Source organism: Streptomyces sp. CRCS-T-1, assembly GCF_024442335.1.
GTDB classification, from domain to species: domain Bacteria; phylum Actinomycetota; class Actinomycetes; order Streptomycetales; family Streptomycetaceae; genus Streptomyces; species Streptomyces koelreuteriae.
This window is the reverse complement of record NZ_CP101651.1, coordinates 8398845-8455619: the sequence shown is the minus strand read 5'-3', so window position 1 is coordinate 8455619 and position 56775 is coordinate 8398845. Positions and strand designations below refer to the sequence as shown.

Here is a 56775-nt window from a genome sequence, read left to right as displayed (position 1 = left end):
TCCTGAAGCGCACATTCTGACCGAAGTCGACTGCCGATGAACGGAAGTTGTTGATCTACCGACGGTAAGGGCTTGCTTTCACGTGTCCACTGCACGTAGACCTTGCCTCCACACCAGCCAAGACTCTGGGGGGAGTTGGCTCATGGACGGCACGGTCGACGGGTTCCGCTACGGTGCGGTGACCCCGGTTGCGGCCTATCTGATGGCTTGTCTGGGAGGGGCACTTGGGCTGCGGTGCATCGTGCGCTCGCTGCTCGACACGCGATCCTGGAAGCCCGGCTGGCTGGCGTTAGGCGCCGCCTCCATCGGGTGCGGCATCTGGACGATGCACTTCATCGCCATGATCGGCTTCCACGTGAAGGAGACCCGGATCCGCTACGACGCGGCCACGACGGTGCTCAGTCTCGTCGTGGCCGTCGTCGTGGTCGGCATCGGCGTGTTCATCGTCGGCTACCGCGGCACGGGCCGCACGGTCCTGGCGGTCGCGGGGACCGTCACGGGCCTGGGCGTCGCGACGATGCACTACCTGGGCATGGCGGCGATGCGGCTGAACGGCGACGTCGGTTACGACCCGCTCGGTGTCGCGCTGTCCGTGCTGATCGCCATCGCGGCCGCGACCGCCGCGCTGTGGTCGGCCGTCACGATCCGCAGCCTGCTGATGAGTCTCGGGGCGAGCCTGGTGATGGGGGTGGCGGTGTCCGGGATGCACTACACGGGCATGGCCGCCGTCAGCGTCCATGTGCACGACACGCCAGGCGGGACGTGGGCCGGTGACTCGCCCATGTCGTTGCTGCTGCCGATGCTGCTGGGGCCGGTCGTCTTCCTGCTGCTGGCCGGGGTGGTGGTGATGTTCGATCCGATGCTGGTGCAGGGCGAACGGCCTCCCGTAGCGCACCAGGACGCGTCCGCGAAGGGCTCGGCCGCCAACTCCGACGCGTCGCACCGCGGTTCGCGGCGCGGACCGGCGTGGCCCACCCGAAAGCGCTGACGAACCCGCCTCGGACGGCTTCTGGATCGATTGTTACGGTGCATCGGTGTCTGACTCCTCACGCGATACCGCCGAAGGCGCAGGCTGGAACAGCACCGAACGCGGCGCGTACCAGCAGTTGATGCCGCAGCGGGTCGAGAAGATCTCCTGGCTGAACCCGAAGACGCTGTGGGCCGCCCGCAACGGCGTGCTGGCCTCCTGGTTCGGCGACCCCACCGGGCGAATACGCGGCCGGTGGGTGGCGCAGCGCGAGGCCGGCGGCGCACCGGCCGACAAGGTGATCCGGCGTGAGGAGCCGGACCGTTTCTCCTTCCTGGTCATCGGCGACACCGGCGAGGGCGACGACCCCCAGTACGCCGTCGTGCCGGGCTTTCTGAAGACCGGTCAGGACACCAGCTTCGCGGTACTGGCCAGCGACGTGATCTACCCGGTGGGCAGCGCGGACGACTACGACACCAAGTTCTTCCGCCCGTACCAGGACTACCAGGCGCCGATCTACGCGATACCCGGCAACCACGACTGGTACGAGGACCTCGGCGGCTTCATGCGCGTCTTCTGCGACGACGCCCCGCCGCTGCCGCCCGAGCCCCGGCCGCGTCCCCTCAGCCGGGCCTGGCTGCGGTCCCTGCTGTGGCACAAGGCGCGTCCGGACGACGGGCAACACCTGGCCGAGGCCCGCAAGTTGCGCTCCTCCCCCGCCCAGCACGCCGTCCAGCCGGGCCCGTACTGGGCGATCGACGCCGGTCCGGTGCGGATCATCGGCATCGACACGGGTCTGCTGGGCACCCTCGACGCCGAGCAGGGCGCCTGGCTGCGCGAGGTCTCCCAGGGGCCACGCCCGAAGATCCTGGTCACCGGCTCGCCCCTGTACGTGGACGGCAGGCACGAGCCGTGCGCCATCGAAGGGGGCGGCACGGTCGACGACATCGTCCGCGACCCCGCGCACCACTATGTGGCGGCGATCGGCGGCGACATCCACAACTACCAGCGCTATCCCGTCCGGCTGGACGACGGACGCACCCTGCAGTACGTGGTCGCGGGCGGCGGCGGGGCGTTCATGCACGCCACCCACACCATCCCGCGCGTCTCCGTCGCGGACGTCACCGAGCAGGACTTCCGCTGCTATCCGCTGCGCGGCGACTCCCTCGCCTTCTACAGCCGGCTCTACGGCCACCGGCTGCGCATGCGCCGCTTCTTCACCCTCACCGAGGCCGAGGCGACGGCCGTGATCGCCGAGCGCCTCGGTATCCAGCCCGCCCGCTCGCCGGCCGCTTCGACCCGTGTCACCCGGCGCGTCCGTCTGGTCGCCGGGCTGCTCGGCACCGGGCGCCGGCCCGACAAGGCCAAGCGGTTCCGGCTGCCCGTGCGGAAGATCTACACGTCGCTGTTCTCGCCGAGTTCGGCGACCTACAGCCCGCCGTTCTTCAAGTGCTTCCTGCGTCTGGACGTCTCCCCGGACTCGGTCCGCCTGCGCTGCTACGCCGCCACCGGTGACCGCGCCCAGGAGATCTCCCCGCCGGTCGAGGACGAGGTGACGATCCCGCTGAGCTGACCCGGGGCGGCGGGAACAGGGCGGGCCATCGCGGGGTTGACACAGCCATACCCCTTGAACATTCAATGACGGAGGGTCCGTGCCACCGACCTCACGACCGCTGCGCAAGCTGGGTTTCCTGACCATCGGACTGTTCGACGAGGCGGATCCACGCCGTGGCCACGAGTCCACGCTGGAGATCATCGAGCTGGGCGAGCGGCTCGGCTTCGACAGTGCGTGGGTACGCCACCGCCACCTCCAGTACGGCATCTCCTCGCCCGTAGCGGTCCTGGCCGCGGCCTCGCAGCGGACCCGCCGCATCGAACTCGGCACGGCGGTCACCCCGCTGGGCTGGGAGAACCCGCTGCGGCTGGCCGAGGATCTGGCCACCGTCGACCTGCTGTCCGGCGGCCGGCTCAACCCGGGCGTCAGTGTGGGCCCGCCGATGCACTTCGACCAGGTCAAGGGCGCGCTCTACCCGGACACGGCCGAAGCGGAGGACTTTGGACACGGGCGGGTGGAGCGGCTGCTGGACTTCGTGCGGGGCAAGCCGGCGACGGACTTCGGCGGGCGGGAAGGCTTCGAGGTCTTCTCGCAGCAGGTGCAGCCGCACTCCCCCGGCCTGGGCCACCGCCTGTGGTACGGCGCCGGCAGCCTGCACTCGGCCCGCTGGGCGGGCGAGCACGGCATGAACCTCCTCACCAGCAGCGTCGTCAAGGCCGAAGCCCCCGAAGGGCCCCACGACTTCGCCCAGATCCAGCTCTCCCACATCCACGCCTTCCGCGCCGCCCACCCCGACGGCGACGCCGCCCGGGTCTCGCAGGGCCTGGTCGTCATCCCGACGGACTCCGCCTCCCCCGACCAGCGCGCCCGCTACGAGAAGTACGCCGCCGAGCGCACCCCTCGCACGACCGAACCCCAGGGCCCGGCCCGACTCCTGTTCGCACCGGACCTGGTGGGCACCTCGACCGAGATCGCCGAGCGACTCCACGCCCACGCCGCGTTCCGAGAGGTCGACGAGGTCGCGTTCGCCCTGCCGTTCACGTTCGAGCACGAGGACTATCTCCAGATCCTCACGGACATGGCGACGAGGCTCGGACCGGCGCTGGGATGGCGACCGGCCGCTTGACCACTCCGGCGGCGGCCGGGTCGACGTCGGGTCAGCCCGTGCGCAGGCGTGCCGTCTGTTCCGCTCCCACGTCAGTGGTGCGGCGCAAGTACCGCTCGATCACGATGAGTTCGTCGTCAGTGAAGTAGTCCAATGCCTCGTCGAAGGCTTCCCCGGGGGTGCTCCAGGCGGCTTCGATCTCGGGGGTGCGGCCGCTGGTGAGGGAGACCAGCATCTTGCGCCGGTCGTGGGGGTCGGCATGGCGTTCGGCGAGGCCGGCCTTCTGGAGGCGGTCGACGAGGCGGGTGGCCGATCCGGAGGTCAGCCCGGTCAGCTCCGCGATCTCCCCCGTAGTGCGAGGGCCGGGTTCCAGGGCGAGCAGGCTCACGCACTGCAGGTCGGTGGGGTGGAGGCCGAGGTGTTCGGCCATGGCCTGGTTGAACAGCGTGTAGGCGGCGTGGTGACGCCGCGCCGTCGCGGTGACCGCCGCGACCAGCTCCCCGCGGGTTCGGTTTGACACGAATCGTCCTCACGTCTACTTATATCTGCGTCACGCAGATAATGTGTGACGCAGACCCTTTGTAGCACGCCCCGCCCGACTCCGGGAGAACCCATGACCAGCCACACCCCCGCGCAACTGCGCGCCCTCTACGCTCGCTGGAGCGAGCTGTGGCGCGGCGACTTCAGCCACGCCGAGGAGATCCTCGACCCCGGGTTGGTCGTCCACCAGGCCCGCCCCGACGGCAGCGACTCCGAAGCCGTCACCGGCCCCGGGCGCCTGCTGCCCGAGATCGAGCAGACCATGGCCGCCTTCGACGACATCACCATCACCGTCGACATCGGCCCGATCGTCGACGGCGACCTGATCTCCGCCCGCTGGACCCTGCGCGCCACCTACGCCGGCGGCATCCCCCAGGCCACCGCCCCGACCGGCACGAGGATCTCCTTCAGCGGCAACGACATCCTGCGCGTCCGGAACGGCCGGTTCGTCGAGTACTGGACCTGCACCGACATCCTCGACGGTCTGTCCCAACTCGGCGCGATCTCCGGCCCCAACGGCCCCGCCCGGCACTGAACCGCCGCCCGCCCGCGACAGCTCACCGATCACCGGGTCACCACCGCCCGGGCGCCGTCCCGGTGATCGGCTCCGACAGCTTCCCGTCCACCCCGACGGGCACGTCGCCCGCGAGCATCACCCGGTGCATGATCCGCGGGTGGTCGAGGTGGGTGGTGTCGCCGGGGGCGAGATGCATCGTGGCGCGGTTGTCCCAGAACGCCACGCTGCCCGGCTCCCAGCGGAAGCGGACCGTGTACTCGGGCCGGACCGCCTGCTCCAGCAGCAGGTCCAGGATCGCGCTGCTCTCGGGGCGGGAGAGGCCGGCGATCTGCTCGATGTAGTAGCCGTTGACGTAGAGGATCCGCTCCCCCGTCTCCGGGTGGACGCGCACCAGGGGGTGCAGTGAGGCGACCTGACGGTCCAGCAGGTGGCGGACGTAGGCGTCGTCGCCGGGCCGGGGCTGGTAGCCGACGCCGAGGCGGTGCTCGGCCCGCAGCGTGTCGGCGAACTCCCGCAGCGGCGCGGAGAGTCCGGCGTACGCCGCCGCCAGGTTCGACCAGGTGGTGTCGCCGCCGTAGGGCGGTACGGTCTCCGCGCGCAGGATCGTCGCGGCCGGCGGGTCGATACGGGCGCCGTGGTCGCAGTGCCAGCCGCGCAGCAGGGTGTGGCGGCGGCGCCGCAGCCACTCGTCGTGCTCCATGCCGAACCTCCCGCCCAGTTCGAGCCGGTCGGCGGTCGTCTCGATCTCGGGGAAGTCCGGCGGCGAGGCCTTGCCGCGCCGGGGCAGCACCACGGTCTCGCCGAACCGGCGCGCGAAGGCCACATGCCCGGTGTGGTCCAGCTTCTGTCCCCGGAAGAACACCACCTTCCAGCGCAGCACCGCCGCCCTGATCGCGGCGATCACGGCGTCGTCGAGGTCCGCCGCCAGGTCGACCCCACCGATCTCGGCGCCGATGTGCCCGGCGACCGGCCTCACCTCCACCCCGGCCTCCCGCGCCGCCTCGTCCGTGATCGGGCTGTCCGTCGTCATGAGTGCTCCGCTGGTCGTGGGCGTGTGTCTGCCGTCCCGAAGATCGTGACAGTGATCTCCGTCCCGGGCGACACCGCACCGCACCGCTCACACCTCGAACTCCCGGATCGTGGTGTTCCGGAACACCGCCCTGCCGTCGATGGTGAACAGCGCGAGCCCGTTGTCGACCAGGTAGGGGAACGCCGCCGTCGAGTGCACGTACCGGCCGTCGTCCAGGAACAGTTCCACCGAGGTGCGGTCGACCAGGGCGCGGAGTGTCACCGTGCGCCGGGCCGGGTCGAAGGGGCTGTGGCTCTCCTGCCATCGGCCCGACATGTCCGGGGACACGGTGGGGCGGCGGTTGAGGTAGGCGTAGTCGCGGTGGACTCCGGCGTCGATGTGCCGGGCGCCGTCCGGGGAGCGCCGCAGTTGCATTCCCGCGCCCGTGACCTGGTCCCAGGTGATCTCGCAGGTCAGTTCGTAGGCGGTGCCCCGGTAGTCGAGGACTCGGGTGCCCTCGACCGCCAGGTCGCCGAGCCGTACCGTGCGCGAGACGTACCGGTCGAGCGCGGCGACCGGCCGGGACACCAGGTGGTAGGTGCCGTCGGCCGCGCGTTTCAGCGTGATCTCGCGGACGATCGAGTCGGTGCCGTTGAAGCCGTCGCTGTCGATGGTGGGCGTGATCTGGGCGTAGTCCCAGTTGTTCAGCCAGCCGATGGCGTAGCGGGTCTCCTCGTCGAGCGTGCCGTCGGTGCCGCGTTTGTCGAAGGTGACGGCCCCGTACCAGTCCCAGCCCCGGTCGAGCCACTGCGGTTCGGTGGCGTCGGCGGTGAAGGCGCTCCCGTCGAAGGAGCCCGTCCAGTACGCGTACGTGTTCGGCAGCCCGGCGGCCTTGCCGTTGGCGCTCACGCCGAGCACCCATTTCGCCGTGCCGTCCCCGGCGCGGATCCGGAACAGGTCCGGGCACTCCAGCACGCCGATGCCGCCTTTGACGAAACCGCTGACGTACGTCCAGGACTTGAGGTCGGCGGAGTGGTAGAAGCCCACCTTGTCGTTCTCGGCGAGGGTCATCACCCAGCGGTCCCGCTCCTCGTCGCGGATCACCTTGGGGTCGCGGAAGTCGCGCACTCCGGGGTTGGGCAGCACCGGGTCGGTGCCGTGGGGGGTGAAGGAGCGGCCGCCGTCAGTGGAGTAGTACAGGTACTGCGCCTGGTCGTTCGGGCCGTCGTGCGGCGACATCGTGGCCAGGACGACGACCGCGCCCGCCCCGAAGCCCGCCGTGTCGTCCGTGTCGATCACCGCCGAGCCCGACCAGACGTCGCCGCCCGGGGTGGTGTCCTTGGGTACGGCGATCCCCCGGTCCGTGAAGGAGACCAGGTCGGTGCTGGTGGCCAGGCGCCAGGCGGTGCCGACCTCGCCGGAGAGGTAGTCGGCGTTGTGGAGGTAGTAGTAGTGGTACGCGCCGTCGATCCAGATCGGGCGCTGCGGGTCGTTCTTCCACTGTTCGGGGACGGTGAAGTGGTAGGCGGCGCGGTAGCTCGCGGCTGCCCTCCCGGGTCCGGCCGCAGCCGGGCCCGCCGCTGCGGGCAGTAACGCGCCGGCCGTGCCCACGGCCGTACCGGCGAACAGCGCTCTCCTGCTGATCCCGCTCATGACACTCGTTCCTCTCGTCGGAAACGGCGGCTCATGGGACCAGGACTCTCGGACCTAACTCGTTAAAGGTCAAGCGGTCGCACGCCTTGACAGGTCCCTGCGGCACTCACATCATCTGGGCATCACTCCTCGTCTAACACGAGTTAGGCCCAACGATGACCGACTCACACCTCACCCGCCGCGCCCTCATGCGGTACGGCGCCTACGGCGCGGGGGCCGCCGCCCTGGCCGGCACCGCAGCGAGCTGGGACCGGCTCACCGGAGCCGACATCCCCGGCCGGGACGACGGCTCCCTGGTCGTCGCCACGCTGGGCCCCGCCTACGGGCCCGAGGCCATCCGCACGCTCCAGGACGGCTTCCGCGAGCTGCACCCCGACATCAAGCTCCGCGTCAACGCGGTGCAGGCCGTCGACTGGTCGGACTTCTTCGCGAAGATCCTCACCCAGGTCGCGGCGGGCACCGCCCCCGACCTCGTCTACGTCGCCACCGAGGGCGTGCAGCTCTTCGCACAGCGGCTCGGCGTGGCCCTGGACAAGTGGGTGCGGCGGGACGCGGCCGAGCTGAAGGAGTACTTCGCCGACGTCCACCCCTCGCTGGTGGAGTCGATGATGTACGAGGGCAGCCTCTACCAGCTCCCGGTGGAGTTCAACGCCGCCGACATGTACTTCAACCGGCAGGTGCTGCGCCGGGCGGGCGCGGACTTCCCGCCGGCCGACTGGACGCGCGACGACTTCACCACGCTGCTGCGGGACATGAAGAAGTCCAGCGGCTCCCGCTTCACGCCGTACTTCTGGACCAACCGGCTCTGGGGCGGCGTGGTGCCCTGGCTGTTCGCGAACGACACCAATCTGCTCGCCGAGTCCAAGGCGCCCGGCGGGCGGTGGCTGTGGGACGGCTTCTATCCGGCGGCTCAGCGCAAAGGGCGTGGGGGCGGCTTCCGATGGACCACGCCGCAGGCCACCCACGACCGGGTGGAGGAGGTCTACGACTATCTCGCCTCCCTCATCCAGGACGGCCTGTGCACCCGCCCCGAGGGCGGCAACGGCCAGAACCTCATCGGCGTGTTCTCCACCGGCCGGGTCGGTGTCACCCCGGCGGGCGGCTTCTGGGCGGGCGGGCTGTCCCTGGCCGGTATGGAGCCGGACGGCTTCGACGTGCAGTACTTCCCGCGCTGGCGCACCCAGCGCATGCAGTACGGCGCGGCGGGCTACGCGCTGCTGCGCACCTCGAAGATGCAGGACGAGGCATGGGAGTTCATCAAGTACGCGGCCCGCAAGGACACCCTGGAGCGGCTGTTCACGACGAACCAGACGACCCCGGCCCGCCGCTCCCTGCTGACCGCCGACCGCTACGAGAAGACGGGTCCGGCGCACTGGCCGGTCTTCTACGACACCCTCGACCGATTCCCCGACACCGGGCCCATTCCGGCGCCGCCGCAGGTCGCGGAGGTCGAGCAGGTGCTGCTGAAGCACACCGGTACGGCCCTGGCCTCCCCGCGCTCGGTGCGTCCCGCGCTGCGCCGGATGCAGGGCGATCTGGAGAAGGCCATGGAGCGTGACGCATGACGAACACCCAGACACCACCCGCCCGGGCCGCCCGCCCCGAGGCCGCGCCGGCCCCGACGCGCAAGCGTCCCCCGGCCCGCGACCGGGGCAGCCGGCTGCTGGCGACCCTGTTCCTGGCCCCGACGATCGTCGGCATCGTCGTGTTCACGGTCGTCCCCATCGTCGGCTCGGTGGTGCTGAGCCTCTTCCACTGGAACGTGATCGACTCGCCGGGTTACGCCGGACTCTCCAACTACGGGGAGGTGTTCGGCGACTCGACCGTCCTGGTGTCCTTCCGCAACACGCTGGTGTTCATGGTGTTCGCGGTGGCGCTGCAACTGCTGATCGCGCTGGCGCTGGCCCTGACCATCAACGGCCGGATGCCGGTGTGGCTGCGGTCGGTGTTCCGCTCGGCGTTCTTCTTCCCGCTCGTGCTGTCCGCCGCGTCGATCTCGGTGGTGATGAAGTACCTGTTCAACCAGGACTTCGGGGTGGTCAACTGGCTGCTCGGCTTCGTCGGGATCGCGCCGGTGCCGTGGCTGACGTCGGAGAACGCGGCGATGGCGACCGTGGTCCTGGTCTATGTCTGGCAGCAGTTCGGCTTCTCGTTCCTGCTGTTCATCGGCGGCCTGAACAACATCCCGAAGGAGATCCACGAGGCCGCCGCCCTGGACGGCGCGACCGGCCTGCGCAAGCACCTCACCGTCACCCTGCCGCTGCTGTCACCGACGCTGCTGGTCGCCTCGGTCGTCGGCATCATCAACGCGCTGCAGGTCTTCGAGCAGCCGTACGTCCTCACCAACGGCGGTCCCGGCGACTCCACCCGCACGGTCGTGATGGTGATCTACGAGACGGCGTTCGAGCAGTTGCGCTTCGGTGAGGCGTCCGCGGTGGGTGTGCTGCTGTTCGCGCTGATCATGGCCGTCACGGCACTCCAGTTCCGGCTCAGCCGGCGTTTCGTCCACTACCAGTGAGCCGGGTGAGTCCCATGAGTCAAGCAACCCTGTCCTCCGGTCGTGTGCGGTACCGGCTCGCGCCCTGGGCGCGGATCGCCGGGCTGGCCGTATGCGCCCTGCTCACCCTCGGCCCGGTGGTGTGGACGGTCTCCACCTCGCTGCGGACGCCCGCCGAGGCGTTCGATCTGCCGCCGCAGCTCGTCCCGTCGAACCCGTCCACCGAGGCGTATCGCGGGGTGTTCGACCAGATCGACGTCTGGCTGCTGGCGCTGAACTCCACGCTGGTCACCGGGCTGATCGCGGTCGGCCAGATGATCACGGCGGGCCTCGCCGGATACGCCTTCGCACGGCTGGAGTTCCGCTTCAAGAAGCCGCTGTTCGGCCTGGTCCTGGCGACGATGATGGTGCCGCTGCAGGTCACCATCGTGCCGGTGTTCCTGGTGCTGAAGTCGATGAGCCTGACCGACACCCTGCTGGGACTGATCATCCCGGCGTTTCCGACCGCGTTCGGCACGTTCCTGATGCGCCAGTACTTCCTGGGCATGCCCAAGGACCTGGGCGAGGCGGCGATGCTGGACGGCGCCGGGCCCTGGCGGACCTTCCGCTCCGTGTACGCCCCGCTGGCGGCGCCCGGCCTCGCGATCGTCGGCGTACTGGCCTTCAACTACCACTGGAACGAGTTCTTCCGGCCGCTGATCCTCGAGACGTCGGGCCAGAACTACACGCTGCCGCTGGGTCTGGTCTCCCTCCAGGGCAACCTCGGCACCGGCTCGATCTCCGTCGTGCTCGCCGGTGTCGTGCTCTCCATGCTTCCCGCCGTCGCCGTGTTCGTCGTCGGCCAGCGCCCTCTGCGCGAGGGCATCACGTCCGCAGGAGTCAACCGTTGAGCCTCACCGCTCCCCCGCAGGACCCGCACGCCCCGCGCTACCGGGTCCGCCCGCCCGCCAACTGGATGAACGACCCGAACGGGCCCTTCCGCTGGCGTGGCCGCCACCACCTCTTCTACCAGCACAACCCGGACGCCCCGGTGCACGCGAACGTCCACTGGGGGCACGCCTCCAGCCCTGATCTCGTCCGCTGGGAGCATCACCCGGTCGCGCTCGCCCCGACGCCGGGCGGGCCGGACGAGGCGGGCTGCTGGTCGGGGTGCCTGGTCGATGACGACGGTGTGCCGACTGCCGTCTACACCGGGGTCGACCGGGACCACACCGGCCTCGGCACGATCTGCCTGGCCCGGGCGGCGGACCCGGACGACGAGACGCTGGCCGAGTGGGTTCCCCTGCCCACGCCGGTGGTGAAGGGCCCGCCCTCGGGGCTGGACGTGGCGATGTTCCGCGACCCGTTCGTCTTCCGGCACGACGGGCGGCGTCTGGCGCTGGTCGGTGCGGGGCACGCCGACGGTACGCCGTCGGTCCTGCTGTACGACTGCGACGACCTGACCGACTGGCGGTTCGCCGGTGTGCTCCTCGACGGCCGGGACCCGGTCGCCCGGGCGGCGTTCGGCGACCGGGCGACCGGCTGGGAGTGCCCGCAGCTCTACGCGACGCGGAGCGGCGAGTGGGTACTGGTCGTGTCGCTGTGGGACGGCCACCCCTGGACCACCGGCTACCTGACGGGCCGTCTGGACGGGGACCTGCGCTTCACCGCGCGGACGGGCGGCCGGCTCGACCACGGCCGTGACTTCTACGCGCCCGCCGTGCTCCAGGAGCCGGACCGGGCCCTGATGTGGGGCTGGTCGTGGGAGGCCCGCGAGCAGGGCGAGCACGACTGGGCGGGAGTCCTGACCGCTCCCCGTGTCGTCGACGTCCACCCGGACGGGGCGCTGCGGGTGGCCCCGGCCCCGGAGCTGCACCGGCTGCACGCCGAGGAACCGTTCGTCACCACCCCGGGCCGGACCGCGCTGCCGGCGGCCTACGACCTGACCGTCAGCGCCCGCGACCGCACCACGGTGGGTCTGCTGAGGTCGGCCTCGGGCGCCGAGCTGACGGTCCGTCTGGACCCGGCCGAGGGCACGGTCACGCTCGACCGGAGCGACTGGCCCCGCAAGGAAACGGCGGAACCGGTCGTCGTCCGTGTACCGCCGACCGAGGAGCTCACGGTGCGCGTCCTCGTCGACGGCTCGCTGTACGAACTGTTCGTCGGCGACCGGGCCACGGTCACCGAGCGTGTCTACCAACGCCCCGGCGACACACGGGAGTTGAGTGTGACACCCGGCGCGGCCGTCACCGGATGGGCGCTGGTCCCACCGACGCGCGGCTGATCACCGGGCAGGCCAGGCGCCGCACGGTGGCGGGCGGTGTCCGTCCGGTGCCGATGGCCTCGAGGAGGAGGCCCGCCGCGGCCTCCCCCATCGCCCGGTGGGGCAGCGCGACGGTGGTGAGGGGCGGTGCGAGGTGGGCGGCCATGTGCTCCTGGTCGTCGTAGCCCACCACCGAAAGCTCGCCGGGTACGGAGAGCCCGAGCCGGGTCGCGGCGTGCAGGACGCCCGCCGCGACCCGGTCGTTGTAGCTGAAGACGCCGGTGGGCCGCTGGTCGGCCGGGGCACCGTCGAGGAGGCGGACGGTGCCCTCGTACCCGCTGGAGATCTCCCCTCCGGTCCGTACGACCCAGTCCTTGGGCACGGTGACGCCCTCGGCGCGCAGCGCGTCGCGGAAGCCGCGCAGCCGTTCCACCGAGGCAATGTCGTTCTGCCCGCCGACGAGCGCGACCCGCCGGTGTCCCTGTTCCAGCAGCAGCCGGGCCGCCGTCCGGCCTCCCGCACGCTCGGCGGGGATCACGGCGGGCAGCGAGCCGTCCTCGGGCAGGCAGTTGGCCAGCACGGAGTGGGTGCGGTGCAGTCCCTCGGGCACACGGACGCGGCGCAGGGACATCGCCGCGTAGATGATGCCGTCGACGCGCCGGTCGAGGAGTTCGGCGACCGCCGCGTCCTCCTTGGCCGGATCGCCGCCGGAGTCGACGGTGAGGACCAGGTGCTCCCCGGCCCAGGCGGTGTCCATGGCGCCGCGCAGCAGCCGCCCGGCGAACGGCGAGGAGGCGATCTCGTCGGTGACGAGGCCGATCACGGCCGTACGGCTGCGGCGCAGGCCGCGGGCGACGGGGTCGGGCCGGTAGCCGAGCCGGGTCGCGGCCTGCCGAATGCGTTCCTGGGTGGCGGGCGAGAGGTTGCCGTCGGCCCGGCCGTTGAACACGAAGGACACCGCGGTGTGCGACACACCGGCGAGCCGGGCCACGTCCCGCGAGGTGGGACGCCCCGATCCCGTCCCCGGCTTCTTCTCGGCGCTGCCCATGCCGTCCGCCGTCCTCATCCGCCGCCCGTCCGGTTGATCATCGCCCACCCTATCCGTGACGCTGGAAGGACGACACGGTCAACAGTCAACGGGAAGGTCCCACGGTGATCAGCATCCCGACGCACACACTCAACGACGGTACGGCGCTCCCCGCCCTGGGCCTCGGCACCTGGCCGCTGGGCGACGACGAGGCGCAGCAGGCGGTGCTCTCGGCCCTGGAGGCGGGCTACCGCCTGATCGACACGGCGACGAACTACCGCAACGAGACGGGGGTGGGCCGTGGTGTGGCCTCCGGCGTGGTGCCGCGCGAGGAGATCGTCGTGACGACGAAGCTCCCCGGACGGCACCACGGCTACGAGGAGACCCTCGCCTCGTTCGAGGAGTCCCGGGCCCGCCTGGGCCTGGAGTATGTCGACCTGTACCTGATCCACTGGCCGCTGCCGCGCGTGGACCGGTACGTCGACTCCTGGAAGGCCATGATCAAGCTGCGCGAGGAGGGGCTCGTCCGCTCGATCGGGGTCTCCAACTTCACGGCCGGGCACATCGAGCGGCTGGAGAAGGAGACCGGTGTCCTGCCCTCGGTGAACCAGATCGAGCTGCACCCCTTCCTGCCGCAGGAAGAGCTGCGCGCCTTCCACGCGGGCAAGAACATCGTCACCGAGAGCTGGAGTCCGCTGGGCCGGGGCACGCCCCTGCTGGACGACCCGGCCGTGGCACGGATCGCCGAGGCGCACGGGGTGTCGGCCGGGCAGGTGGTCCTGCGCTGGCACACGCAGCTGGGCGCAGTGCCGATCCCGAAGTCGGCGAACCCTGAGCGGCAGCGCGCGAACCTCGACGTCTTCGGCTTCGAGCTGAGCGAGGACGAGCTGGCTGCCGTCGCCGACCGGGCGCACCGGCGGGTGGGCGGGGACCCCGAGGTGCACGAGGAGTTCTGACGGGCACGCGGGCCGGACGGGCCGACGGCCGTGGTCAGAACAGTGGTGTGAGTGACTGCTCGCACCAGATGGTCTTGCCCCTGGTGGTCTGCCGGCTGCCCCAGCGCTGGGTGAGCTGGGCGACCAGCAGCAGTCCGCGCCCGCCCTCGTCGTCCTGGTGGGCGCGCCGCAGGTGCGGGGAGGTCGAACTGCCGTCGGACACCTCGCAGATGAGGGTCTGGTCGCGGATCAGTCGGAGCTGGATGGGCGGAGCGCCGTACCGGATGGCGTTGGTGACCAGTTCGCTGACGACCAGTTCGGTGACGAAGGCCGTCTCGTCCAGCCCCCACGCGGTGAGCTGGTCGGTGGCGGCCTGCCGGGTGATCGCCACCTGCGCGGGGTCCGGTGTGACGTCCCAGGTGGCGACCTGGTCCGCGCCCAGCGCCCGGGTGCGGGCCAGCAGCAGCGCCACGTCGTCGCTGGGCTCCTCGGGCAGTACGGCCTTCAGCACGGTGTCGCAGAGGGCGTCGAGCGAGTCGGCGGGCACGGTCAGGGCGCGGCACAGCTCGTCGGTGGCGTGGTCGACGTCGCGGTCGCGGTCCTCGATGAGTCCGTCGGTGTAGAGGGCGACGACGGATCCCTCGGGCAGTTGGAGCTCCGTCGCCTCGAACGGCAGCCCTCCGACGCCCAGCGGGGGCCCCGCGCTCATGGGGATCAGCCGGGCGGATCCGTCGGGCAGCACCAGGGCGGGGGCGGGGTGCCCGGCGGCGGCCAGGTTCAGCCGGCGTGTGACGGGGTCGTAGACGGCGTAGAGGCAGGTCGCGCCGAGTTCCGCGACCTCGTCGCCCTCGTCGTCCGAGGCGAGATGGGTGACGAGGTCGTCCAGGTGGGTGAGGAGTTCGTCGGGCGGCAGGTCGACGTCGGCGAGGGTGCGTACGGCCGTGACCAGCCGGCCCATGGTCGCCGAGGAGGGGATGCCGTGGCCCACGACGTCCCCGACGACCAGCGCGACCCGGCTGCCGGAGAGCGGGATGACGTCGAACCAGTCGCCGCCGATGCCGGCCGCGGAGCCGGAGGGCAGATAGCGGTGGGCGACCTGGACGGCGGCCTGGCCGGGCAGCCCTCTCGGCAGCAGGCTGTGCTGGAGGGCCAGCGCGGTGGTGCGTTCCCGGGCGAAGCGCCGGGCGTTGTCGACGCAGACCGCGGCCCGGCTGGCGAGTTCCTCGGCGAAGACGGCGTCGTCGGCGGCGTAGTCGTCGGGCTGCGTGATGCGCACGGCCACGGCGACGCCGAGGGTGGTGCCGCGGGCCCGCAGCGGCACGGCCATCATCGAATGGACGCCCTTGCGGTAGGGGCGTCCTTGCGGGGCGCGCGTGTTGCGCTCGGCGACCCACCGCATGAACGACGGCTCCCCCGCCTGGCTGAGGATGGCGCGGCCCTCCCGCATCGCGCGGGCGATGGGCGAGAAGCCGGGGTAGACGTCCACCTCGCCGAGGCGGACGGCGGCCTCCGGGGTGCCTTCGGTGTGGGAGCCGTGGGCGACGCGGCGCAGCACGATCTCCTCGGTGGGCACGGTCGGCGACTCCTCCGCGCCGAGGACCCAGTCGAACAGGTCCACGCTGGCGAAGTCGGCGAACCGGGGCACCACGACCTCGATCAGTTCCTCGGCGGTGCGCACCACGTCCAGGGTGGTGCCGATGGTGGCCGCGGCCTCGTTCAGCAGGGCCAGTCGCTGCCGTGCCCAGTACTGCTCGGTGCTGTCGAAGGCGGCGAGGGCGGTGCCCATGACCTCGCCGGAGTCGTCCCGGACGGGCCACATCTCGATGCTCCAGGCGTGCTCCCGGTTCAGGGACGGCGCGCCTGTGAAGCTCTCGTAGCGCACCGGCCTGCCCGTGTCGGAGACATGCCGCAGATGCCAGTTGAAGCCCTTGCTGTGCTCGGCCTCCTCGACGGTCTCCGGGAAGGGCCGGCCGAGCAGGGTCTCCTCGGGCACGCCCATCACATGGCAGGCCGCTTCGTTGAGCCGCAGATAGCGCTGGCTGGTGTCGAAGACGGACATCGACATGGAGGCCTGCTGGAAGGCCTGCCCGGCCAGGGACGTCTCGGCGCTGCCGGGGGGCTCGGCGGTGACGACGAATCCGCCCGCCTCGCCGTCCGGGCCCGTCACGGCGCATCCCCGGACGCGGAGCCCGACCAGATAGCCCTCGCGGTGGCGCACCATGACGGTGCCGGACAGTGCCGACACCGCCTCGGGCGGCACGTCCTCGGCGAGCAGCTCCCGTACGGCCCGGCCCACGGTCTCCTCGGCGGGATGGCCGGTCAGCCTCCGGGCACCCTCGCTCCACCCCGTCACAATGCCGCGGGCGTCGATGATCGCAGCAGCGGAGGCGTCCTCCATTCGTCCAGGATCATCCCTTTACCGCCCGCTATCAACCGCGGCGCATCATTCGTGACGGTGTCAGCTCCGGTGAGCGCGCAGGGCGGCGAGCGCCCGGTCGGCATGGGCGTTCATGCGCAGCTCGCTGCGGACGACGTCGAGGACGGTCTGGTCCTGTGCGATGACGAACGTGGTCCGCTTGGTGGGGGCCAGGGAGAAGCCGCGCTTCACGCCGAACCGCTCGCGGACCGTGCCGTCGGCGTCGGACAGCAGGGGCATGCCGAGGGAGTGCGCTCCGGCGAACTCCTGCTGCCGCTCGACGGTGTCCCCACTGATGCCGACGGGGCGTGCGCCGGCGGCGGCGAACTCGGCGGTGAGGTCGCGGAAGTGGCAGGCCTGGGCGGTGCAGCCGGGGGTCAGGGCGGCCGGGTAGAAGAAGAGCACGACCGGGCCCTCGGCGAGCAGCCCGGACAGGCTGCGGAGGGTTCCGGTCTCGTCGGGCAGCTCGAAGTCCTCGACCTTGTCCCCGGTCTCGACGCGCGCGCTCACGACCGGCCCTCCGCGTTCCGTGCGACGCCGCGGGCCCAGAGCACGAGCGGCACCTGCAGGGGCAGGCGTCCGAAGGCGGCGGCCTTCTGCGGCGTGGGGCGGTGGCGCCAGTCGGCGGCCATCTTCACATTGGCGGGGAACACCCCGACGAAGAAGGCCGTCGTGGCCAGCGCGGCCGCCTTGCGGGTACGGGGCGCGGCCAGGCCCGCGGCCAGCGCCAGCTCGGCGACGCCGCTGGCGTAGGTCCAGGTCCGGGGCGTGCCCGGCAGAGCGCGCGGAATGGTCGCGTCGAACGAGCGTGGGGCGGCGAAGTGGGCTACCCCCGCGGCGGCCAGCAGGCCGGCGAGCAGTAGGGGCGAGCGTTCGGACCGGGACACGGTTCCTCCTCTGATGGCCTGCCGCGCGATATTACCGGGCGGTAAAGGGGTGGCCGGACCGGGGTTCGCCAGGTCAGCCGCGGCGGTTGTGGGCGCCCGGGGTGTAGCCGAACGAGCGGCGGAAGACGTCGATGAACGCGCTGGCGGAGGACCAGCCGCAGCGGTGGGCGACGGTCGTGACGGGCAGGCCGTCGGCCAGCATCCGCAGGGCGTGGTAGAGCCGCGACTGCGTGCGCCACTGCGGGAAGGTCATGCCGAACTCGGCGCGGAAGAGCCGGCTCAGGGTGCGCTCCCCCACCCCGGTGGCGGCGCCGAGCGCGGCGAGGGTACGGGCGTCGGCGGGGTCGGCGTGCACGAGCGCGCAGACGGCGGCCAGCCGGGGATCGGCGGGCGTGGGCAGGCGCAGGGGCTGCTGCGGCGAGTGGCGTAGCTGATCGCGCAGGACGGCGCGCAGCCGGCGACGCTCGGGGCTGTCGTCGCCGGGGTCGCGGGTGTAGGCGAGGATCAGCTCGCGCAGCAGCGGGCTGACGGCGAGGACGGCGGGGTGGTCCAGGCCGAGGGGGTTGTCGTCGGCGGGCAGGCCGACCAGGTGCAGGTCGAGGCGGCCGTGGGCGCGGTGGGCGTGCACGGTGCCGGCGGGAACCCAGATGGCGCGGGTGCCGGGCGCGAACCAGGTGCCAGAGTCGGTGGTGACGGCGACGACGCCTGCGCCCGCGTAGACGATCTGGTGGTCGTCGTGCCGGTGCGCGTCGATACGGTCTCCGGCGGTCAGCCGCTGGGCGCGGGTCGGCGCCTCGGGGGTGTGGCGGATGTTCGGCACAGTCGGGCAGATTATCGGAAGCGGGCCATGCGTGCCGCCGAGGACGATCGCCGGATGACCGCTTCGAGACGCGACCGACCCGTCCTGTTGATGTCCCTGGGGCACGCCTGCGTGGACGTGTACCAGGGAGCCGTGGCCGCTCTGGTGCCGTACTTCGTCGCCGAGCGCGCCTACTCCTATGCCGCCGCTTCGGGTGTCGTCCTGGCGGCCTCGCTGCTGTCGTCGCTGGTGCAGCCGCTGTTCGGGGTGCTCACCGACCGGCGGGCGATGCCGTGGCTGCTGCCGCTCAGCGCGCTGACGGCCGGGGCCGGCGTGGCGCTGAGCGGCGTGACCGGCTCCTACGCGCTGACCCTGGCGGCGGTCGCCGTGTCGGGGGTCGGTGTGGCCGCCTACCATCCGGAGGCCGCCCGGGTGGCGCGGGCCGTCGCGCGCGGTCGGCACACGGGGATGAGCTGGTTCTCCTTCGGCGGCAACGCCGGTTTCGCCCTGGCACCCCTGCTGGTCTTCGCCGTGGTGGCCACGGGCGGGCTGGACGCCTCACCTCTCCTGGTCGTCCCCGCCCTGGCGGGCGCGGCCCTGTGCGCGGCGGCGGTGCGCTCGGCCGGGTCCTGGGGCGAGGGCGGCGGCGCGTCCGTCGCCGAGGGCCGGGACGACTGGGCGTCGTTCCTGCGGATGTCCGGGGCTGTGGTGTGCCGCTCGGTCGTGTTCGTCGGCCTGAGCGCGTTCGTCTCCCTGTATGTGCGGGAGCGCACCGGGGGTGGGGAGGCGGCCGGTACGGCGGCGCTGTTCGTGCTCTACGCCGGTGGCGCGGTGGGCACGCTGGCCGGGGGCAGGCTGGCCGAGCGGTACGGGCGGATGGCGGTGGTGCGCCGGTCGTACGCCCTGACCGTCCTGGCCGTGGCCGGTCTGGTCCTGGTTCCCGGGCCCGCGGTGTATCCGTTCGTCGCGCTGACGTCGGCGGGCCTGTACGTGCCGTTCTCGCTGCACATCACTCTGGGCCAGGACTTTCTGCCCCGGCGCGTGGGCACCGCGAGCGGTGTCACGCTGGGCCTGACCGTGAGCGTCGGCGGCCTCGCCGCCCCCGCGATCGGAGCCCTGGCCGACGCGACGTCCCTTCGGACGGCGCTACTCCCACTGATCGCGCTGCCCGCACTGGGCCGCCTCCTGCTGTGCCGACTGCGCGAGCCCTCGCCGCCGGGCCCCTCGGTCGCCGAGCGGTCGGATCCGCGGGACCCGGCCGCACGGTGACCTGTCATCAGACGCGACCCACGGCAGCCTGGATCAAGGGCCGCCCACCGGCGCGGTCTGCGGCTCGGGCTCCTCCTCGACGGCGTGGGCGAGGAAGTCGTCGACCATGCGGTGGAAGAGGCCGGCGAGCTGCCGCAGCTCCTCGGGCGACCAGTCGGACAGGGCCATCTGCATGCCGCGGACGCCGGCCTCGCGGACCTTGGCGATGGCCTGCCGGCCGGCGTCGGTGAGCTCGATGCGCTGGGCGCGCCGGTCGTCGGGGTCGGGGACGCGGGTGACGTAGCCGGACTTCTGCAACTGCTGCACCGTGCGCGTGACGTGCGAGGCTTCCACACCCAGCCGCGCGGCGAGTTCCCCCGGCCGCAGCGGCTCGGAGTCGGCGACCTGCCGCAGCAGCGCGACGGCGGCCCGGTCGAGCGGCACGCCCGCCAGGGCCATCAGCCGCTCGTGCTGGCGGGCGCGCGTGCTCAGGTACGTGATACGGGTGAGCGCACGCTCGATCTCGATCACTTCCGGGGAGGGGACGTCGGGGAGCGGTGGTGTGGACATGGGAGCCACTTTACCATCTCGTTGCGTAACTCAAGTAAATCACTCCAGGAGCCGGATCGCGGCGGCCGGGCAGACCACACCGCCGGACATCGACGCCGTTCAGGCGAAAGACGCGGAGAACGCGCGTGACCGCGCCCCGGTGCGTCCACACCTCACCCCGTGGACCTGCCGCTGATCCCGCCCATGCTCGCCACGCCCGGCACCCTGCCGCCCGCCGCTCAGGACGCGCGCTGGGCGTACGAGACCAAGCAGGACGGCCAGCGTGTGGTGGTCTATCTCCCCGGGGACGGCAGCGTGCTGCTGCGGGCCCGCTCCGGGGAGGACATCACGGCCGCGTATCCCGAACTGGGGCCGCTGGGCACCGCGCTCGGGCCCATGCCCGCCGTGCTGGACGGGGAGATCCTGGCCCTGGACGAACAGGGCCGCGCGAACTTCCAGTTGCTCCAGTCCCGGATGGGCCTGGCCCACGCACCCGCCAGGGCGGCGCGGCGAGCCGCGGAGGTCCCGGTCCACCTCGTGCTCTTCGACCTGATGCACCTGAAGGACCAGGCGCTGATCCGGCTCCCCTACGCGCGACGCCGCTCGGCGCTGGAGGACCTCGCGCTCACCGGACCCGCCTGGTCGACCCCGGCCGCACTGGTCGGCCACGGCGCCGAGGCCCTGGCCGCCACCCGCGCGCACGGCCTGGAGGGCCTGGTCTGCAAACGGCTGGACTCGGTGTACGAACCGGGGACGCGCTCCCGGGCCTGGATCAAGATCCGCAACATGCGCACCGAGGACGTCCTGGTCGGCGGCTGGCAGCCCGGCAAGGGACGGCTCACCGGGCTGCCGGGCGCGGTGCTGGTCGGGCAGCGTGTCGCGGGGCGGCTGCGGTACGTCGGGAACGTGGGCACCGGCTGGAGCGAGGCCGAACGGACCGAACTCGCCGGGCTGCTGCGGGCCGCCGCGACCGACATCTGCCCCTTCGACCCGGCCCCGCGCGCTCCGGGCGCGCACTGGGTCGTCCCCCGCTTGGTCGGCGAGGTCCGCTACAGCGCCCGCACCCGGGAGGGCCTGTTGCGGCAGCCGTCCTGGCTGCGGCTGCGGCCGGATCTCGCGCCCGGGGAGGCGGCGGCGGACATCCCGGACGACTTGGTCTGAAGCGGCGCCCGGGCGCCGGTTGTTGGGCAGTGATTCACTTCTGAGATCCTTCCCTCCTCTTGGCATGGACGCGTTCAGCCTGGAAGCTGAACCTCCCTTTCCCCCACAGCCGTTGGGCTGCGCCCGGAACATGAGGAGGACGCAGTGTCGTCACGCCCGTTCGCACACCGCAGGAGATGGGTCACCGGTCTGGCCGGTGCGGCCGCCCTCGTCCTCGCCTTCCCCGCCACGGCCTTCGCCGCGCCGCCGAGGGCGCTGCCCGCGAACGCGGAGTCGCTGGAGCAGACGTACCAGCCCGCCTACGACTACGACACCGACGGCTGCTACTCCACGCCCGCGATCGGCCCGGACGGCACGGTCAACGGCGGGCTCAACCCGACCGGCGCCCTCAACGGCGACTGCCGCGACGCCTCGGACCTGGACAACACCAACGGCTACGCGCGCTCCAAGTGCAACAACGGCTGGTGCGCGATCCTGTACGCGCTCTACTTCGAGAAGGACCAGGCCGTCGCCGGGAGCAGCATCGGCGGCCACCGGCACGACTTCGAGCACGTCGCGGTGTTCGTGCAGGACAACCAGGTCAAGTACGTGTCGACGTCCGCCCACGGCTCGTTCGACGTGCACGCGGCGTCCGCGGTCCGCTTCGACGGCACGCACGCGAAGATCGTCTACCACAAGGACGGCGTCAGCACGCACTGCTTCCGCCTGGCGAACTCGGGCGACGAGCCGCCGGAGAACCACAAGGGCACCTGGCAGTACCCGGCGCTGGTCGGCTGGAACGGCTACCCGGCCGGGGTGCGCGACAAGCTCACGTCCTACAACTTCGGCAGCGCCAACTTCGGCCTGAAGGACGCCAACTTCGCCAACCACCTCGCCTCGGCCAAGCCGTCCGGCATCGCGTTCGACCCGTACGCCTGATCCCGGCGCCTCATCCCGGCGCCTGATCCCGCTCGCTCCGCCCGGGGATCTAGGTCCCCGGGCGGGTCCGGCTTCCGCCCCGCGTCCGATCCGTCGGCGCGGGGCGTCCGCATAGCGTCGCGTCATGGACACCCACGACACGACCGGGACCCTCGAGGAAGCTCTCGAACGGCTCCACGCCTCGGGCCCGGAGCGGCTCGGCCGGCTCACCAACCACGCCCCCATGGTCGTCGAGGCGCTCACCGCGCGCGGCCGGGCCGATGCCGTGCACCGCTGGCTGGATCTGTACCGGAACAAGCTGGAGGACTTCCCCGCTCCCCTCGCGCCCGTGACCGACGCCGACTGGCGGGAGGCCCTGGGGGATCCGCGCCGGGCCGCCGACTGGATCACCCACTTCACCCGGGCGCTCACCGAGCGGCCGTGGCGGGAGGTCCTCGCCGTGTGGTGGCCCCGGCTGCTGCCCGGGATGTACGGCGGCTCCACTCACCCCGTGATCCGCGTCGGGCATGCCGTACGCGCACTGGAGGCCGGGGAGAACGCGCCGCGGTTCGCCGAACTCGCGCACGGACTGGGCTACTGGGCGGCCCGGCACCGCCCCGTCTCCGGCGTCGAACCGCTGCCCGCCGCACCGGACGCCGCGCGCTCCCTGGACGCCGTGCCGCCGATCGACGACCCCCGGGGCGGATTCCCCGACCGGCTGACGGCCGTACGGCGACTGCCGCTGTGGGCCGGCGACGTGAGCGACCCGGACACGGCCCGGGCCCGCCTCACCGAGCTGGTCCGGGCCGCGACGCACCGGTACGCCACGCACGGGCACGGCCAGGAGATCATGCTGGTGCACGCGGCGACGGCACCCAACGCCGTACTGCGCACCCTCGCCTCCCTGCCGCGTGAGCTGTGGGCGCCGAGCCTGCACGCGGCCTGGACGGCGTCGGCGGCGGTCACCGCCATGTACGCCACCGCCGAACCCGTCGCCGCCGTCCCCGCACCGGACCGCACGCCCGAGGAAGTGCTGGAAGCGGCCCTCGCCCATGGCGACGAACACGTCATCAAGCTCACCGACACCGCCCTCGACGTCGGCGACGGGCGGGCCCTCGCCGCGGCGCTGCGCGCGGTCGAGCTGAGCGAGCCGCTCGTCCCGAACTGACGCGCGACGCCGGGCGGTCGGAGGGAGGTACGGCACGAACGCGTCCGCGAGAGGGTCTATCGTGTCCGCATGTCCGTCCCCGAACTGATCCGTATCGTCTCCCGCGACTCGCCCATGGCGCTCGCCCAAGTGGAGCGTGTCCGGGCCGAGTTGGCCGCCGCCCATCCCGGAGTGCGCACCGAGGTCGTGCCGGTGAAGACCACCGGCGACAAGTGGATGGGCGATCTGTCCCAGGTCGAGGGCAAGGGCGCGTTCACCAAGGAGGTCGACGCGGCGCTGCTGGCCGGGGAGGCCGATCTCGCCGTGCACTGCATGAAGGACGTGCCCGCCGACCGGCCGCTCCCCGCGGGCACCGTGTTCGCCGCGTTCCTCAAGCGGGACGACATCCGGGACGCCCTGATCCATCCCGGCGGGCTCACCCTGGACGAACTGCCGGCCGGCACCCGGATCGGCACCTCCTCGGTGCGCCGGGTCGCCCAACTGGCCGCCACGCATCCGCACCTGGAGTGTGTGCCGTTCCGCGGCAACGCCAACCGCCGCCTGGCGAAGCTCGCCGCCGGAGAGGCCGACGCGCTGCTGCTCGCGGTGTCCGGCCTGGAGCGCATCGGCCGGGAGGACGTGATCAGCGAGATCCTGTCCACGGAGGCGATGATGCCGCCCATCGGCGCGGGCGTGCTGGCGCTCCAGTGCCGCGAGGGCGACGCGGACCTCATCGACGCGGTGAGCGGACTCGGCGACCCGGACACCTACCGGGAGACGACGGCCGAGCGCATGTTCCTGCATGTGCTGCAGGGGCACTGCAACAGCCCCATCGCCGGGTTCGCGCGGGTGGACCGCAGTGGCGAACTGTCCCTGCGGGCCTGTGTGTTCACCCCGGACGGCAAGACGCGGCTGAACGCCCACGAGTGGGCGGGCCGGCTCGACCCGGCCACGCTCGGCACCTCGGTCGCCGTGGCCCTGCTGCGTCAGGGCGCCCGCGAGATCATCGACGGCATCCCGCACTGAGCGGTCGGCGGGATGCCCTGACGCCGGATCAGGCGGTGCCTTCCTCCGCCTGATCCCGCAGGAAGACGCTCACCTGGTGCGCCAGGCTGTCCCGCACCGCGCCCTGCTGGGTCCCGGCGGGCCCCTCGTGGACACCGATGCCGCCCGACCACAGCCGGCGCTCGGTCCACTCCTCTTCGACGCGCAGCTGGACCTGGACGTCCACGAGGCTCAGGGACGCCTCGGTGCCGGCCGCGTACAGCACGGCGGTGGCCCGGCGCAGCGGATAGACGTCGAAGCCCTCGATGAACTGCGAGTTGCGCCAGTCGAGGAAGGCGCTCTCGCCGTCCGGGCCGATCCGTACGTCGATCTGACCGTCCTCGAGATGGACGCCGAGGTGCCGGCGGCCGCGGTTCTCGACGGTCACGCGGAGGCAGAAGTACGTCAGCCCGTCGGCGGCGTCGTCACGGCCGCGGGGTGGCTCGGCCGGCTCCAGACGGTGGACGCGGACCCGCAGACCGGCATGCTCGTCGTACTCCTGCCAGTCCCCGACCACGTTCGGCTCGTACACGGTGCCCCTCTCGACCTCTGGAAGCTGCTTCCTATCTGTGGTCTCAGCGCACTGTCAAATGAGCGGAATGCGCTGTGGCCAGGCAGTTCATCCCATTTGATCGGCGATCAAGCCGTGCCCAGCGGTTATCCGGAAACAGTCGGAGAAAGCGGTTGCCGAGGCGTGCCGCACATCACTTTCCCGAGTGAAGATCAACGGGCCAGCCGGCCCAGCAGGGCCGAGGCCGCGGTGACGCCGAGCGCGGCGGCGACGAGCAGCACCGCGAAATCGGCCGCCAGATGGTGGGGCGTGCCGAGGAGGAGTCCGCGCAGGGCGTCCACCTCGTAGCTGAGAGGGTTGGCCTTGCTGACGGCCTGGAGCCAGCCCGGCATCACGGACACCGGGTAGAGGGCGTTGGAGCCGAAGAAGAGCGGCATGGTGATCGCCTGTCCGAAGCCCATGAGGCGGTCGCGGCTCAGGACGATGCCGGCGATGGTCATCGACAGGCAGGAGAAGAAGGCCGAGCCGAGGACGACGATCGCGGCGACGGCGAGCAGTTTCAGCGGGTTCCAGGTCAGCGCCACGCCGAGCAGGGCCGCGATGAGGAGCACGACGACCGCCTGGACCAGCGACTTCACACCCGCGGCGAAGGCCTTGCCGGTGATCAGAGCCGATCGCGGAGTGGGCGTGACGAGCAGCTTGTTGAGGATTCCGGCGTCGCGCTCCCAGATGATCTGGATGCCGTAGAAGATGGCGATGAACATCGCGGACTGGGCGATGATGCCGGGCGCCAGGTAGTCGACGTAGGGGATGCCGCCGGTGGGGATCGCCCTGATGCGGGTGAAGGTCTGACCGAAGATCAGCAGCCAGAGGGCGGGCTGCACCGCCCGGGTGTACAACTCGGTGCGGTCGTGGCGCAGTTTCTGCAGTTCGACCGCGCACATCGCGCCGACGCGGGCGGGCAGCAGCCGCCATCCGGCGCGGGGCCGCGGGGGCTTCAGCAGCAGGGCGACGGTGTCGTCGCGGACGGGGTCAGCCGACACGGCGTGCCGTGCGGCGGGTGCTTCGGACATCGCGGAAATCTCCTGCCTCGTCGTCGAGACCGCTGCCTGCCACGTCACGGAAGACGTCCTCGAGCGTGGGCAGCGTGTCCGTGGCCGTGCCCGCGGCGCGGCGGCGTGCGCCGAGCCCTTCCCTGAGCTCGTCCGGGGTGCCGAGGGCGCGGATCCGGCCGCGGTGCATGAGGGCGACCCGGTCGCAGTACTGGTCGGCCTCGTCCATGTAGTGGGTGGTCACGAGCACGGTCATGCCGGTGGCCGCGCGGACGGCGCCGATGTGCTCCCACACGCCGGTGCGGGCGATCGGGTCGAGGCCGATGGTGGGCTCGTCGAGGATCAGCAGGCGCGGCGCGCTGACCAGGGCCTGAGCGAGTTCGAGCCGGCGGACCATGCCGCCGGAGTACGTGGCGGCCAGCCGGTCGGCGGCGTCGGCGAGACCGACCGCCCTCAGGGCCTGGGCCACGCGTTCGGCGCGTTCCCGGCGCGGCACGTCGAAGACGCGGGCGAACAGAGCGACGTTCTCCCGGCCGGTGAGACCGGCGTCCGCGGACAGTTGCTGCGGTACGTAGCCGAGCAGGCGGCGTACGGCCATGCGGTCGCCGGCGGTGTCGTGGCCGAAGACGCGGACCATGCCGGCGGGCACCGGCAGCAGGGTGGTGACGCAGCGGATGGCCGTGGTCTTGCCGGCGCCGTTGGGGCCGAGCAGCCCGAAGACCTCGCCCTGCCGGACCGTGAGGTCGAGCCCGTCCACGGCGTTGGCGGCGCCGAAGGCGTAGGCGAGTCCGGTGCAGGCGACGGCATCGGCCTGGGGTGGGTCGGTGTCCCGGGTCATGACTCCTCGGCCTCCTCGTGCAGGGTGTCGGCCAGCTTGCGCAGGGCCGGGATCGCCGCCAGCAGCGCCTGGCGGTCCGTGTCGTCCAGGCGGGACACATGGCGTCGTACGAGGGCGGCGCGCCGCCGGCGCCATGCGTCGAGCCGTGTCCGTGCGGCGGGTGTGGGCAGCAGCCGGGCGGCCCGCCGGTCGGCCGGGTCCCGCTCGCGGACCAGATAGCCCGCCCCCGCCAGTTGATTGACCAGGGTCGACACGGAGTTGGCCGCCAGCCCGAGGTCCTTGGCGGCGTCCGAGATGCCGATCCCGGGGCGGGTCACGACCAGCCGTAGCAGCTCCGCCTCCGCGCCGCGCAGCCGCGGGTCGGGCATCTCGCGCCGCAGGCGCCGCCTGATCAGCCGCTGGACCCCGACGAGCGCGTCGGCCAGCTCTTCGGGGAAGGTCTCCGGCTCCATGCGGCCGAGATTAGTTCTGTAGCAGAGCTAATCGACCCAAGGAGAGGTCAAGGGAGGCCAAGAGAAGTCAAGAAAGGCCAAGTGGGCGTATTGTCTGAATTGTTTCGTAATCTTCCCGCCCGGGAATGGGCTGTGAAGTGCTTCGGACAGGAGGCACGTCCGTGGGAGCCGCCCGGGCCCCCGGTGCCCGCCGTGAGGTCCGAGTCCGCGCCTTCCCACGGTGTCTGTCCATTCGGCACCTGCTCAGGGAGGTGCGCATCATGCGTATCGCCGGCAGCACCAGAACGCACCCCCACGACGACGCCCCCGACACCGCCGCGGCGTTCGAACGTCTCGCGAAGCTGCCCGAGGGGCCCGAGCGCAAGGCCCTGCGCGACGAGCTGGTCGAGGCCTGGCTGCCCATGGCCGAGCGGATCGCCGTCCGTTTCCGCGGCCGGGGCGAGGCCCTGGAGGACCTGTACCAGGTGGCCGCCCTCGGCCTCGTCAAGGCCGTCGACCACTACGACCCGGCGCGCGGCAACGCCTTCGAGGCCTACGCCGTCCCCACGGTCACCGGCGAGATCAAGCGCCACTTCCGTGACCACATGTGGACGCTGCACGTGCCCCGCCGGGTCCAGGACCTGCGCAACCGGGTGCGGCACGCCGCCAAGGAGCTGTCCCAGACCACCCCCGGCCGCTCCCCCACGGTCGCCGAGATCGCCGAGTACGCCCACCTCACCGAGGGCGAGGTGCGCACCGGCATGGAGGCCCTGGAGTGCTTCTCCGCGCTGTCGCTGGAGGCTGAGATGCCGGGGACGGACGGCTACGCCCTCGGGGACGCGATCGGCGGTCCTGACCCGGCCTTCGACACCGTGGTCAACCGGGTGGCCGTCAGGCCCTGTCTGGAAGCGCTGCCGGAGCGCGAGCGGATCATCCTCTATCTGCGGTTCTTCAAGGGCATGACGCAGAGCCGCATCGCCGAGCAGCTCGGCATCTCGCAGATGCACGTCTCCCGGCTGCTCAGCAGTTGCTTCGCCCATCTGCGTGAGGAGCTGCTGGCCGAGACCGGATGAGCCGCTCGGGACCGCCGGGGGATCAGGCCTCCGGCGGTGTTCCCGGGATCTGCGTCGGTCCGGCGCGGTCGAGGGCGTCCTCCAGCGCGGCCCGTATCCCCTGGGGCATCATGCCGGTGCGCCCCCAGACGAGGATCAGTTCCGCGACGTTGCGCAGCTTGATGTTGGTGTGCTGGGAGACGTCCTTCAGCACGGCCCACCCCTGGTCGGGCGAGACCCGGCCGAGCGCCACGACCATCCCGATCGCCTGGTCCACGACGGCGTGGGAGACGACCGCCTCCTTGAGCTGCTGGATCTCCTCCTGCAGCTCGAAGATCCGCTCCGAGCCCCCGTCCGTGGGCATGGTCACCTCCGGGTCCGGTGCGCCGCTGTCCGTGTGGCCTCGCAGGGTGCTTGAGTGCCTTGACGCAGTGTCCGACCCATCCATCGTCGTCACTCGGCCCGCCCGGTGCCACCGGGGCGGACCAGGCCGGTTCACGACACCGTTTGTGCGTCGCCGCCGGGGTACTCGGCAGGCGCCCACAGCGGTTCCGGTTGGACACTGGGTGCAATCCTCCGGTGGCTGCCAGGCCGACGAGATCAGGACGCGACACCATGAACCACGACATGCCCGCCCCGTCCGGCACGAAGGACGTCGTCTCATCACACTCCGTGGTCGGCGCGCCCTGTTGGGTGAGCCTGACCAGCCGGGACGTCAAGGCGACGGAGGAGTTCTACAGTGCCGTGCTGGGCTGGCAGTGGCGGCCGGCCAAGCTGGGCGACCGGCACCGGATCGCGCTGGCGGACGGCTCGCCGGTGGCCGGGATCGCGGGCGTGGCGACCATGTGGCAGATGGCGGTGGCGTGGACGCCGTACTTCGCCGTGCGCAGCGCGGACGAGGCGGTGGCGCGCGTCCAGGAACGCATGGGCACCACCGCCGTCGGGCCGATCTCCCTGCCGCCCGGGCGGGCGGCGCTGCTCGCGGACCGGGACGGGGCGACCTTCGGGATCTGGGAGGGCGACCTGTTCACCGACTGGGAGACCTGGCGCAACGCGCAGCCGGTCTTCATCACGCTGCACACGCGTGACGCCTTCGACGCGGCCATCTTCTACGGCGAGGTCCTCGACTGGGCGACACAGCGCACCGGCGGCTGCGAGGTCCACTACGAGGGCGGGGAGGTCGTGCTGCGCAGCGGCGGTGACGTGGTGGCACGGATCGAGTCGGGGGCGCTGGAGTCGGCCCCCGACCCGACGATCCGGCCGCACTGGCAGGTCCACTTCACCGTCGACGACGTGGAGGCCTGTGCCCGCACGGCGGAGCTGCACGGCGGCAGTGTGCTGTCCAAGGGCGGGGACGAGGCCGTGCTGCGCGACCACGACGGCGCCCAGTTCACGGTGACCTCGCGCCGGGGCCGCTGATCCGGCTCAGCCGGTCTTCCGGGACGGCCGGGACAGCAGGACCAGGCTGCGCGCACCGACGGTGAGGCCCGTGCTCGCCTTGTGCTCCGTCTCGTCGGGGGTGCCCTCCGGGTCGGCGGTGTCGATCAGCGCCGTCCAGCGCTCGCCGTAGGCGGCGTCCGGCAGGCGGAAGTCCACCGGCTCCCAGTGGCTGTTGGTCAGCAGCAGGAAGGAGTCGTCGACGACGGGCCGGCCGCGGGGATCGGGTTCGGCGATGGCGTCGCCGTTGAGGAAGACGCCGACCGAGTGCGCGTCGCCGCGCTGCCAGTCGTCGTCGGTCATCTCCTGGGCGTCGGGCGCCAGCCACACCAGGTCGGGCAGCGGCTGGTCCGCGCGGGTGAGGGTCTCGCCCAGGAAGAAGCGGCGCCGGCGCAGCACGGGGTGCGCGGTGCGCAGCCGGATGACGTACCGGGTGAACGCCAGCAGGTCGCGCTGTTCGTCGGTGAGCCGCCAGTCGATCCAGGAGATCTCGTTGTCCTGGCAGTAGGCGTTGTTGTTGCCGCGCTGGGTGCGTCCGAGTTCGTCGCCGTGGGAGAGCATCGGGATGCCCTGGGAGAGCAGCAGGGTGGCGAGGAGGTTGCGCTGCATGCGGGTGCGCAGTTCCCGTACGGCCGGGTCGCGGGTGGGGCCCTCGGCGCCGCAGTTCCAGGAGCGGTTGGTGTTCTCGCCGTCCTGGTTGTCCTCGCCGTTGGCCTCGTTGTGCTTGTCGTTGTAGGAGACGAGGTCGCGCAGGGTGAAACCGTCGTGCGCGGTGACGAAGTTGACGCTGGCGCGGGGCCGGCGCCTGCTGTGGGCGTAGAGGTCGGAGGAGCCGGTGAGCCGTGAGGCGTACTCTCCGAGCGTGTGATCCTCGCCCCGCCAGAAGTCGCGGACGGCGTCGCGGTACATGCCGTTCCACTCCGACCACAGCGGCGGGAAGTTGCCCACCTGGTAGCCGCCCTCGCCGACGTCCCACGGCTCGGCGATCAGCTTGACGCGGCTGATCACCGGGTCCTGCTGGATGAGGTCGAAGAACGCCGACAGCCGGTCCACCTCGTGGAACTGCCGGGCCAGCGTGGCCGCGAGGTCGAAGCGGAAGCCGTCGACATGCATCTCGGTGACCCAGTACCGCAGCGAGTCCATGATCAGCTGGAGTACGTAGGGGTGGCGCATCAGCAGGCTGTTGCCGGTGCCGGTGGTGTCGTAGTAGTGCTCCCAGTCGCCGTCGACCAGACGGTAGTACGAGCAGTTGTCGATGCCCCGGAAGGACAGGGTGGGGCCCTTCTCGTTGCCCTCGGCGGTGTGGTTGTAGACGACGTCGAGGATCACTTCGAGCCCGGCCGCGTGCAGGGTCTTCACCATCGACTTGAACTCGGCGACCTGCTGGCCTCGGGTGCCGTGCGCGGCGTAGGCGTTGTGCGGGGCGAAGAAGCCGATGGTGTTGTAGCCCCAGTAGTTGGCGAGGTCGCGGCCCTGGAGCACGCCGTCCTGGACGAACTGGTGGACCGGCATCAGCTCGACGGCCGTGACGCCGAGCGAGGTGAGGTGCTCGACGGCCGCGGGGTGGGCCAGTCCGGCGTAGGTGCCGCGGAGCTCGGCGGGCACCCCGGGGTGGGTGCGTGTGAAGCCCTTGACGTGGGTCTCGTAGATCACCGTGTCGGCGTAGGCACGGCTGGGCGGGCGGTCGTCGCCCCAGTCGAAGGCCGGGTCGGTCACCACGCCGAGCATGGTGTGCCCGGCGCTGTCGGCCGGGTCGGGGCCGTCCGGGTTCCGCTCGTGGAGCGAGGGGTGGTTGTCGATCTGACCGTCCACGGCGCGGGCGTACGGGTCTAGCAGAAGCTTCGCCGGGTTGCAGCGGTGGCCGGCGGCCGGGGCCCACGGGCCGTGCACGCGGTAGCCGTACCGGGTGCCGGGGCCGACGCCGGGGAGGTAGCCGTGCCATACGAAGCCGTCGACCTCGGCCAGCGGCACCTGGGTGTGGGTGCCGTCGTCGTCGACGAGGACCAGCTCGACCCGCTCGGCGACCTCGCTGAAGAGGGCGAAGTTGGTGCCCTCCCCGTCGTAGGACGCGCCCAGCGGATAGGGGCGCCCGCTCCAGGCGGACGCCCCTGTCCTGTTCCGCCGACGGGTCACCGGGCTTCCTCCAGGACCTCGTCCGGGGCACCGGCGGGGCCGGCCAGTTGTGCGACGCGCACCTCGCGGGGCACGTCGAGGCCCTCGCTGACGCGGGGGGCCGGCGCGGTCGGCACCAGCGGGACGCGTTCGCCGGCGCGGGCGCGCTGCGAGAACCAGATGACCTTGCTGCCGGTCTCGGTGGCGCAGCAGCCCCAGCCGTCGCTCATCGCCGCGAGGTGCTCCAGGCAGCCTCGCAGTTCCTGGTCGGGGCGCAGGGCGCGGTCGTTGTCCCCGATGGCGGTGATCAGGTGCTGCCCGTTCCACCACATCTCGATCGAGGTGTTCTTGTCCGTGGCGTGTTCGTCGATGGCCTCGAGCAGCATCTCGGCACCGCCGCAGACGGGCTGGATCAGGTTGTCCAGATCCCAGAACTTCAGGTGAGCGGCCAGAATGCGGCTGACCTGTCCCACCCGTTCCGGGCTGACTTCCACGTCGAGGTGGTAGTAGCAGGGCACTGCGGTCTTCATCGGTCGGCTCCTCACCGCGAGGCTCAGCTCCTCCTCGCTCCCGCAGTCCTGCGGTACGAGCCCCGAGCACGGAACGTGAGCGTCTATCGCTTCTGAGTCACCCTCAGAGTGAGGCCGCTAGCCCGTTCGTGCAACACGAGCACACGGCCGAGGCGGTCGGGCCATGACCGAGCGTGCCTCCGTGGCCTGAACCTCTCACCCGGACGCGCCACTGGTTGAAGCTCCAACAGGACGTTGCGTGGTCATACATGCACCATGTGTGACAGAACTCGATCGTCGGGACGGTTCCGTGGCGCTGTGCGCGCGGCCGCCGTCCGGCCGTCGGGAGACCGTGCCCCTCGAGCCCGAAAGGTGATCGGCGCCATGCTGCTACCCGCCAAAGCCGAAGTCGCCCGGCAGTTGCGGCGTTACCGGGCCTGGGAACGCGTGATGCTCGCGGCACCCAACGATCGCACGGTGCGGACCACGTTCGAGGACTCCGGCTACACGCTCTGCGTGCTGATGGGCAAGCGCTGCGCGCGGGAGGCGGCGGACGCGGCCGAGCGGTATCTGCGGACCAACCAGCTCACCTATCTGCAGGAGCAGCAGGTCACCTGTCTGCAGGAACAGAACGAACGCCCCCGTCCGGCGACCGCGGTACGACGAAGACCAGCGGCGGCGGAGCGGCGGTACCCGGCGGGAAGGTGAGGACCTTCCCGCACATCTTGTCCCCATGAACCGGGCCCTGGGGGCCCGGTTCCGAGCACGGTGGAGGTGAGGACCATGAGTAGGACCCGGGCCATCGGCCGTATCCCGGTACGGGATGTCCGACCGGCCGTGGAGAGCGGCAACAGGCCGGCGAAGGCGGTCGTGGGAGAGACGTTCGAGGTCACCGCCACCGTGTTCCGGGAGGGGCACGACGCGGTGGCCGCCAATGTGGTGCTCAAGGACCCCGAGGGCCGCCCCGGACCGTGGACGCCGATGCGGGAGCTGGCCCCGGGCAGCGACCGCTGGGGCGCCGAGGTCACCGCCGACGCGGTCGGCCGCTGGTCGTACCGGGTGCAGGCCTGGAGCGATCCGGTGGCCACCTGGCGCCGGGCGGCGGACATCAAGGTGCCGGCGGGCATCGACCCGGGCCTGGTCCTGGAGGAGGGCGCCGACCTCTACGAGCGGGCGGCGGCGGGCGTGCCGAAGAACGACGGCCGCGGTGTGCTGCTGGGCGCGGCGCGGACCCTGCGCGACGACTCACTGCCCCCTCCGGCACGGCTTGCCGCTGCGTTGACGCCAGAGGTGGACGAGGTACTGGCCCGCCATCCCCTCCGGGACCTGGTCACCACCTCCGAGCCCCTGCCCCTGCTCGTGGAGCGCGAGCGGGCCCTGTACGGCTCCTGGTACGAGTTCTTCCCCCGCTCCGAAGGCACCCGCGAGCAGCCGCACGGCACGTTCCGCACCGCGGCCCGGCGCCTCCCGGCGATCGCCGCGATGGGCTTCGACGTCGTCTACCTGCCCCCGATCCACCCGATCGGCACGACCTTCCGCAAGGGCAAGAACAACACCCTCTCCCCCGGCCCCGACGACGTCGGCGTGCCCTGGGCGATCGGCTCCCCCGAGGGCGGCCACGACGCCGTCCACCCCGCCCTGGGCACCCTGGAGGACTTCACCTGGTTCGTCGACCAGGCCCGGGACCTGGGCATGGAGGTGGCCCTCGACTTCGCGTTGCAGTGCTCGCCGGACCACCCCTGGGTGCAGAAGCACCCTGAGTGGTTCCACCACCGCCCCGACGGCACCATCGCCTACGCCGAGAACCCGCCGAAGAAGTACCAGGACATCTACCCCATCGCCTTCGACGCCGACATGGACGGCCTCATCGCCGAGACCGTGCGCATCCTGCGGCACTGGATGGACACCGGCGTGCGGATCTTCCGCGTGGACAACCCGCACACCAAGCCGGTCGTCTTCTGGGAGCGGGTCATCGCGGACATCAACCGCACCGACCCGGACGTGATCTTCCTGGCCGAGGCCTTCACCCGCCCGGCGATGATGGCCACCCTGGCCCAGATCGGCTTCCAGCAGTCCTACACCTACTTCACCTGGCGCAACACCAAGCAGGAACTGACCGACTACCTCACCGAACTCTCCGGCGAAGCCGCCTCCTACATGCGGCCGAACTTCTTCGCCAACACCCCCGACATCCTGCACGCCTACCTCCAGAACGGCGGACGCCCCGCCTTCGAGGTCCGGGCCGTCCTCGCCGCGACCCTCTCCCCGACCTGGGGCATCTACTCCGGCTACGAACTCTGCGAGAACACCCCGCTCAAGGAAGGCAGCGAGGAGTACCTCCACTCGGAGAAGTACCAGCTCACCCGCCGCGACTGGGAAGCGGCCGAGCGCGAGGGACGCAGCATCACCCGGCTGCTGACCAGGCTCAACACCATCCGGCGGGAACACCCGGCGCTGTGCCGGCTCAGGAATCTCCGCTTCCACCACACCGACAACGACTCCCTCATCGCGTACAGCAAGCGCACGGGGAACGACGTCGTCCTGGTGGTCGCCAACCTCGACCCCCACCACGCCCAGGAGGCGACGGTCTCGCTGGACATGCCGCGACTCGGCCTGGACTGGCACGAGTCGGTGCCGGTGCGCGACGAGCTCACCGGCGAGACCTACCTCTGGAGCAGGAACAACTACGTGCGTCTCGAGCCGGGGCGGGCTCCCGCGCACGTCTTCCACGTCCTGTCACCGCCCGCCGCGCAAGCGATCGGAGGGACAGGAACGTCATGACCGTGAACGAGCCCGTGCTGGACACCTTCGAGGACACCCCCGTCAGGGACCGGGACCCGGAGTGGTTCAAGCGCGCCGTCTTCTACGAGGTGCTCGTCCGCTCGTTCCAGGACAGCAACGGCGACGGTGTCGGAGACCTGAAAGGCCTGACCGCCAAGCTGGACTACCTCCAGTGGCTCGGCGTCGACTGCCTGTGGCTGCCGCCGTTCTTCAAGTCCCCGCTCCGCGACGGCGGCTACGACGTCTCCGACTACACGGCCGTCCTCCCCGAGTTCGGCGACCTCGCCGACTTCGTGGAGTTCGTGGACGCCGCCCACCAGCGCGGCATGCGCGTGATCATCGACTTCGTCATGAACCACACCAGTGACGAGCACGCGTGGTTCCAGGAGTCGAGGAAGGACCCGGACGGGCCCTACGGCGACTACTACATGTGGGCCGACGACGACAAGGGTTATCCGGACGCCCGGATCATCTTCGTCGACACGGAGACGTCGAACTGGACGTACGACCCGGTGCGCGGCCAGTACTTCTTCCACCGCTTCTTCTCGCACCAGCCCGACCTCAACTACGAGAACCCGCGCGTCCAGGAGGAGATCCTGGCCGCGCTGAAGTTCTGGCTGGACCTGGGCATCGACGGCTTCCGGCTGGACGCGGTGCCGTATCTGTACGCGGCGGAGGGCACCAACTGCGAGAACCTGCCCGCCTCCCACACGTTCCTCAAGCGGGTGCGCAAGGAGATCGACGCGCAGTACCCGGACACGGTGCTGCTCGCCGAGGCCAACCAGTGGCCCGAGGACGTCGTCGACTATTTCGGCGACTTCGCCAAGGGCGGCGACGAGTGCCACATGGCCTTCCACTTCCCGGTCATGCCGCGCATCTTCATGGCCGTGCGCCGTGAGTCGCGCTACCCGGTGTCGGAAATCCTGGCGAAGACCCCGGCCATCCCCGCGAACTGCCAGTGGGGCATCTTCCTGCGCAACCACGACGAGCTGACGCTGGAGATGGTCACCGACGAAGAGCGCGACTACATGTGGGCCGAGTACGCCAAGGACCCCCGCATGCGCGCCAACATCGGCATCCGCAGGCGCCTCGCCCCCCTGCTCGACAACGACCGGCACTCGATCGAGCTGTTCACCGCGCTGCTGCTGGCCCTGCCCGGCTCGCCGATCCTCTACTACGGCGACGAGATCGGCATGGGCGACAACATCTGGCTCGGCGACCGGGACGCCGTCCGGACCCCCATGCAGTGGACCCCGGACCGCAACGCCGGGTTCTCCACCTGCGACCCGGGCCGCCTCTTCCTCCCGGCGATCATGGACCCGGTCTACGGCCACCAGGTGACCAATGTCGAGGCGTCGATGTCCTCGCCGTCCTCGCTGCTGCACTGGACCCACCGCATGATCGAGATCCGCAAGCAGAACCCCGCCTTCGGACTCGGCACCTACACCGAACTGCCCTCCTCCAACCCGGCGGTGCTGGCGTTCCTGCGCGAGTACGAGGACGACCTGGTGCTGTGCGTGAACAACTTCGCGCGGTTCGCGCAGCCCACCGAACTCGATCTGCGCGAGTTCGCCGGGCGGCATCCGGTGGAGCTGTTCGGCGGGGTGCGCTTCCCGGCCATCGGCGAGCTGCCGTATCTGCTGACCCTCGGGGGTCACGGCTTCTACTGGTTCCGGCTCACCCGAGTCGCATCCCGCATCGGACGGCGACTGTGAGCACGCGCCGGGACGAGGAGGCGTGACCATGCCGAAGACCGCATCCCTGCGCCCGGGCCTCACCCGCATGTCCGAGCCCATGGAGTCGCTCGGCGCCCTGCTGCGCGACTGGCTGCCCCGCCAGCGCTGGTTCGCGGGCAAGGACCGGCCCGTCACGGAGCTCGGCCTGCTGTCGATGACCGAGCTGTTCCCGGGCTGTCTGCACCTGCTGGTCCACGCCACGCACGCCGGGCACACGGGAGTGCCCTCGCCGGGCGGCGCTCCCCCGGCCGGCGACTGCTACCAGCTCCTGCTCGGCGTACGGGAACACCCGGCACCGCGCCTCGGCCGGGCGCTCATCGGGCAGGTGCAGGACGGGCCGCTGGCCGGTCTGACGGTCTACGACGCGCTGCACGATCCCCGTTCGGCCCAGCTGCTCCTGGACCGGCTGCGGCAGCCCGGCACCGCCGGACCGCTGCGCTTCGACTGCGACCCGGACCAGCGGGTGCCCGCCGGACTGGTGCCGCGGCTGCTCGACGCGGAGCAGTCCAACTCCTCGCTGGTGTACGGCGACGAGTACATCCTGAAGATCTTCCGGCGCATCCAGCCGGGCGTGAACCCGGACCTGGAGGTGCCCGGGGCGCTGGCCCGCCAGGGCTGCCACCGGGTCCCCGCGCCCGTGGCCTGGTTCCAGATGAACCATCCCTTCAAGGCCACGCTCGGTGTGCTCCAGCCGTATCTGCGGGACGCCTCCGACGGCTGGACACTGGCGCTGCACGCCCTGGCCGCCGGGGACGACTTCACCCTCCAGGCCCGGGCGCTCGGCGCGGCCACGGCGGATGTGCACCTCGCGCTGGCGTCGGCCTTCCCGGTCGGCGCGCCCGGGGAGAACGGGCTTACGGCGTCGGCGATGACCGAGCGGCTGGACGCCGCCGCCCACTGCGTGCCCGCGCTCCAGCCGTTCGTGCCGGGCCTGCGGACCGCTTTCGCCGCCCTCACCACCTGCGACCCCGGGCCGCCCGCGCAGCGCATCCACGGCGATCTGCACCTCGGCCAGGTGCTGCGGGCCGGGCGCGAGTGGTTCGTCATCGACTTCGAGGGCGAGCCGTCCCGGCCGCTCTCCGAACGGCGCAGCGCCCACTCCCCCGTGCGGGACATCGCCGGGATGCTGCGCTCCTTCGACTACGCCGCCCGGCAGCGCCGCCCCTGGCGCCCGGAGTGGGCGCGGCGCTGCCGCGAGGCCTACTGCGCGGGCTATGCCGCCCGCGCCGGCTGGGATCCGCGCAAGAAACACGGACTGCTCCGCGCCTATGAGACGGACCGGGCCGTGTACGAGGTGCTGTACGAGGCACGGCACCGCCCCGACTGGCTGCCTGTACCGATGGCGGCGATCGAGCGCCTCGCTGTGAGAGGAGACTGAGCCGTGGCCCTGCGAGACACCTCAATCCCGGAGCCGTCAGGCCCGGTCCCGAGCGCGACCGCGCCCGCCCTGAGCCCGGAGGACCGCGGGCGCCTGCTGGCGGGCGCCCACCACGATCCGCACGCGCTGCTCGGCGCCCACCCGGCCCCCGGCGGGATCGTGTTCCGGGCGCTGCGCCCCTTCGCCCGCTCCGTGAGCGTCGTGACCGGCGGCAAGCGCACGGCCCTCGTCTCGGAGGGCGACGGCCTCTTCTCGGGCGTGCTGCCGCTGGAGGAGATCCCCGAGTACACGCTGCACGTGGCGTACGAGGGCGGTGAGCAGGAGACGCACGACCCGTACCGCTTCCTGCCCGCGCTCGGCGAACTCGACCTGCACCTGATCCGCGAGGGCCGGCACGAGCAGCTGTGGCAGGCGCTCGGCGCCGAGCCCATGACCCACGAGGGCGTGACCGGCACCCGGTTCACGGTGTGGGCGCCGAACGCGCAGGGCGTACGGGTCGCCGCCGACTTCACCCACTGGGACGGGACGCAGTTCCCGATGCGGTCGCTCGGCGCGTCCGGGGTGTGGGAGCTGTTCCTGCCGGGCGTCGGCGAGGGCACGGCGTACAAGTTCGAGATCCACTCCCGGTACGGGCAGCGCTTCCTCAAGGCGGACCCGATGGCCCGCCGCACCGAGGAACCACCCAACACGGCCTCGATCGTGACGGCCTCGCACTACGAGTGGGCCGACGCCGAGTGGATGACGCACCGCGCCGACACACCGGTGCACGAGGCGCCCATGTCGGTGTACGAGGTGCATCTGGCCTCCTGGCGCCCGGGGCTGACCTACCGGCAGCTCGCCGAGGAACTCCCGGCGTACGTCAAGGACCTCGGCTTCACGCACGTGGAGCTGATGCCGGTCGCCGAGCACCCCTTCCACGGCTCCTGGGGCTACCAGGTCACCGGCTTCTACGCGCCGACCGCGCGGCTGGGTTCCCCGGACGACTTCCGGTTCTTCGTCGACGCCTGCCACCGGGCCGGCATCGGCGTGATCATGGACTGGGTGCCGGCGCACTTCCCGAAGGACGACTGGGCGCTGGCCCGCTTCGACGGGGACCCGCTGTACGAGCCCGGGGACGGGCGGCGTGCCGAGCACCCGGACTGGGGCACCTACGAGTTCGACTTCGGCCGCACCGAGGTGCGCAACTTCCTCGTGGCGAACGCGGTGTACTGGTGCGAGGAGTTCCACATCGACGGGCTGCGGGTGGACGCGGTCGCCTCGATGCTGTACCTCGACTACTCGCGCGAGGACGGCCAGTGGGAGCCCAACGCCTACGGCGGCCGCGAGGACCTGGCGGCCATGGCGTTCCTGCAGGAGATGAACGCGACCGTGTACCGGCGCGCTCCCGGCGTGGTCACCATCGCGGAGGAGTCCACCGCCTGGGGCGGCGTGACCCGGCCCACCGACACCGGCGGGCTCGGTTTCGGGCTGAAGTGGAACATGGGCTGGATGCACGACTCGCTGGAGTACCTGAGCCACGAGCCGGTGCACCGCAAGTACCACCACCACGAGATGACCTTCTCGATGGTGTACGCGTACAGCGAGAACTACGTCCTGCCCATCTCCCACGACGAGGTCGTGCACGGCAAGCAGGCACTGGTGTCGAAGGCACCGGGCGACTGGTGGCAGCGGCGCGCCAGCACCCGGGCCTACCTCGGCTTCATGTGGGGCCACCCCGGCAAGCAGCTGCTGTTCATGGGGCAGGAGTTCGCGCAGGGGGCCGAGTGGTCGGTGGAGCACGGGCCGGAGTGGTGGCTGCTCGACGAGGGCTACCATTCGGCGGGCGACCACCGGGGCGTGCGCGATCTGGTCCGCGACCTGAACACGGCCTACCGGGCGACACCGGCGCTGTGGCAGTGCGACACCCGGCCGGAGGGCTTCCGGTGGGTGGCGGTGGACTCGGCCGACGACAACGTCTTCGCGTTCCTGCGGTACGACGCCGAGGGCAGCCCGCTGCTGGCGGTGTCGAACTTCTCCCCCGTCGTCCGGCACGACTACGGCCTCTGGGTCCCAGGCGATGTCGTCGCCTGGCAGGAGACCCTCAACACCGACGACACGCGCTACGGCGGCAGCGGCGTCACCAACCCGGATCCGGCCAAACCGGAGAACGGGCTGGTCCGGATCACGCTGCCGCCGCTGGCCACCGTGTGGCTGAGGCCGTTCGCTCCGTGACGCCGCGCGGGCGCAGCAGGTGTCCGACCCGCCCGTGAGGGGCACTGGGGGTCGTACCACCGGGGGACTCCGGTGGTACGACGCGGCAGGGTCGCAGAAGGGCGGGCATCAGGTGCGCACCGTCGGAGTGGAGGAGGAACTCCTCCTGGTCGATCCGGAGACCGGCGAGCCGCGGGCACTGTCCGCGGCGGTGCTGGCCCACGCGGAGCGGGACGACGCGGATCAGGACGTTTTCGAGAAGGAACTCCACGAGCAGATGCTGGAGTTCGCCACCCATCCGCAGTCGTCCATGGAGAGCCTGCGCGCGGAGATCGCCCGCTGCCGCAAGGAGGCCGCCCGGCATGCCGGGGAGATCGGCTGCACCGTCGCGGCGCTCGCCACCTCCCCGCTGCCCGTGAGCCCCGCCATAAGCGTCAACCAGCGCTACCAGTGGATGGCGGAGCGGTACGGCATCGCCACCCGGGAGCAGCTCGTCATGGGCTGCCATGTGCATGTGTCGGTCGAGTCCGACGAGGAGGGCGTGGCGGTCATCGACCGGGTGCGGCCGTGGCTGCAGGTGCTGCTGGCGCTCAGCGCGAACTCGCCGTTCTGGCAGGGCCACGACTCGGGGTACAGCAGCTATCGCAGCCGGGTGTGGCAGCGCTGGCCGTCGGCGGGTCAGACCGGGATCTTCGGCTCGGCCGAGCGGTACCACCGGCTGGTCTCGGAGATGGTGGCCACCGGCGTCATCCTCGACGACGGGATGATCTACTTCGACGCCCGGTTGTCCCGGCAGTATCCAACGGTGGAGGTCCGGGTCTCGGACGTCTGTCTGCGCTCCGGCACGGCCGCGCTGGTCGCCACCCTGGTCCGGGGGCTCGTCGAGACCGCGGCACGCGAGTGGCGGGCGGGCCGGGAGCCCCTCGACCACAGCGTCAGCCTGCTGCGGCTGGCCTACTGGCAGGCCGCCCGGTCCGGTCTGACGGGCGAGCTGCTGCACCCCGCGACCATGCGGCGCATGCCCGCCGAGGCAGTCGTGCGTGCCCTGCTGGACCATGTCGGCCCGGCCCTCGAGGACACCGGTGACTTCGACCGTGCCCGGTCCGCCTGTGAGGAACTGCTGCGGGAGGGCAACGGAGCGACGGTGCAGCGCGAGCTGATGGAGCGCACGGGCAGCCTGCGGGACGTCGTCACCGCGTGCGTGCGCCACACCCAGGGCTGAGCCGCCCCGCCCCTTCGTCCTGCCCCTCCCTCGATCACGCCGAGATCATCAGCGGTGTCACTTCCGTATTTCCCGACCCCGAAGGGTCCCGACTCGACTACATTCGAGCACCGCCGATGACAGTACCCGTCGGCAATGTCACACCCCGTACACGTCAGGAGCAGTGCATGCGCGACACGGCCCTCGCTCCACCGGCCTTCTCGCCCCTGACCGGCGGGCTCGCCGACAGCGTCTTCGAGACGGCGGACCGCGAACCCACCCGGCCGATGCTCGCCCGCCGCACCGACCCCGCCTCCGCCGTCTGGGAGGAGGTGACGGCGATCGAGCTGCGCGACGAAGTCGTGGACGTGGCCAAGGGGTTGATCGCGTCCGGGATCGCGCCGGGCCATCGCGTGGCGATCATGGCGCGCACCCGGTACGAGTGGACGGTCCTGTGCTACGCGCTCTGGGCCGTGGGCGCCGAGGTCGTCCCGGTCTATCCGTCGTCGTCGCGCGACCAGGTGGAGTGGATCCTGCGGGACTCCGGCTGTGTGGCCGTGGTGGTGGAGGACGAGCAGGGCGTGATGACCGTCGGCTCGGTGTGCGCGGCGCTGCCGCTGCTGGGCCACGTCTGGCAGCTGGACGCGGGGGCGCTGGAGGATCTGGCGGTGCGCGGGGAGTCCGTGCCGATCGCCACGGTCGACTCGATGCGCCGCATCGTGCTGCCGGACTCCACGGCCGTCATCGCCTACACCTCCGGCACGACCGGCCATGCCCTCGGCTGCGCCCTGAGCCATCGCAATCTGGCCGGGCCCTGCGACACGCTGCTGGCCGGCTGGGGGCAGACTGCGGCAGCGCGTGGGGAGCAGGGCTCCGTGCTGGCGTTCCTGCCCTTCTCCCATGTGTACGGGCTCATGATCCAGGGCCTGTGCGTGCGCGGCGGGCTGCTGATGGGGCACCAGGCCGATCTCGGCGGGGAGGCGCTGTTCTCGGCGCTGCGCTCCTTCCGTCCCACGTACTTCTACGCGGTCCCCTCGGTCTTCGAGAAGATCTACAAGAACTTCCTGCGCACGGCGCAGCAGGAGGGGCACGGCGGGCTGTTCGAGCGGGCCGCCGAGACGGCGCGGGACTTCGCCGCGGCCCTGGAACGCCAGCGGCTGGGCCGGGGCCGCGGACCCGGTTTCGATCTGCGGCTGCAGCACGCCCTCTACGACCGCACGGTGTACCGCAGGCTGCGGGCCGCGCTGGGCGGCCGGGTGCGGCGGGCGACCTCCGGCGGTTCTCCCCTCAGCCGCGACCTGTCCCTCTTCTACGAGGGCATCGGCATCTATGTGAACGACGGCTACGGCCTGACGGAGACCAGCGGCGGGGTGACGATGCAGCCGCTGGGGCGGGAGAAGTCCGGGACCGTGGGGCAGGCCCTGCCCGGCACGGAGATCCAGGTCGCCGACGACGGGGAGATCCTGGTGCGGGGCCCGTCGGTGTTCCAGGGATACGTGGGCGACGACGCCGGCACCCGGGCCGCGCTGCGCGGCGGCTGGCTGGCCACCGGTGACCTCGGGCGGCTGGACTCGGAGGGCTATCTGACGATCACCGGCCGCAAGAAGGACATCATCATCACGAGCAGCGGCAAGAGCGTCGCCCCGACCTCGCTGGAGCAGCGGCTGCGGATGCATCCGCTCATCCATCAGGCGGTGGTGGTGGGCGACAACCGGCCCTGTGTCGGCGCCCTGATCACGCTGGATCCGGATTTCCTGGCGCACTGGCGGGCGGCGCTGGCGCTGCAGGGCGAGATGCGGGAGGCGCGGGAGGAGAACGCGCTGCGGGAGGAGGTGGCGCGGGCCGTGGCCGCGGCCAACAGCGCCGTGTCGCGGTCGGAGTCGATCCGGGTGTTCCGGGTCCTGCCGGAGCCGTTCGACGTGACCAACGGGCTGCTGACGCCGTCGATGAAGCTGCGCAGGGACGAGATCGTGCGGCACTGCGCGGCCGAGATCGACGCGATGTACGAGTCGCGCCGCAGGCCCGGGCGGACGGGCGCCCCGGAGGATCCTGCGCACTGGGACGACTCGGACAACGTGTTCCGTTGAACGCGGACCGGACGCGTAGTCCGCGCTCGCACGGGAACACGACAGTGGCGACGCAAGAGAAAGGACGACAGCCCTGACGACAGCCCTTGCTGACGACCGGGCCGGAAAGGCGATATGTCAACCGAGCCGCGTGGGGACGACGCACTGACCTCCGAGGACATCCCGAGCCGCACGAACAGCTTCGTGGGCGAGCCGCACGACGTGACCGGTGCGCGGCTGGCCGCGGAGGGGTTCTTGCGTGACCTGGCACGATCCTCCCCGCCCTCTGCCCCCGAGTACTGGGACGACATCCTGCTGGTGGTGACGGAACTGGCCGCCAACGCGGTGCAGTACGCCCCTGGTCCGTTCGCGCTGCGGATGCGCCGGACCTTCGACGGGGTGCACGTGATGATGCACGACACCAGCAGCACGGAACCCGCCCCGCGGCCCTTCGATCCGCGCAGCGGTGGCGGCGGCATCGGCTGGCACCTGATCCACACCCTGTGCGACCAGGTCAGCGTGGTGGCCGACGAGCGCGGCAAGGACGTGCACGTGTTCCTGCCCTGGTGAGCCGGGAGCGTCACGGGCGCGGCGCGCCCGTGACCGGCTCATGATCGCTCAGACCGGGGTCGCCTCACGGGGCGGCAGCCGGTCGTAGTAGTCGCCCACGGCCGTCAGATACTCCCGGTCCCTGGTCTCGCTGTCCGTCTGGAAGCGCGGGGCCTCCTTCGCGTCTCCCCTGGTGCAGGCCAGTGTGATCTTCCGGGCCTGTGTGTCGATGCCGTTGACGACTCCGGCCGGCACCAGCACGCTGCGGCCGAACACCCAGACTCCGGTGTCGACGACCAGGTGCCGCATGCCGTGCGGGGCGGCCTCGCGGTCCAGGTGCCCGATCGTGCCGTCGGTCGCGGCGACGGTGAACCCGGTCAGGTCCTGCCCCTCGACGTGCCCGCTGTCCGGCGCGTACGACCAGATTCTGTCGATGGCCACGCTGTTCCATCCTCCCTCGCGATGTGCGGTTCGCGGATCCCCCGGCGGACGGTTCCCGCCCACCCGGCTCCACAGCAGCAATTACCCTCCCGCCGCACGCGCATTCGGCGCACACCCCTGCCACCGTACGACGCGGAGCGGCGGATCCCGGAGAGGTTCGGGGCAGGGGGAATGGGGTGCGGTTTCCGGGGTAATCGCGGGGGCGCGGTGAAAACGGAGCCCGGTGACGAAGGGAGGCACATGAGACACGGCATCCGAGCCCGCCCCATGACCGGCGTCGCCCCGTACCGCGGTCACCCCTGAGAGGTGACCTGACCAGGCCGTAGCTTTTGTTGGAGGTATTCGTGCCCCTCGCCCAGAATCCGCTGTCCGTGGAAGTCGAGCTGCCCCGCGAGGACGTGGCCCTGATCACGGTCGACGGCTACCTGGACGTCGACACCGCGACCGAGTTCCAGGCTCATCTGGCCAACCAACTCCACCACGGCCGACGGCACTTCCTGCTCGACCTGTCGTCCGTCCCCTTCATGGACTCGTCGGGGATGAACATCATCCTCCGTGTGTACCAGGAGACCCGTAAGACCGCCGGCAGCGTGCACGTCATCAGCCCGACGTCCGCCGTACGCCGCATCCTCGACCTGACGGGCGTCAGCATCACGGTGCCGATATCGGAGAGCGTGGACGAGGCTCTGGCCCGTGCCGACGCGGCGCCGGACACCCCCGAGGAGCCGGGGGAAGCGGGCGTCTGACGACCGGGTTCCCCTCGGGCACAGCACCGGCCCCGGCGGTGCACAACCGCCGTTTCCCCGAACCGGATCGCTCGCGCCGGATCCGGTGTCGTACGAGGTCGGGGCATGGTTAGAGTTGTCGCCCGGCAAGTGTCACCACGCCGTTCTCGTTTCCGAAGCGGGCTCGGTCGACGCAACGCGGACGAAACGCGGATGAGGAGAGAACCAGGTGCCGGAGCACGAAGCGGACGGACAGCTCGCCACGCCCACCCGGGAGGTCAGGGACTTCCTGCACCGCCGGCGGGAACAGATCGCCCAGCGGTGGGCGGACGAGCCCCTGTTCCGCACCGTGTTCACCGTCTCTCGCGACGAGGCGGTGGAGGCGGGCAAGGCCGTCGTGGACGCGCTGGCGCGGGTGGCCGACTCGGACCAGGTGGAGGACCCGGACTCCGCGGGGTTCAGCGCGGTGCGGGAGCAGCTCGCCCGGATGGGCGCGGCCCGCTCTCGTGCCGGTCTGTCCAACACCCAGGTCTCCAGCGAGCTGGCCGCCCTGCGGCCGCCCGTCGAGAACCTGCTGGTCGCCGATCTGGAGCAGGCTCCGCCCGAGCACCTGCGGGCGTGTTCGACGGCGTTCGCCGTGCTGATGGGCACCCTGCGGCTGGTGGCCATGCAGACGGCGCTGAGCGAGTGGGAGGCGCTCAGCGACCGGCAGCGGCTGCAGCTGATGGAGGTGGCCACGCCCGTCATCCGGCTGTGGGACGGCATCGTGGCCGTGCCGCTGATCGGGACGCTCGACAGTGCCCGCAGCCAGGTGGTCATGGAGACGCTGCTGGACGCCGTCGTCGACCAGCACGCCCGGTTCGCGATCCTGGACATCACCGGTGTGCCCACGGTCGACTCGCTGGTGGCACAGCACCTGATGAAGACGGTCGCCGCCGCGCGGCTGATGGGCGCCGAGTGCATCGTCTCCGGCATCCGTCCCGCCATCGCGCAGACGATCGTCCACCTCGGTCTGGATCTGGACGTGATCACCCGCGCGAACCTCGCCGACGCGCTGGGGTACGCGCTGCACCAGCTCGGCGCGGACATCGTGAACGCGGGTGCGGGACAGCGGTGAGCGACGCCTACCTCCGTCCCGCCACGGGCCATGTGCCGGTCCTGCGGCTCGGCGACGTCCTCCTGGTCACGCTCCAGGGGGACCTGCACGACAGCACGGCGCAGCAGCTCCAGCAGGATCTCGCGGAGACCATCTCCCGCACCGGGGTGCGCGGGGTCCTCATCGACATCTCCGGCGTGGAGATCGTGGACTCCTTCCTCGGCCGGGTGCTGGCCGAGATCGCCGCGCAGGCCAAGCTGCTGGCCGCGCGGACCGTGGTGGCCGGAATGCGCCCGGCGGTCGCGATCACCCTGGTGGAACTGGGACTGACGCTGCCGGGGCTGCGTACCGCGCTCAGCGCCGAGGCGGGCCTGGAGCTCCTCTCGCGGCGGACGCCGGTGACCGGTCCCGGCGGCGGGCGTCAGGAGAGTCCGTGATGCACACCGCCGCGGGCGTGGAGGCCTGCCTGCCCATCCGGTCGGATCTGGACCTGGTGTGGGTGCGACAGCACGTACGGCAGGCCGCCGCCCGGCTCGGCTTCGGCCTGGTGGCGCAGACCAAGCTGGTCACCGCGGCCAGTGAGCTGGCCCGCAACACCCTGGTGCACGGGGGTGGTGGGCAGATGGAGGCGACGCGGGTCGGCAGCGCGGGCGCGCAGGGCCTGCGGCTGTCCTTCACCGACGAGGGGCCGGGCATCGCCGACCTGGACCGGGCGCTCTGCGACGGCTACACCTCCGGCGGCGGGCTGGGGATGGGGCTGAGCGGCGCGCGGCGCCTGGTGCACGACTTCCACATCGACAGCACGCCGGGCGACGGCACGACCGTGCGGGTGACCTGCTGGGTCGCCCAGCCGCCGCGTCCGCGCGAGGAGGCCTGATGCCGCGCGTGTGGGACGTCCCGGTGCGCGACTCGACACGGGTGCGCGACGCGCGGGTCGCCGCGGAGGACGCGGCCGCGCTGGCCGGTCTCGACGAGCGGCGCACCGCGGCCGCCGCGCTGGTCGCGACCGAGCTCGCCACGAATCTGCTCAAGCACGCCGAGGGTGGTCAGGTGCTCATCGACGTCGTGGCGCGGCCCGTGCTGCGGGAGGGACGCGAGGAGCCCCGGGTCGTGCAGATCGCCGCGATCGACCACGGCCCGGGCATCGCCGACGTGCCCGCGGCGCTGCGCGACGGTTTCTCCACGACCCGCTCGCTGGGCGCGGGCCTCGGCACGTGTCTGCGGCTCGCCGACGACTTCGGCCTGCACAGCAGGCCCGGCCGCGGCACGGTCGCGGTCGCCCGCGTGGGCACCGCCTCCCGCGGCGACGGCACGCCCGCCGGGCCGGCCGTGCGGGTGTGGGCCGACGGGGCCTCGGGGAGCTGGGGCGACATGCCCGGGCCGGGCCTGCCGGGGGGTGCCGTCCCGGGGTGGTCCGGCGGCGGGCCCGGGAACGGTGGTGTCCTCGGGAACGAAGCCGGGAACGAAGCAGGAAACGGCCCCTGGTCCCGCCCGGCCCCAGGTGTGCGGGCCGGAGGCGTGAACATCCCGTACGCCGGAGCCGACTGCTCGGGCGACGCCTGGGCGTGGGTGCGGGCCGGGGAGAGGATGACACTGATGCTGGCGGACGGTCTGGGGCACGGCCCGGACGCCGCTCGTGCCTCGTCCGCCGCGGTCGCGGCGCTGCACCGCTGGGCCCACCTCTCCCCCGCCGAGGCGCTGCGGCAGCTGCACGACGCGCTGAAGGGCACCCGGGGCGCTGCCGTCGCCCTGGCCCAGCTCGACCTGCGGGCCGGGCGGCTGCGGTTCGCCGGCATCGGCAACGTGGGGGCCCGGCTGCACATGGACGGCACCTGGCGTCATCTGCTGTCGCGGCCCGGCATCGTCGGTGTCCACCGGCCCGGCACCCTCCGCGAGGAGGAGGCCGACTGGGGGGACGACCGGCTGCTGATCCTGCACACCGACGGCCTGCCCAGCCGCTGGACGCCGCCGTCCGACCCCGGTCCGCCCTTGGCCGACCCGGCCGTGACGGCCGCCGTGACGATACGTGACGCGAGCAGTCCCGCCCGGCCGGTGCGGGACGACACCGCCGTGGCCGTGCTGACTCCGACCCCGCCGGACCGCCCATGATGCGCACTTGGCAGATCACCACCGTCACCGATGCGGCACGTGCCCGCATCGCCCTCGCGCGCCTGGCCGCCGCGTACGGGGTGTCCACCGTCGAACGGACGAGGCTGGCCACCGCCCTCAGCGCCCAGCTGCGCCAATGCCTCACCAAGGGCGGCACGTGGCTGCTCACCATGGACCTGGCCGGCTCCCCCGCAGAGGAGGGCCTGCTGCACGCCGTGGTGACCCCGTCGCCGGAGGCGTCCGCCGCGGCCGGTGAGCCGCCGTGGGAGGTCACGGTCCCCTGCCCCGAGGCGGCCCGGGCCGGGGAGAGCGGCACCGTCGCGGACGACCCGGCCGCCCTCGCGGAGGCGCTGCTCGGTGCCGACGAGGACACGGCCGTGGTGCTGGACAAGCTCACCGAGCAGGAGGACCTGGTCTCCTTCCACCGCGAGGAGCTGCACCAGACGAACCAGGGCGTCCTGGCGCTGCACGCGGAGCTGGACGCGGCCGGGCGGGCCCAGCGCGAGGCGTTCGCCGCCGAGCGCAGCGCGCGCAACGAGGCGGAGAGCGCCCGCCGCAGGCTGACCTTCCTCGCGGACGCGAGTGCCGTGCTGACGACCTCGCTCAACCACGAGGAGATCGTGCGCCGGCTGCCGGACCTGCTGGTGCCGGAGTACGCGCGCAGCGTCGACATCTGGCTGTTCGACCACGAGGACGACCGGCACGGGTCGGCGCCGCATCCGGCCGCCGCCGTGGTCGCGGCCCGCACCGGCCGGCCCCAGTACGCCGCCGATCATCCCGGTGGCCTGCCCGGTGTCGAGGACCAGCCGCCGTCGGTGCTGGATCCCGGTCGGCCACTGCTGTGCGTCCCGCTGCCGACGCGGCGGGCACCGCTGGGCGTCCTGACGCTGTCGCCGCCCGGTGCGCGCTGGGACCCGGACGACGCGGTGATGCTGATCGAGCTGACCCGGCGGGCCAGCATCGCGATCGACAACGCCCGGCGCTTCGAGCACAACCGCGACATCGCCGAGACGCTGCAGCGGGCCCTGCTCACGGATCTGCCGACGACGCCGGGTCTGAGCCTGGCCGCGCGGTATCTGCCCGCCACGCACGGGATGAACATCGGCGGTGACTGGTACGACGCGTTCCGCCAGCGGGACGGCGGGCTCATCACCGTCATCGGGGATGTGACCGGGCACGGGCTGCACGCGGCCGTCATGATGAGCCAGTTGCGTACCGCGCTGCGGGCGTACGCCGTCGACGGCGACAGCCCGGGCCGGCTGCTGACCCGGCTGCACCGGTTCCTGCACCATCTGCAGCCCGATCTGTACGCCACTGCCGTCATCGCCCGCTTCCACCCGGACGAGCCCACCCTGACCTGGGCCGCCGCGGGGCATCCGCCGCCGGTGCTGCGGCTGCCCGACGGGACGGTGCGCACGCTCGACGCCAAACCCGGCGCCATGCTCGGCATCCCGCTCACCCAGGAGATCGCCGACCACACGGAGCAGGTGGAGCCCGGGTCGACGCTCGCGCTGTACACGGACGGGCTGGTCGAGCGGCGCGCGCAGGGCATAGACCCGGGTATCGCCCGTCTGGCCACGGCGCTCGGCGGGTTCCGTTCCGCGGAGCTGGACGCGGATCTGGAGGGCTCGGCGGACCGGATCCTGCATCCGCTGCTGAGCGATTCAGAGCGGGACGACGACGTGTGCCTGTTGCTGTGTCATCTCCAGGGGGACACCGCGTCCTGACGGCGCGTTCCGGCAGCGGCTCGGGGCGGCCGTGCCTTGCACGCGTTCTTCACTCCCGCCTGGTGCTTTTCGGCCACGGTGCGGGCATGGTGGTGATCGACGCGTTCGTCTGCCTGCCGCGTCCGACTGGCGTACCCGTCGGACACGCGATGGGATCGAAGGGGTGCGAACCGGCGATCCAGGGGCAGTCGAATGGCGTTCGAGGCAGACCGCCTGGAGCCGCAGAAAGGGATGAACACCGTGACACGACCCAGGATCCTGGTGGTTGGCGCAGGCTTCGCCGGCGTGGAGTGCGTCCGCCGTCTGGAACGGAAACTCTCCCCGGACGAGGCGGACGTCACGCTGGTGACGCCGTTCGCCTACCAGCTCTACCTGCCGTTGCTCCCCCAGGTCGCCTCCGGCGTGCTGACGCCGCAGTCGATCGCCGTCTCCCTGCGCCGCAGCAAGAAGTACCGCACGCGGATCATTCCGGGCGGGGCCGTCGGCGTCGACCTGAAGGCCAAGGTCTGCGTCATCCGCACCATCACCGACCAGATCGTCAACGAGCCGTACGACTACATCGTGCTGGCCCCCGGCAGCATCACCCGCACCTTCGACATCCCCGGTCTGACGGACCACGCGTTCGGGATGAAGACGCTCGCCGAGGCGGCGTACATCCGGGACCACGTCATCTCGCAGCTCGATCTGGCCGACGCGAGCCAGGACCCGGACGAGCGGGCCTCGCGGCTGCAGTTCGTGGTGGTCGGCGGCGGCTACGCGGGCACCGAGACCGCGGCGTGCCTGCAGCGTCTGACGCACGCGGCCGTGAAGCGCTACCCGCGGCTGGACCCGGGGCTGATCAAGTGGCATCTGATCGACATCGCGCCGAAGCTGATGCCGGAGCTCGGCGAGAAGCTCGGCAGCAGCGCGCAGGAGATCCTGCGGCGGCGGGGCATCGAGATCTCCCTGGGCGTCTCCATCGCGAAGGCGGGCCCCGAGGAGGTCACCTTCACCGACGGGCGGGTGATCCCGACCCGCACACTGATCTGGACCGCCGGGGTCGTCGCCAGCCCGCTCATCGCCACGCTAGGCGCCGAGACGGTCAAGGGGCGGCTCGCCGTCGCCCCCGAGATGAACCTGCCGGGCAACGACGGGGTGTTCGCGCTCGGCGACTCGGCCGCGGTGCCCGACCTGGCCAAGGGCGACGACGGCGCCATGTGCCCGCCCACCGCGCAGCACGCCCTGCGGCAGGGCAAGCATGTCGCCGACAACGTCATCGCGGCGCTGCGGGGGCAGGCGATGCAGCGCTACGTCCACAAGGACCTCGGGCTCGTCGTCGACCTCGGCGGCACCGACGCGGTCTCCAAGCCGCTGGGCATCGAACTGCGCGGTCTGCCCGCCCAGGCCGTCGCCCGCGGCTACCACTGGTCGGCGCTGCGCACCAACGTGGCCAAGACGCGGGTGATGACGAACTGGCTGCTCAACGCGGTCGCCGGCGACGACTTCGTACGGACCGGCTTCCAGACCCGCAAGGCCGCCCGGCTGAAGGATTTCGAGTACACGGACGCCTATCTGACGCCGGAACAGGTACGGGAGCACATCGAGGGGACCGGTCGACGGGACTAGACGGGGGCTGGGCGGGGTCGAAGGGGAGCTTCCGATTCCGGCATGACATGCTGAGACGCGGATCTTGGTGTGGGTCGGGAGAGAGTGCGGCGGCGTGAGGGCAGCGGGACGGTCGGTGTGGACAGGTCTGCGGGACCGGATCGCGGCGTCCGACCCCGGACTGCTGCGTCTGACGGCAGGGTTGCGCACGGTCGGCGCCATCACGCTCACCCTGGCCGTGCTCAGCCTGTTCGGGGCCGATGTGCACCAGCTGGTGGCGGGGGCCATGGCGGCGATGGTCGCCACCTTCGCCATCCGGGAGAAGCAGCTCGGCCCCCAGGCCGTGACCCTGGCGCTGGGCCTGCCGGTGGCGCTGGCCTCCGTCTCCCTGAGCGCGATGCTCAGCGCGCGGGTCTACGTCGGTGACATCTTCTTCGTCGTCCTGATCTTCTGCGCGGTCTACGGCCGCCGCTTCGGCGACCGCGGCACCGCGCTCGGACTCATCGGCTTCCAGGTCTACTTCCTGTCCCTCTTCGTCGGCGTCACCGTCTCCTCGCTGCCCGCGCTGTGCGGCGTCATCGCGGTGGCTTTCTGCTGCAGTGCCGTACTGCGCTTCGCGGTGGTGCCGGCGACGCCCACGGGCGTCCTGATGCGGCTGCGGCTGGCCTTCCGCGCCCGGCTGGCCCAGCTGGTGTCCGCGCAGCTCGACCTCCTCGACGCCGACGGGGACGAGATGGACAAGGCACTGAACGCCGTGCGCGAGGGCACCGCGCGGCTGCACGAGACCGCCATGATGATCCAGGCCCAACTGGACGAGGGCACCCCGGACGAGTCCGTGGCGCGCCTCGTGCAGCGCCGGGTCGCGGACGCGGAGATCGCCGCCGAGCGGCTCGGTCTGCTGCTGCTGACCGCCCGCAGCGCCGAGCGGGCCGACACGCTCACCCTGCACCTGCCGGGCGCGCCCGCGCCGTCGCTGGGCGGCGCCCCGGCGGTGCCGGACGAGGCCACCGCCACGCTCCGCCGGGATCTCGAGGCGCTGCGCACCCTCGTGCTGCGGGCCGGGAGCGGCGACACGGGCACCGCGCTGGCCCACCTGCGCAACCGGCTGCTCGGCTACCGGGACGAGGACAACCTTCCGGCCGCGCCCGCCGCCGTCCAGGACGTCTTCCGGGGCATCGGCGAGGCGGCCCGCGCGGTGATGGGTCTGCGGATCGCGCTGGACGGCCCGCAGGACGAGTCGGACGACACCCCCGCCACGGCCCGCTCCCGCGAGGAGCTGGACGCCGAGGACGCCGCGATCGACGGCGGCGGCGAGGAGCCGTCCGTGGAGGAGGAGACAGGGCTGCGGCGGCCCACCACGCGTGCCGCCGTGCAGGTCGCCGTCGGTTCGACGCTGGCCATCGTGGGCGGCGAGCTGCTGTCCACTCAGCGCTGGTACTGGGCGGTGCTGACCTGCTGGATCGTTTTCCTGAACACCGCCTCGACGGGCGAGATCCTCGTCAAGGGCTACCGGCGGCTGCTCGGCACGGTGTTCGGCGTGGTGGCCGGAATCGTGCTGGCGGGCGTGGTCGGGCAGCACACCTGGACGGCGTTCGCGCTGGTGCTGGTGCTGATCTTCGCGATGTTCTACTCGGCGCCCTTGTCGTACACGCTGATGTCGTTCTTCGTCACGGCGATGCTGGGGCTGCTGTACACGCTGCTGCACACCTACAGCCTCGACGTGCTGGTGCTGCGGGTGGAGGAGACCGCTCTCGGCGCGGTCTGCGGCGTGGTGGCGGCGGCGCTGGTCCTGCCGGTGCGGACCGACCGCCGTACGAACGAGTTGCTCGGCACCGTGCTCGAGCGGCTGGCCGACGTCACCGAGGCGGCGGTCGGGCAGCTCAGCGGCGGGCCCGCGGACGAGTTGCTGGACAAGGCGCGTGACCTGGACCAGGCGCTGGCCGACCTGCGGGCCGCCACGCAGCCGCTGACCCATCCGGTCACGCCGCTGCGGGCCCGGCGCCACACGGCCCGGTACGTGGTGGCGCTGCTGGAGACGTGCGCGTACCACGCGCGGACGCTGGCGGCGACCGCCGAGCTGCTGCCCACGCATCCCTCGATCGCGGCGGACCCACGGCTGCGCGGGGCCGCGGCGCGGACCGTGCGCAACATCGGGACCATCGCGGCCCGGGTCGAGGACGAGCACACCGGTGCCCGGGTGGAGACCGGCCCGAGCATCGCCTCGCTGCTGGGGTCCGACGCCGGCACCCCGCGCTACGGCCGGATCACCGACCGCGTGCTGCGGCACCTGGAGCGACTGGACGAGGCCGTGGTGGGCCTGGCCAGGCCGCTGGGCGTGCCGGTGGGGGAACCCCGGGGCTGAGGCGATTACGCCTCAGAAGTCCGTGGGCAGTCCGCTCACCTCGGCGATGCCCCGGAGCTCCTCGGTCTGCCGGTGCCGTTCCTTGATGTAGTCGGCTATCTCGCCGAGGCGGTCCGGGTCGGACGCCGTGGTCGCGTCCGTGACGATCCGGACCGGGCCGGTCTCGTCGACGTCGAGTTCGACCACTTCGTTGTCCAGGCGGCCGGTGACGGCGGTGGCGATGACGAGGGCCACCTCGTCCCGCACCTCCTGGGGCAGTTCGTCGCCGTCCCCTGAGTCGAGCGCGAAGTCGAGGCTGGACAGGCGCTCCTCGTCGATCGCCTCGAGAACCGGTTCCACCACGCGCATCAGGAGGCGGTAGTCCTCGGTGTCCATCCGGATGCGCAGGAGGTCCAGGTACATGTCCACGGGCCGGTCGTCGCCATGCGGAATCTCGGAATCGCTCATTGGCTTCGTGTTCCCCGTACGACGCGCCTCAGACGCGTCGCCAGCGGGCCATGGCGAAGGAGAACACCCCGAACAACACGAGCCCGGCCGCGACGCCGACCAGCAGCCAGGGGCCGAGCGGGGTGTCGGCGAAGGCCCGCAGGGTGTCGTCCAGGCCCTTGGCCTTGTCGGGCTCGTAGTCGATCGCGGCGCGCACGGCGAAGACACCGGCCACGGCGAAGACCAGCCCCCGGGCGGCGCCGCCGGCCACGCCGGTGACGTCCACCAGCCGCCGGGTGCGCGGGCCCATCTGCCCGAGCCGGAGCTTGTCGTGGTACTTGCGCAGGACCGCGCGTACGCCGATCCATCCGCCCGCGGCGACGATCGCGAGCCCGGCCGCGCCGACCAGCCACTGCCCGCCGGGTAGCTCCAGGGCCCGGGCGGTGGCGTCCCGGGACTGCTGGTCGCTGGAGCCGCCGCCGCTCTGGTGACGGCTGGCCGCGAAGGACAGCACGGAGTAGGCGACGAAGGCGTAGAACACGCAGCGGACCGCTGCCATCAGCCGCTTGCGGGCGCTGCGGCCGTCCTTTCCGACGGAGCCGAAGACCACCTCGGACAGCCGCCACAGGGCCATGCCGACGAGCCCGATGCCCAGGGCCCAGAGCAGCACCGCTCCGAACGGCTTCTGCGAGATGGCCGCCAGGGCTCCCCCGCGGTCGGCCTGCTCCTTGGTGTCGCCGAAGGCGATCTGCAGCGCCAGCGCGCCGACCAGCAGATAGATCACGCCCCGGGCCGCGAATCCCGCCCGTGCCGCCCCCTCGGTCACCGAACCCTTTGCCGCCCGTCGAGCTCGGAACCGTCCGGTCTGTGCCAGCGCACTCGTGTTCATGTCGACCTCCCGGCGTTCCGCATGCCCCGGCCCGACGGCCACACACCCGGCCGGCCGGCGGACCGGCGCATTCCGGCCTGGCGGCCCAGGGGGCCCGGCCGTGGCTGGTGCGCGAAAGGGCCCGGCCGCGGCTGATGCCGTCGGCCGGGCCCCTTCTCGGGTCGCTCCTCGTAGGTCGGTCGGTCAGGCCGTGGTGGAGGTGCCGCCGCTGTCCCGGGCGCCCGTCCGCTGCCCCATGGCCTCGTCGCGCACACGGGCGCAGCTGCGGCTGATGAGACGGGAGACGTGCATCTGGGAGATGCCGAGGTGGTCGGCGATGCGGCTCTGCGTCATGTCCTCGAAGAAGCGCATGTAGAGAATGGCCCGTTCGCGTTCGGGCAGGCGGCGCAGTCCTTCCTTGGCGGACTCGCGGTCGACCACGACATCGTAGGAGGCGTCCGTGGAGCCGAGGGTGTCCGCGAGGCTGTAGCCGTCGTCGTCGGCGGAGAGCTCGGCGTCCAGCGACAGGGTGCTGAAGCTCTCCAGGGCCTCGATCCCGGCGCCGACCTCTTCCTCGGTCAGGCCGGTGTGGGCGGCGAGGTCCGCCACGGAGGGCTCGGGGCTGCCCGGGTTCTGGGTCAGTTCACGGCGGGCCACCCGCACCTTGTTGCGCAGTTCCTGCACCCGGCGGGGGACCCGCAGGGCCCACATCCGGTCCCGGAAGTGCCGCTTGACCTCGCCGGTGATGGTGGGGACGGCGTAGCTCTCGAAGGCTCCCCGGCTCGGGTCGAACCGGTCGACGGCCTTGACCAGCCCGAGCGCCGCGACCTGCTTCAGGTCCTCCAGCGACTCGCCGCGGTCGCGGAAGCGGCCGGCGATGCGATGGGCCATGGGCAGCCAGAGCGCGACGAGCTCGTCGCGGACCGCCTCCCGCTCGGGGCCCTCCTCCAGCTCCGCCAGCCGGGTGAAGAGGGCCGCGGTGTCAGGGGCGTCGTCGTGCCGCCGCCGGGTGGCGGTGGTCGTCGTCGTTCCGGTCGTGACGGGGCGGTTGGTGGGCGTGTCGATGAGCATGCGGATTCGCTCCTGACAACGGTGATTTCAGGGTCTACCGCGGGAAGGTCGCTGCCCGGATCGCCTGGAGGGCCTCCGGGGGCAGCCATACCGCTCCCGCCGGCGCGCCTCCGGTCCGAAGCACGAGATTGCGACTGCCCTGCCCCCGGTGGAACAAACTCCACTTTGCTGTGCAATCTGCCCGGGAGCCGGCACCCGGGTTTTCAGGCGAGGGGTACGACGGCGGTGATGCACTTACCGCCGGCGGGCAGGTCCGCGACGCGGACGTCACGGGAGAGCCGGCACACGATGGGCCAGCCGTGGCCCCCGTGCCGCAGCCGTCCGTGCG

The 56775-nt window shown here is 71.8% G+C and carries 54 protein-coding genes (2 of these 54 running past the window's edge); 33 read left to right on the top strand and 21 right to left on the bottom strand.

Annotated features, from left to right (window positions below; translation table 11 throughout):
- The 4 genes from NNW99_RS38260 to NNW99_RS38245 all read left to right on the top strand — a co-directional run.
- Positions 1-20: the end of a dienelactone hydrolase family protein gene (locus tag NNW99_RS38260; protein ID WP_215123998.1), read on the top strand. The gene continues 736 nt to the left of window position 1, outside the view; the window shows 20 of its 756 coding nt (coding positions 737-756); its start codon lies beyond the left edge, outside the window; the stop codon is at positions 18-20.
- Between the two features lie 122 nt (positions 21-142).
- Positions 143-988, top strand: a complete 846-nt coding sequence (locus NNW99_RS38255; protein WP_215123997.1) for an MHYT domain-containing protein — start codon at positions 143-145, stop codon at positions 986-988.
- Positions 989-1034: 46 nt separating this feature from the next.
- Positions 1035-2540, top strand: coding sequence for a metallophosphoesterase (locus NNW99_RS38250; protein ID WP_215123996.1), 1506 nt, complete (start codon positions 1035-1037; stop codon positions 2538-2540).
- Positions 2541-2619: 79 nt separating this feature from the next.
- The gene (locus NNW99_RS38245) at positions 2620-3648 is read left to right on the top strand and encodes an LLM class flavin-dependent oxidoreductase (RefSeq protein ID WP_215123995.1); all 1029 of its coding nucleotides are present in this window, start codon (positions 2620-2622) and stop codon (positions 3646-3648) included.
- 31 nt (positions 3649-3679) lie between these two features.
- On the opposite strand, the gene NNW99_RS38240 is transcribed toward NNW99_RS38245, so the two are convergent.
- Complete coding sequence (locus tag NNW99_RS38240) at positions 3680-4147, bottom strand: MarR family winged helix-turn-helix transcriptional regulator (protein ID WP_251058049.1); 468 nt, start codon at positions 4145-4147, stop codon at positions 3680-3682.
- A 93-nt stretch (positions 4148-4240) separates the two neighbouring features.
- Between NNW99_RS38240 and NNW99_RS38235 the strand changes: the two genes are divergently transcribed.
- Positions 4241-4702, top strand: coding sequence for an ester cyclase (locus tag NNW99_RS38235; RefSeq protein WP_215123994.1), 462 nt, complete (start codon positions 4241-4243; stop codon positions 4700-4702).
- Between the two features lie 37 nt (positions 4703-4739).
- Here NNW99_RS38235 and NNW99_RS38230 read toward each other — a convergent pair whose 3' ends face one another.
- Positions 4740-5714, bottom strand: coding sequence for a TauD/TfdA family dioxygenase (locus tag NNW99_RS38230; protein ID WP_215123993.1), 975 nt, complete (start codon positions 5712-5714; stop codon positions 4740-4742).
- Positions 5715-5801: 87 nt separating this feature from the next.
- Entirely contained in the window at positions 5802-7346 is a 1545-nt protein-coding gene (locus tag NNW99_RS38225) for a glycoside hydrolase family 32 protein (RefSeq protein ID WP_215123992.1), read from the bottom strand.
- A gap of 155 nt (positions 7347-7501) precedes the next feature.
- Between NNW99_RS38225 and NNW99_RS38220 the strand changes: the two genes are divergently transcribed.
- The 4 genes from NNW99_RS38220 to NNW99_RS38205 are packed head-to-tail and all read left to right on the top strand — an operon-like array spanning position 7502 to position 12106.
- Positions 7502-8911, top strand: a complete 1410-nt coding sequence (locus NNW99_RS38220; RefSeq protein ID WP_215123991.1) for an extracellular solute-binding protein — start codon at positions 7502-7504, stop codon at positions 8909-8911.
- Complete coding sequence (locus NNW99_RS38215) at positions 8908-9864, top strand: carbohydrate ABC transporter permease (RefSeq protein ID WP_215123990.1); 957 nt, start codon at positions 8908-8910, stop codon at positions 9862-9864. The genes NNW99_RS38220 and NNW99_RS38215 overlap by 4 nt, the downstream gene beginning before the upstream one ends.
- Positions 9865-9878: 14 nt before the next feature.
- Entirely contained in the window at positions 9879-10733 is an 855-nt protein-coding gene (locus tag NNW99_RS38210; RefSeq protein ID WP_215123989.1) for a carbohydrate ABC transporter permease, read from the top strand.
- Positions 10730-12106, top strand: coding sequence for a glycoside hydrolase family 32 protein (locus NNW99_RS38205; protein ID WP_215123988.1), 1377 nt, complete (start codon positions 10730-10732; stop codon positions 12104-12106). The genes NNW99_RS38210 and NNW99_RS38205 overlap by 4 nt, the downstream gene beginning before the upstream one ends.
- On the opposite strand, the gene NNW99_RS38200 is transcribed toward NNW99_RS38205, so the two are convergent.
- Positions 12069-13133, bottom strand: coding sequence for a LacI family DNA-binding transcriptional regulator (locus NNW99_RS38200; RefSeq protein ID WP_215123987.1), 1065 nt, complete (start codon positions 13131-13133; stop codon positions 12069-12071). The genes NNW99_RS38205 and NNW99_RS38200 overlap by 38 nt on opposite strands.
- Before the next feature lie 104 nt (positions 13134-13237).
- On the opposite strand from NNW99_RS38200, the gene NNW99_RS38195 reads away from it, so the two are divergent.
- Positions 13238-14068 (top strand): aldo/keto reductase, encoded by an 831-nt coding sequence (locus tag NNW99_RS38195; protein WP_215123986.1) that lies wholly within the window; start codon positions 13238-13240, stop codon positions 14066-14068.
- Between the two features lie 34 nt (positions 14069-14102).
- Here NNW99_RS38195 and NNW99_RS38190 read toward each other — a convergent pair whose 3' ends face one another.
- From NNW99_RS38190 to NNW99_RS38175, 4 genes are all read right to left on the bottom strand, one after another.
- Positions 14103-16445 (bottom strand): SpoIIE family protein phosphatase, encoded by a 2343-nt coding sequence (locus NNW99_RS38190; RefSeq protein WP_215123985.1) that lies wholly within the window; start codon positions 16443-16445, stop codon positions 14103-14105.
- A gap of 60 nt (positions 16446-16505) precedes the next feature.
- Positions 16506-16973, bottom strand: coding sequence for a peroxiredoxin (locus tag NNW99_RS38185; RefSeq protein ID WP_215123984.1), 468 nt, complete (start codon positions 16971-16973; stop codon positions 16506-16508).
- Positions 16970-17350 carry a DoxX family protein gene (locus NNW99_RS38180; RefSeq protein ID WP_215123983.1) on the bottom strand — a complete coding sequence of 127 codons (381 nt, stop codon included), beginning with the start codon at positions 17348-17350 and terminating at the stop codon, positions 16970-16972. The genes NNW99_RS38185 and NNW99_RS38180 overlap by 4 nt, the downstream gene beginning before the upstream one ends.
- A gap of 73 nt (positions 17351-17423) precedes the next feature.
- Positions 17424-18170 (bottom strand): helix-turn-helix transcriptional regulator, encoded by a 747-nt coding sequence (locus NNW99_RS38175; protein WP_215123982.1) that lies wholly within the window; start codon positions 18168-18170, stop codon positions 17424-17426.
- A 54-nt stretch (positions 18171-18224) separates the two neighbouring features.
- Here NNW99_RS38175 and NNW99_RS38170 point away from each other — a divergent pair, with 54 nt between their 5' ends.
- A complete protein-coding gene (locus tag NNW99_RS38170; RefSeq protein ID WP_215123981.1) occupies positions 18225-19418 on the top strand; it encodes an MFS transporter in 1194 nt (397 codons plus the stop codon).
- A 33-nt stretch (positions 19419-19451) separates the two neighbouring features.
- On the opposite strand, the gene NNW99_RS38165 is transcribed toward NNW99_RS38170, so the two are convergent.
- Complete coding sequence (locus NNW99_RS38165; RefSeq protein ID WP_215123980.1) at positions 19452-19967, bottom strand: MarR family winged helix-turn-helix transcriptional regulator; 516 nt, start codon at positions 19965-19967, stop codon at positions 19452-19454.
- 159 nt (positions 19968-20126) lie between these two features.
- Here NNW99_RS38165 and ligD point away from each other — a divergent pair, with 159 nt between their 5' ends.
- The 4 genes from ligD (at position 20127) to hemC (ending at position 24177) form a co-directional block, all read left to right on the top strand.
- Positions 20127-21107: a non-homologous end-joining DNA ligase gene (gene ligD / locus NNW99_RS38160; protein WP_215123979.1), complete on the top strand. Its 981-nt coding sequence runs from the start codon at positions 20127-20129 to the stop codon at positions 21105-21107.
- A 144-nt stretch (positions 21108-21251) separates the two neighbouring features.
- Entirely contained in the window at positions 21252-22025 is a 774-nt protein-coding gene (locus NNW99_RS38155) for an NPP1 family protein (protein WP_215123978.1), read from the top strand.
- Positions 22026-22149: 124 nt separating this feature from the next.
- Entirely contained in the window at positions 22150-23172 is a 1023-nt protein-coding gene (locus NNW99_RS38150; protein WP_215123977.1) for a questin oxidase family protein, read from the top strand.
- Positions 23173-23241: 69 nt separating this feature from the next.
- A complete protein-coding gene (hemC, locus tag NNW99_RS38145; RefSeq protein WP_215123976.1) occupies positions 23242-24177 on the top strand; it encodes a hydroxymethylbilane synthase in 936 nt (311 codons plus the stop codon).
- Between the two features lie 28 nt (positions 24178-24205).
- Here hemC and NNW99_RS38140 read toward each other — a convergent pair whose 3' ends face one another.
- From NNW99_RS38140 to NNW99_RS38125, 4 genes are all read right to left on the bottom strand, one after another.
- Entirely contained in the window at positions 24206-24727 is a 522-nt protein-coding gene (locus tag NNW99_RS38140; RefSeq protein WP_215123975.1) for a hypothetical protein, read from the bottom strand.
- Positions 24728-24918: 191 nt separating this feature from the next.
- On the bottom strand, positions 24919-25779 hold the full coding sequence (locus NNW99_RS38135) for an ABC transporter permease (protein WP_215123974.1): 861 nt from the start codon (positions 25777-25779) through the stop codon (positions 24919-24921).
- Complete coding sequence (locus tag NNW99_RS38130; RefSeq protein ID WP_215123973.1) at positions 25739-26596, bottom strand: ABC transporter ATP-binding protein; 858 nt, start codon at positions 26594-26596, stop codon at positions 25739-25741. Before NNW99_RS38130 ends, NNW99_RS38135 begins: the two co-directional genes overlap by 41 nt.
- Positions 26593-27048, bottom strand: coding sequence for a MarR family winged helix-turn-helix transcriptional regulator (locus NNW99_RS38125; protein ID WP_215123972.1), 456 nt, complete (start codon positions 27046-27048; stop codon positions 26593-26595). Before NNW99_RS38125 ends, NNW99_RS38130 begins: the two co-directional genes overlap by 4 nt.
- Before the next feature lie 260 nt (positions 27049-27308).
- On the opposite strand from NNW99_RS38125, the gene NNW99_RS38120 reads away from it, so the two are divergent.
- Entirely contained in the window at positions 27309-28100 is a 792-nt protein-coding gene (locus NNW99_RS38120; RefSeq protein WP_215123971.1) for an RNA polymerase sigma factor SigF, read from the top strand.
- A gap of 22 nt (positions 28101-28122) precedes the next feature.
- On the opposite strand, the gene NNW99_RS38115 is transcribed toward NNW99_RS38120, so the two are convergent.
- The gene (locus NNW99_RS38115; RefSeq protein ID WP_215123970.1) at positions 28123-28443 is read right to left on the bottom strand and encodes an ANTAR domain-containing protein; all 321 of its coding nucleotides are present in this window, start codon (positions 28441-28443) and stop codon (positions 28123-28125) included.
- Positions 28444-28694: 251 nt separating this feature from the next.
- Here NNW99_RS38115 and NNW99_RS38110 point away from each other — a divergent pair, with 251 nt between their 5' ends.
- Complete coding sequence (locus NNW99_RS38110; protein WP_215123969.1) at positions 28695-29498, top strand: VOC family protein; 804 nt, start codon at positions 28695-28697, stop codon at positions 29496-29498.
- 6 nt (positions 29499-29504) lie between these two features.
- On the opposite strand, the gene glgX is transcribed toward NNW99_RS38110, so the two are convergent.
- Together glgX and NNW99_RS38100 are read right to left on the bottom strand one after the other, a co-directional pair.
- The gene (gene glgX / locus NNW99_RS38105) at positions 29505-31649 is read right to left on the bottom strand and encodes a glycogen debranching protein GlgX (protein ID WP_215123968.1); all 2145 of its coding nucleotides are present in this window, start codon (positions 31647-31649) and stop codon (positions 29505-29507) included.
- Positions 31646-32158, bottom strand: a complete 513-nt coding sequence (locus NNW99_RS38100; RefSeq protein WP_215123967.1) for a pep a2 — start codon at positions 32156-32158, stop codon at positions 31646-31648. The genes glgX and NNW99_RS38100 overlap by 4 nt, the downstream gene beginning before the upstream one ends.
- 363 nt (positions 32159-32521) lie before the next feature.
- On the opposite strand from NNW99_RS38100, the gene NNW99_RS38095 reads away from it, so the two are divergent.
- The 8 genes from NNW99_RS38095 (at position 32522) to NNW99_RS38060 (ending at position 44059) form a co-directional block, all read left to right on the top strand.
- On the top strand, positions 32522-32845 hold the full coding sequence (locus NNW99_RS38095) for a DUF5133 domain-containing protein (RefSeq protein ID WP_215123966.1): 324 nt from the start codon (positions 32522-32524) through the stop codon (positions 32843-32845).
- A gap of 75 nt (positions 32846-32920) precedes the next feature.
- A complete protein-coding gene (locus tag NNW99_RS38090) occupies positions 32921-34918 on the top strand; it encodes an alpha-1,4-glucan--maltose-1-phosphate maltosyltransferase (protein WP_215123965.1) in 1998 nt (665 codons plus the stop codon).
- Positions 34915-36633, top strand: coding sequence for a maltose alpha-D-glucosyltransferase (treS, locus tag NNW99_RS38085; protein ID WP_215123964.1), 1719 nt, complete (start codon positions 34915-34917; stop codon positions 36631-36633). The genes NNW99_RS38090 and treS overlap by 4 nt, the downstream gene beginning before the upstream one ends.
- A gap of 28 nt (positions 36634-36661) precedes the next feature.
- Positions 36662-38032, top strand: coding sequence for a maltokinase (locus NNW99_RS38080; RefSeq protein WP_215123963.1), 1371 nt, complete (start codon positions 36662-36664; stop codon positions 38030-38032).
- Positions 38033-38035: 3 nt separating this feature from the next.
- Positions 38036-40243: a 1,4-alpha-glucan branching enzyme gene (gene glgB, locus NNW99_RS38075; protein WP_215123962.1), complete on the top strand. Its 2208-nt coding sequence runs from the start codon at positions 38036-38038 to the stop codon at positions 40241-40243.
- 112 nt (positions 40244-40355) lie between these two features.
- Positions 40356-41444 (top strand): glutamate--cysteine ligase, encoded by a 1089-nt coding sequence (locus NNW99_RS38070; RefSeq protein ID WP_215123961.1) that lies wholly within the window; start codon positions 40356-40358, stop codon positions 41442-41444.
- 167 nt (positions 41445-41611) lie between these two features.
- Complete coding sequence (locus NNW99_RS38065; protein ID WP_215123960.1) at positions 41612-43510, top strand: long-chain fatty acid--CoA ligase; 1899 nt, start codon at positions 41612-41614, stop codon at positions 43508-43510.
- A 114-nt stretch (positions 43511-43624) separates the two neighbouring features.
- Positions 43625-44059, top strand: a complete 435-nt coding sequence (locus tag NNW99_RS38060) for an ATP-binding protein (RefSeq protein ID WP_215123959.1) — start codon at positions 43625-43627, stop codon at positions 44057-44059.
- Positions 44060-44107: 48 nt separating this feature from the next.
- Here NNW99_RS38060 and NNW99_RS38055 read toward each other — a convergent pair whose 3' ends face one another.
- Positions 44108-44479 carry a PRC-barrel domain containing protein gene (locus tag NNW99_RS38055; RefSeq protein ID WP_215123958.1) on the bottom strand — a complete coding sequence of 124 codons (372 nt, stop codon included), beginning with the start codon at positions 44477-44479 and terminating at the stop codon, positions 44108-44110.
- Between the two features lie 344 nt (positions 44480-44823).
- Here NNW99_RS38055 and NNW99_RS38050 point away from each other — a divergent pair, with 344 nt between their 5' ends.
- The 8 genes from NNW99_RS38050 (at position 44824) to NNW99_RS38015 (ending at position 54082) form a co-directional block, all read left to right on the top strand.
- Positions 44824-45225 (top strand): STAS domain-containing protein, encoded by a 402-nt coding sequence (locus NNW99_RS38050; RefSeq protein ID WP_215123957.1) that lies wholly within the window; start codon positions 44824-44826, stop codon positions 45223-45225.
- A 208-nt stretch (positions 45226-45433) separates the two neighbouring features.
- Positions 45434-46321, top strand: a complete 888-nt coding sequence (locus tag NNW99_RS38045) for an STAS domain-containing protein (RefSeq protein ID WP_215123956.1) — start codon at positions 45434-45436, stop codon at positions 46319-46321.
- Entirely contained in the window at positions 46318-46737 is a 420-nt protein-coding gene (locus NNW99_RS38040) for an STAS domain-containing protein (protein ID WP_215123955.1), read from the top strand. Before NNW99_RS38045 ends, NNW99_RS38040 begins: the two co-directional genes overlap by 4 nt.
- A complete protein-coding gene (locus NNW99_RS38035) occupies positions 46737-47177 on the top strand; it encodes an anti-sigma regulatory factor (protein WP_215124606.1) in 441 nt (146 codons plus the stop codon). Before NNW99_RS38040 ends, NNW99_RS38035 begins: the two co-directional genes overlap by 1 nt.
- Complete coding sequence (locus NNW99_RS38030) at positions 47177-48409, top strand: ATP-binding SpoIIE family protein phosphatase (RefSeq protein WP_251058048.1); 1233 nt, start codon at positions 47177-47179, stop codon at positions 48407-48409. Before NNW99_RS38035 ends, NNW99_RS38030 begins: the two co-directional genes overlap by 1 nt.
- Entirely contained in the window at positions 48406-50136 is a 1731-nt protein-coding gene (locus NNW99_RS38025) for a PP2C family protein-serine/threonine phosphatase (RefSeq protein WP_215123954.1), read from the top strand. Before NNW99_RS38030 ends, NNW99_RS38025 begins: the two co-directional genes overlap by 4 nt.
- 231 nt (positions 50137-50367) lie before the next feature.
- On the top strand, positions 50368-51741 hold the full coding sequence (locus NNW99_RS38020; protein ID WP_215124605.1) for an NAD(P)/FAD-dependent oxidoreductase: 1374 nt from the start codon (positions 50368-50370) through the stop codon (positions 51739-51741).
- Positions 51742-51835: 94 nt separating this feature from the next.
- Positions 51836-54082 carry an FUSC family protein gene (locus NNW99_RS38015; protein ID WP_215123953.1) on the top strand — a complete coding sequence of 749 codons (2247 nt, stop codon included), beginning with the start codon at positions 51836-51838 and terminating at the stop codon, positions 54080-54082.
- 12 nt (positions 54083-54094) lie between these two features.
- On the opposite strand, the gene NNW99_RS38010 is transcribed toward NNW99_RS38015, so the two are convergent.
- The 4 genes from NNW99_RS38010 to NNW99_RS37995 all read right to left on the bottom strand — a co-directional run.
- Positions 54095-54529, bottom strand: coding sequence for a hypothetical protein (locus NNW99_RS38010; RefSeq protein WP_215123952.1), 435 nt, complete (start codon positions 54527-54529; stop codon positions 54095-54097).
- Positions 54530-54557: 28 nt separating this feature from the next.
- The gene (locus NNW99_RS38005; RefSeq protein WP_215123951.1) at positions 54558-55397 is read right to left on the bottom strand and encodes a DUF1206 domain-containing protein; all 840 of its coding nucleotides are present in this window, start codon (positions 55395-55397) and stop codon (positions 54558-54560) included.
- 183 nt (positions 55398-55580) lie between these two features.
- Positions 55581-56447 (bottom strand): SigB/SigF/SigG family RNA polymerase sigma factor, encoded by an 867-nt coding sequence (locus NNW99_RS38000; RefSeq protein ID WP_215123950.1) that lies wholly within the window; start codon positions 56445-56447, stop codon positions 55581-55583.
- 203 nt (positions 56448-56650) lie between these two features.
- Positions 56651-56775: the 3' portion of an ATP-binding protein gene (locus tag NNW99_RS37995; protein ID WP_215123949.1), read on the bottom strand. The gene runs 310 nt beyond the window's last position; only the last 125 of its 435 coding nucleotides appear in the window; its start codon lies beyond the right edge, outside the window; the stop codon is at positions 56651-56653.

Bases quoted from the DNA above. Each gene is read 5' to 3' on its own strand.
- NNW99_RS38230 (WP_215123993.1), bottom strand. From the start codon at position 5,714: ATGACGACGGACAGCCCGATCACGGACGAGGCGGCGCGGGAGGCCGGG.
- NNW99_RS38095 (WP_215123966.1), top strand. From the start codon at position 32,522: ATGCTGCTACCCGCCAAAGCCGAAGTCGCCCGGCAGTTGCGGCGTTAC.
- NNW99_RS38215 (WP_215123990.1), top strand. From the start codon at position 8,908: ATGACGAACACCCAGACACCACCCGCCCGGGCCGCCCGCCCCGAGGCC.
- NNW99_RS38210 (WP_215123989.1), top strand. From the start codon at position 9,879: ATGAGTCAAGCAACCCTGTCCTCCGGTCGTGTGCGGTACCGGCTCGCG.
- NNW99_RS38115 (WP_215123970.1), bottom strand. From the start codon at position 28,443: ATGCCCACGGACGGGGGCTCGGAGCGGATCTTCGAGCTGCAGGAGGAG.
- NNW99_RS38150 (WP_215123977.1), top strand. From the start codon at position 22,150: ATGGACACCCACGACACGACCGGGACCCTCGAGGAAGCTCTCGAACGG.
- NNW99_RS38060 (WP_215123959.1), top strand. From the start codon at position 43,625: ATGTCAACCGAGCCGCGTGGGGACGACGCACTGACCTCCGAGGACATC.
- NNW99_RS38025 (WP_215123954.1), top strand. From the start codon at position 48,406: ATGATGCGCACTTGGCAGATCACCACCGTCACCGATGCGGCACGTGCC.
- NNW99_RS38090 (WP_215123965.1), top strand. From the start codon at position 32,921: ATGAGTAGGACCCGGGCCATCGGCCGTATCCCGGTACGGGATGTCCGA.
- NNW99_RS38010 (WP_215123952.1), bottom strand. From the start codon at position 54,529: ATGAGCGATTCCGAGATTCCGCATGGCGACGACCGGCCCGTGGACATG.
- NNW99_RS38225 (WP_215123992.1), bottom strand. From the start codon at position 7,346: ATGAGCGGGATCAGCAGGAGAGCGCTGTTCGCCGGTACGGCCGTGGGC.
- NNW99_RS38080 (WP_215123963.1), top strand. From the start codon at position 36,662: ATGCCGAAGACCGCATCCCTGCGCCCGGGCCTCACCCGCATGTCCGAG.
- hemC (WP_215123976.1), top strand. From the start codon at position 23,242: ATGTCCGTCCCCGAACTGATCCGTATCGTCTCCCGCGACTCGCCCATG.
- NNW99_RS38125 (WP_215123972.1), bottom strand. From the start codon at position 27,048: ATGGAGCCGGAGACCTTCCCCGAAGAGCTGGCCGACGCGCTCGTCGGG.
- NNW99_RS38000 (WP_215123950.1), bottom strand. From the start codon at position 56,447: ATGCTCATCGACACGCCCACCAACCGCCCCGTCACGACCGGAACGACG.
- NNW99_RS38165 (WP_215123980.1), bottom strand. From the start codon at position 19,967: ATGTCCACACCACCGCTCCCCGACGTCCCCTCCCCGGAAGTGATCGAG.
- NNW99_RS38020 (WP_215124605.1), top strand. From the start codon at position 50,368: ATGAACACCGTGACACGACCCAGGATCCTGGTGGTTGGCGCAGGCTTC.
- NNW99_RS38170 (WP_215123981.1), top strand. From the start codon at position 18,225: ATGACCGCTTCGAGACGCGACCGACCCGTCCTGTTGATGTCCCTGGGG.
- NNW99_RS38035 (WP_215124606.1), top strand. From the start codon at position 46,737: ATGCACACCGCCGCGGGCGTGGAGGCCTGCCTGCCCATCCGGTCGGAT.
- NNW99_RS38005 (WP_215123951.1), bottom strand. From the start codon at position 55,397: ATGAACACGAGTGCGCTGGCACAGACCGGACGGTTCCGAGCTCGACGG.
- NNW99_RS38190 (WP_215123985.1), bottom strand. From the start codon at position 16,445: ATGGAGGACGCCTCCGCTGCTGCGATCATCGACGCCCGCGGCATTGTG.
- treS (WP_215123964.1), top strand. From the start codon at position 34,915: ATGACCGTGAACGAGCCCGTGCTGGACACCTTCGAGGACACCCCCGTC.
- NNW99_RS38220 (WP_215123991.1), top strand. From the start codon at position 7,502: ATGACCGACTCACACCTCACCCGCCGCGCCCTCATGCGGTACGGCGCC.
- NNW99_RS38200 (WP_215123987.1), bottom strand. From the start codon at position 13,133: ATGGGCAGCGCCGAGAAGAAGCCGGGGACGGGATCGGGGCGTCCCACC.
- NNW99_RS38235 (WP_215123994.1), top strand. From the start codon at position 4,241: ATGACCAGCCACACCCCCGCGCAACTGCGCGCCCTCTACGCTCGCTGG.
- NNW99_RS38130 (WP_215123973.1), bottom strand. From the start codon at position 26,596: ATGACCCGGGACACCGACCCACCCCAGGCCGATGCCGTCGCCTGCACC.
- NNW99_RS38100 (WP_215123967.1), bottom strand. From the start codon at position 32,158: ATGAAGACCGCAGTGCCCTGCTACTACCACCTCGACGTGGAAGTCAGC.
- NNW99_RS38255 (WP_215123997.1), top strand. From the start codon at position 143: ATGGACGGCACGGTCGACGGGTTCCGCTACGGTGCGGTGACCCCGGTT.
- NNW99_RS38030 (WP_251058048.1), top strand. From the start codon at position 47,177: ATGCCGCGCGTGTGGGACGTCCCGGTGCGCGACTCGACACGGGTGCGC.
- NNW99_RS38110 (WP_215123969.1), top strand. From the start codon at position 28,695: ATGAACCACGACATGCCCGCCCCGTCCGGCACGAAGGACGTCGTCTCA.
- NNW99_RS38120 (WP_215123971.1), top strand. From the start codon at position 27,309: ATGCGTATCGCCGGCAGCACCAGAACGCACCCCCACGACGACGCCCCC.
- NNW99_RS38065 (WP_215123960.1), top strand. From the start codon at position 41,612: ATGCGCGACACGGCCCTCGCTCCACCGGCCTTCTCGCCCCTGACCGGC.
- NNW99_RS38135 (WP_215123974.1), bottom strand. From the start codon at position 25,779: ATGTCCGAAGCACCCGCCGCACGGCACGCCGTGTCGGCTGACCCCGTC.